The following is a 57,363-nucleotide window of genomic DNA, read 5'->3' on the forward strand; positions in this document are numbered from 1 at the left end:
CCCTCATCAGCATCTTCATGAGCTCAATCGAAAATGGTACGCGCAGGTCGGTGAGCGATGGTTCGAAGTGATGCTGAACGATAACGAAGATGTACAGATCGTCGACTCACGCAAAATGCCGCTGGCAAAAGGTCCGCTGCTCATTCATTCCGCGAAAGGCGAATGGTTCATAGACACTCGACTTCGGTTGCGAGGCGGTGGCCGTCGCGCAGCCCTTCAGCGTGCCAACGAGCAACGCAGGGAGGCGTTGAAACAACAACTCAAGACCTTTGATGCCCGCAAGCTGGCCATGCAGACAGAACTGGAAGCGGCGGAAATATCGGCCACCGACACCGATCAACAAACCCTGACCGACCTCCTGGATTCACAAGTGAACGCTTATGGAACCTACATCGAGCAACTCAAGACCTACAATGCCCTCGAAGCCATTTCCAACTATCGCCCAGTCATCGTCAGCTGCCTGGATCGCCAGCTGTCACTGACTCAGAAGTGGTTCGTTCGCAGCAATCGCGAATACGGTGAACGTATGCGCCAGTCCCTTGCATTGCTGGACAAGGAACACCTGGAAGACGGACTGACACCCCGCCAGATCCACCAGCGCACCAGCGATCTGACACAGGGTTTCATCGACAGGATCGAATTTGCCAGGGCCCGAATCGACGAATTGACACGACTCGGCAAGGAAGCCAGCGAAGTGGCTCGCGAATACAACAATCAGTTACCGAGATACAAACTGCAAGACCTGAAAATGTTCCAGGTCAGCATGGCTCAGGAGCTGTGCCTGAGCGACGATAGCGCCATCGACACGTCATCGGCGCGCAGGGTAATGCAATGGGTTGTCGAAGATGCGGCACTCACCATCCAGTCTTTTCTGGATCTGGCCGAAGAGAGCGAATCGCGCGCGTTGCCTGAACGGATCGATGCCTTGAGCGATCTGGTCGAGCAATTTGCAAACCTTGACCAACGCATCGCAGATCTTCCGGATGAATATCCTGTTGAATTGCTCAAGCCACCACTGGAGCTCATGCGCGCGCGAGTCGAGGCTTTCAACGAACCTGCCGTGAAGCAACTCGCGGCCCTGTTGCATGAGCGCAGGGCATTCGAGCCGACACCTGGTCCATACAGAGTCATTCCAACGCCCAGACGCATCATCAAGACACGCTTCAAAGGCACAGTCGTCGGCACTCGACGCCCTTCCACTGGCGGCAAACAGAATGATCTGTACGACGTGACCTCTCCTCTGACCGGCAAAGTGATCGCGACTTTTCACGAAAAGACACCCGGAAACTGGGTTGAGCACCTTACCCGACCGGTCCAGGTGCCGGGCCCCGAACGCCCCGGTCTCGACATCAGTGTCCAGAAGGGTCGATCGTTGATCGATCAACTCGAGCAGTTTCTTCGACGAACCGAAACACACGCCCTGCGGGATGGACGCATTCCGGTGGAAATCGAGGAGATGTTCAATCAGCAGGCTACCCGGATGCGCGAGGCAGCCGAGGCACTCGAAAACGCACTGACCGATCTGAACGCCACCGAGGGGGGACCTGATTCAGCCGTCACCCTGACAAGGCAACTCAGCGAAGGAGCAGCGCAACTGATCAAAAAGGGACGCCTGACCCGCATCAGCATGATCAAGCGCCAACCACCGACGGCTGCCAGGATTGAATGGCTGCAGGGTGAGGGGCTGGTGAAAATCGTCAAGATACCGGGCCGCAAACCACTCAAGGGGAACAGGAAAGATTTTTTGGAAGAGTATGAAATTCGCGAGCGGGTCGAAAAGGCGGACAAGAAAGCCGAAAGTTCAGGCGCGGTGCTTTGGTACGCGCATTTTCATTACCCCAGATCCGACGCACCGGCCGGCAGCTTCACCGCCGCCCACCTGAAAACGGCCTCACAGCGCAGACTGGGGGGTGGATTCGATCTACGGAGCGCGACATCCAACAGTGAGCTGATTGCAATCTATCGCAGCGAAATCAGCCCACGTCTGGCCATGGCGTTGTTCTTGTCAGGGCCAGGCCCCTCTGCTTCCGCAAACTGATCAGATCAAATGGAGAGAGCCCGTTATGTAGCGATTCTCTGCATTAGCGCCAGACCTTTTCCAGACGCTCCAAAGCGGCTGTGATGCCGGCCTCGGGCACCGCTGCAAATCCCAGAACCAGTCCGGCTCGCTGGTCCAGGGGTTTGTCTGAGTCCCGCAGCCAGTAACGGCTCAGCGCATTGATCTCGACATCAACCCGGGCAGCACTTTCGACCAGCGCCTGCTCCCGAGCCAAAGAGTCCACAGCGACAGTCAAGTGAAGTCCTGCAGCGACGTTCGGCAAGCTGGCGATACCGGGAACCTCTCGAGGCCACCCCGCCAACAGGGTGTCACGCCGGCTCAGCGCCGCCCGGCGCATCCGCCGGATGTGTCGCTGGAAGTGTCCGGCTGCCATGAACTCGGCCATCACTGCCTGAGTGCTCACTTCGGAATGTCGGACATCCACCGCTCGCCGCTGCGCAAAAGCTTCAACCAGCCCCGGCGGCAAGACCAGATAGCCCAGACGCAGCGCCGGAAACGCGACTTTGCCAAAAGTGCCGACGTACAGCACGCGCCCCTGGCGATCGAGTGCCGCCAACGGTGCCAGTGGCGCGCCGGTATAGCGATATTCGCCATCGTAGTCGTCCTCGACGATCCAGCCGCCGGTGCGCTCGGCCCAGGCCAGCAATTCCAGACGGCGCGCCAGGCTCATCACCACTCCGGTCGGGTATTGATGAGATGGCGTGACATACGCCACCCGGCAATCTTCGGCGGCCGCCAGTGCAGCGCAGTCGATGCCCTCTTCGTCCACTGCTATGCCATGCAATCGACCACCAGCCAGCGCGAAGGCATGACCCGCTGCGCGATAGCCGGGATTCTCGATGCCTACCCCTGCGCCAGGCTCCACCAGCAACTGTGCACAAAGGCTGATTCCCTGTTGCGCGCCACTGGTGATCACAATTTGCTCAGCGGAGCACTGCATGCCGCGCGAACTGCGCAAATAGGCAGCTATCAGTCCGCGAAGCCGTGCATCGCCCGCCGGGTCGCCGTAACACAGTTGCTGCAAATCGGGCTTACGCCAGAACGCCGCGTTCAGCTTGGCCCAGACGTCAAACGGGAACAGGTCGAACGCCGGAACCCCCACCCTGAAAGCCCGTGGCGGACCACTCGGCGGCGTCGGCAAATGGTTCTGTTCAAGCCGCTGTATCGCACCGCTGTGGATAACTTTGCTGGATAAATCACCAGTAAAATCGACCTTTTTTGTGGATAAGGCTGTGGGTAAGCCTGTTGACAACCCTGTGGATACTTTTGTGGATAGTTTTTTCGTCGGTCTCGTCGATTGTGGCAACTGCGCCACATAAGTCCCGTCCCCGACCCGCCCTTCGATGAAGCCTTCGGCATACAGCTGATCGTAGGCACGCACCACACTGTTGCGGGAGATCGCCAGCGCTGCCGCCAGATCACGACTGGCCGGCAAGCGCGTTCCGCTGGCCAGGCGCCCGTCGAGCACCCGCAGGCGCAAGGCCTGATAGAGCTGACGGCTCAGGCCTTTGCGGCGGTCGAGTTCAATGCCGGCAGGGTTGAACGGCAGCGACAGCGTGGTCGAATCAGGCATGACAATGGACCTATGAAATTGGTCATCAATGGCTCTTACAACAGACCAATAGCCTGCCTAGGATGCAGGCATTCGCCAAGGAAAATCTCTCCATGTACACGCCACGCGCCTTTGCCATCGACGACCTGTCCCAACTGCACGAACTGATCCTCGCCACCCGCCTCGCCATTCTGGTGACTCACGGCGAACAGGGCTTGCAGGCCAGCCATGTGCCGGTGCTGCTGCATCGTGAGCAAGGTCCGAACGGTACGCTGTACGGGCATCTGGCCAAGGCCAATCCGCAATGGAAGGACCTGCGTGACGGTGCCGAGGCCATGCTGATCTTCCCGGGGCCCGACGCCTACGTCAGCCCGGGCTTTTACCCGAGCAAAGCCGAGCACGGCAAAGTCGTGCCGACCTGGAACTACGTCGCCGTGCATGCCTATGGTCACGCCGAAACCTTCAGCGATGGCGGTCGGCTGCTGGACATCGTCAGCACCCTCACCGATCGCCATGAAGCAGGCCGCGTCCAGCCCTGGTCCGTCGACGATGCCCCGGCCGATTACATCGACGGCATGCTCAAGGCCATTGTCGGATTCGCCATTCCGATCGACCGCCTGGAGGGCAAGCGCAAGCTCAGCCAGAACCGCAGCGCCGAAGATATCGCCGGCGTACGCGAAGGCCTGGCCGCCAGCCCCGACATCAACGATCAAACCCTCGCTCACTTGATGCGTTAAGGAAATCACCATGAGTCAGATCGACATCCGTCCGGTCAGCGCCGCCGATCACGCGGCCTGGCTGCCGCTGTGGCAGGCCTACCTGCGTTTCTACAACACCGAGCTGCCGGAGGCCGTCAGCCAAAGCACCTGGCAGCGTTTTCTCGACCCGGACGAACCGACCCACGCCGCCCTCGCCTGGGCCGACGGCAAAGCGGTGGGCATGGTGCACTTCATCTACCATCGTTCGAACTGGAGCATCGAGAACTCCTGCTACCTGCAAGACCTGCTGGTGGAGCCGCAAACCCGTGGCACCGGCGTCGGCCGCCTGCTGATCGAACACGTCTACGCCACCGCCAAGGCCGACGGTTGCTGCAAGGTGCACTGGCTGACCCACGAAACCAACGCCACCGCGATCCAGCTTTACGAACGCATCGCCGAGCGTCCGGGTTTCATCCAGTTTCGCAAAGCCATTTAAGGAGCCACGTGCATGACGATTTCTCTCGCTGACTGGAAAGGCGTGCCGCCGCCCTCCACCACCCTGATCGAAGGCCGCTTCATCCGTCTGGAAAAACTCGACCCGGCGCGCCACGGCGACGACCTGTTCAACGCCCTGCAGGGCCCCGGCGCCGACCCGAAACTCTGGGATTACTTGCCCTACGGCCCGTTCCCGGAGCGTAGCGCCTTCAATGACTGGCTGAACAACCACGCCGCCCACAGCGATCCGTATTTCTTCAGCGTCATCGACCGCACCAGCGGCCAGGTGCAAGGCATCCTCAGCCTGATGTCGATCGTCCCGGCCCAGGGCCGCATCGAAATCGGCCACGTCACCTTCGGCGCGCCGATGCAGCGCTCGCCGAAAAGCACCGAGGCCGTCTACCTGCTGGCCAAGGAATCCTTCGCTCTCGGCTACCGCCGCCTCGAATGGAAATGCAACAACGGCAACGCCCGCTCCAAATACGCGGCCGAACGGTTGGGCTTCAGCTTCGAAGGCGTGTTCCGCCAGCACATGGTTGTGAAAGGCCAGAACCGCGATACCGCGTGGTACTCGATTCTGGACTCGGAATGGCCGGCGATTGCGGCGGGGTTCGAGCGCTGGCTGAGCGATGAGAATCAGACGGCCGAGGGGCAGGTGAAGGGGTTGGTTGAGTGCCGCGCTTAACGCTCAATCGCAATCAGGTATGTTGCGGGTTCAGCTGTTATCGCGTCGAATCCGCACCACACCCATCTTCAGCCCGAACGGGCGAAACACGGCGTTCAGCGATTTAAGCGTCTGATTGCCCTCGCCGTGTTCGATGTGCACCAGCGTACGTACCGAAATCCTGCACATCTTCGCGAACTGGGTCTGATGCAACCCGGTTACCTCCATGCGCAAACGGCGAACGGCTTCACCAATTTCCACTGTTCCTTGAGCCAGTGCTTCTTGAATGCTTTCAATGAGCACTGTGCGCTCGGCAACGGTCATACTCATTTCAAATCCCACTCTTTCAAACGTTGCTCCAGTTTTTTCAGGTGGACGCCCGGATGATTCATTGTCCGGTCAGGCAAACCGCTGGCGCTCAATATGTCCGGCAACTCGGCCAGGCATTGCGCATCTTCACGCAAGCGCTCGAATGATTCAGGCGCGTCAGACATCGCTGCCAACGGGTCATCCGGATCGGAAATATCCGCCAATGCACGGCAAACACCCCGCCAATCGACATCACCCGCCCTCTCCAGCTCTTTTGGCCATTTGGTCGTGCGAGTTACCCCTTCGTCATCCATGACCATGGGGGCCAGATCATAAATGGGGGCCAAACGGTACGAGTCGGCATCACGAATGATTGCGGTGTTGCGACCGTGGTTATCCGAGTTACCAAGAATCTTGTTGATCAGGTCCCGACGCACATAGTCTGCGACAAGTGCCGGAATCTCGTCCGCCTGCCCCGCTTCGCGCCAAAGCCTGGCGAGCATGCGAATGACATCCATGTGATTCATCGCGCTCCCTGGCGTCGTCACCTCGGCCAGCGAGTAGATCGACTCCACGGCAAAACGCTCGACACCACGGCCAGTCACCTGGCGATCAAAACGCTGCATCCACAAGCTGGGCTTGTTCGCTTCCTCTAACGCCAGACCTTCCGCTGCGACAGTTTCGATACCCAGTGCCTGAAGTGCCTGGTAGTAATGGAATTCGCTGCGCAGTATGTCTTGATCGGTTTGACTGCCTTTATTCCGGGCGAATTTCACAAACCAGTGCTGACGGACGTTTTCATCGTCAAGCACAGCATCGGGGTACAGAAGTCCGGCACGATCCTCAGCCAGAAGAATCTTGGGAGCTTCACCTCCGGCCCCGGTCGCACCACCGATCGCAGCCCCCATTTCATAGGCATATTCAAGAAACCGGTGGTCACGGCTGACGACATCCTGGCGTTGAAACCCGATGGGGTTGCGCTCGTCGACAGCCTCGGCTGATTCCTTTATCCGCATGTTGCCGATCGGAGCCGGAGTGCAGCGACCGAGCAGATAAAGATCGGCACTGATGTCTGCTGGTTTGTCTTGCCCCATACGTGCGAGGAGAAACCTCCTGGCGGCGCCTGCCGGTGCAATGTCGTGCACGAATGCAGGCGTAATGGATCGCCGACCTTCCCAATCCAGGGGATACAACGCACTCACGGCTTTGGAAAATGGAGAGCCAATGGACTCAATGTTTTCGACCAGATACGCCGACTCGTAGCCAAAGCTGCAACGGCTATCGAAGCCTTTCTCGGGCGAGTCGAAACTCAGCACCATCGCGTCGTGCCATTTGCCGGAGTCGAATATCTGCAATGTCAGGTTGTGCATGCGGCTCTCACCTGCAATTAAATGCATCTCTGCGATCATTTAGTGAACCATATGTGCAATATAGTGCATTTCAGAAGATCAAGATGATCCTTTATCTGCAATAAAGTGCAGATATGGCAATAAAACTTCGAGATGGATGCAAAACAATGCAGATGTAGCCGAGTTCATCACGGACATCATTCTGTAAACCCCCTCCGCTATACAGAACGCCCTCGCTAATAACTAAAAGGACGTTCCCCCCATGCCGCTCCCGCCTCAGCGCCTGTCGCTCGCCACCGCCCTGTTGATCGCCACCAGCGCCGCCCACGGCAAGAATGTCGTCATCGACACCGCCACCACCGCGTCGCAGACATTGGGCGGCAACGACACCCTGACGATTTCGGCGCCGGGCAGTATCACCAACAGCGGCAAGGCCGTAAGCCTCAAGGATGGCACCAGCGGTGTCGGCGTGATCATCGACAATGCCGGCAAGATCATTTCCACCGGCGGCCGGGCCATCGACAGCAGCGGCGACCTGACCCAGGCACGCAATTACGCGATCTACAACCGCAGCGGCGGGCAGATTCTCGGCTCCAACGATGCAATTCGCATCGACAGCAACTTCGTCAGTGGCAGCCTGTTGATCGACAACAGCGGCACCATTCGCTCGACCACAGGCCAAGGGCTGGATCTGGATGCGCTACGCAGCAACGGGGTCAAAACCACCGTCATCAACCGCGCTGGCGGACTGATTCGCGGCGACGCCAGCGACGGCATGAAGACCGGCGCCAATGCGACCATCAGCAACTACGGCGAAATTTCCACCGGTGATTCGCACAACGCCGACGAGAAGTTCGACGGCATCGATATCGACACCGCGACCGGCGTCAGCGTGACCAACTACGGCGTGATTTCCGGTGGACGCCACGGCATCACCACCGACCTCGGGGCGACGCTGGTCAACTACGGGCAGATCACCGGCCGCAACGGCTCCGGTTTCGGCTCCGATGGCGACGGCACGGTGATCAACCACGGCACCATCACTGGCGCGTATTCAGGTTTGCAACCCAACGGCGACGGTGACGGCGTGGACATCGACAAGATCGCCCACATCGAAAACTACGGCACCATTCAGGGCGTGGGCGCGGGCGGCGTGGACAAGGGCGGTTTCGCCAACGGCAGTGAAGGCATCGCCCTGGGCGGCGGTTACATCCTCAACGCCAAAGGTGCCCTGATCAGCGGCGCCAACAGCGCGATTCTGGTGGACGACGGCAGCGGCGGTTCGGGGCTCGCGGCCACCACGCTGGAGAACTACGGCACCATTCAAGGGCTCGACGGTTTTGGCGTTAAGTTCGTCGGTGAATTCGCCGACAACGTCATCAACGGCGGCACCATCAGCGGCAGCAACGGCCTGGCGCTGGATCTGGGCGGCGGCAACGATAGCCTGACCCTGCGCAGCGGCAGCCGGTTTATCGGTGTGGTCGATGGCGGCACTGGTTATGACCGCGTGGTGATGGATGACGCGGCGGGCGGCAGCTTCGGTAACAGCCGCAATTTCGAATGGCTGGAAGTCAGGCAAGGCGCCTGGACATTCACCGGCAGCGGCGACTTCAGCGACGGTGGTGCCGTGCGCAACGGCGCCACGCTGGTCAACCAGGGCGGCATCGCCGGCAACCTGACCGTGGACGCCGGCGGCGTGTATGCCGGCGGTGGTTCGGTGGGCAACCTCAACGTGAATGGTACGTTGCGCACTGACACCCGGCTCGGCACCGCGACCATCGTGCACGACTTGAACATGGGCAGCGCATCCACCCTCGCCTACGGCGTCAACGCCGATGGCAGCAGCGCACCCGTGCAGGTCGGCGGCACGGCCAACCTCAATGGCGCGACGCTGGCGGTCAATCCCGGCAGCGGCGTGTATCCGTGGCAGAGCCATTACACGGTACTGCAAGCAGCGCGGGTCAACGGCACGTTCGGCGCGGTCACCAGCGACTACGCCTTTCTCACCCCGACCCTGGCTTACACACCGACTCAGGTCGACCTGACCTACACCCGCAATGACGTGGCGTTCAATGAATTCGCCACCACCGGCAACGGCAGCAACGCTGCCAACAGCCTGGCCTCGATGGGCAAGAACAACGCGCTGTACAACGCCTTGCTCAACACCACTCAAAGCAGTGCAGGCGCAGCCATCGAGCAACTGGCCGGCGCCAGCAACGCCAACCTGACCAGCGCCACCCTCGGCGCCAGCAGCCAGGTCGGCAGCAGCATGCTCTCGGCGATGCAGCAGATGGGCGGCAGCCCCGGCCTGATGGTCGGCCTCGATCAGCGCGACACACCGATCCTCGCCGCCAACGGCGTATCGTCCGAAGCGCGAAACCTGAATGATCCGAATGCTGAGGTCCGGCTCTGGCTGCAGGCCATCGGCGGCTACGGCAAGCTCGATGGCGAACACGGCAACAGCAGTCTGGAACAGCGCACCAAGGGCAGCGTGCTCGGTGCCGACTGGGCGCTGAATCCACAATGGCGACTGGGCGTGCTTGGCGGTTATTCGAAGACCGATCTGGACGCCACCGGTGTCGATGGCAATGTCGAGAGCTGGCATGCCGGGGTCTACGCTCAGCATCAGAATGGCCCGATCGCCCTGCGCCTGGGTGCGGCTTACAGCGGTCATCAAGGCGAGAGCAAACGCACGGTCGCGTTCAACGGTTTCAGCGATCGGCCCAAAGGCGATTACGACGCCAACAGCCAGCAGGCCTTCGCCGAACTCGGTTACGCCATGGGCAGCGGCCGGTTAAGCGCCGAACCTTACGCCAGCCTCGGCTACCAGCGCTATCACCGCGACAGCTATCAGGAAAAGGGCGGCGCGGCGGCGTTGCAGGTCGACAGCCAGACCCAGGACAACTTCAGCAGCACCGTCGGTCTGCGCCTGGCGCACCTGAACGCGCTGGAAAACGGCATGAGCCTGACCCCGCGCATGGCAGCAGGCTGGAAACACACCTACGGCGATGTCAGCAGCTCCACCCGTCAGGCATTTGTCGTCGGCGGCACCGCGTTCAGCGTCGATGGCAGCTCGCTGGATCGTGACAGCCTGGTGCTGGAAGCCGGCCTGGATCTGGGTGTTTCGGCGCGGCATACGCTGGGACTCGGATACAGCGGAGAGATTGGCAACAACAGTCGCAATCACGGGCTGATCGGGCAGTGGCAGATGAGTTTCTGAGGCCTCGCCAATCGATATTTCAGCGGGTGTGGTAGGCAAAGGCGTCCGGTGGATCGGGTAAACGAGCGCGGACTCATCACTCGCTACCGACCGGGCTACAAAAGCAGACGTCATCGCCTGCATCCTGATCGGAATCACCCGGCATCGGCACACCCGCCTCGACTTTTACAGTTCGGTCTCATCCTTCGAGAGGTCGAACTGCATGCCCATTCAATGCAAATACAAGCTCAAGCATCTTGTTCTGGCGGTTGCACTGGCTATCGGTTGCGTAGAGTTTTCGCTGGCGGAGCAGTCGGAGCCTGACGCGCCCGTCGTAAAAGAAGTGAAACCCAGGAGCCCGCGCAAACCTCCTAAGGAGAAACCTGCTCCGCTGAATCTCGCTGAAGAAACAGCGCGTGAGGAAAGGATCTCTCCGCCACCAGGAACAATCCCCGTCAGTACTGAGATTCCGGCAGTACCCGCTCCCACATCCAACAAAGTCGCCACGACCGAGAGCGGCAGCGCGCTCGAAGAAAGCATCGAAAAACCAATGTCCTTACCGGAACCGGTTCTGGCCGAAACGCCCGCAGCCCAACTAGCCCAGGTGGTTGACCAGCCACCGTCAACGGATTCCCCTCCATCCGCCGGCAATGCAGCCATCGAAGCCCTGCTCGCTGCCGACCAAACCACTGCCGCCCTCGCCTACGATCAACTGGCAGGCGGCAGCAATGCCAATCTCGTCAAGGCAACCTTGAGCAGTGTCACACCGGTCAGCGCCAGCCTGCTGTCGGCCATGCATCAACTCGATGACATCCATGATGCTCAGGGAAACACTCCACGTCACGCGGCCGGAAACGCAGACAGCGGCAGGGTCTGGCTGCAAGCCCTCGGCCATGGCGGCAAACTGGATCGCGATGTGGAACCCATGCAGCACTCCACCAAAGGATTGCTGCTGGGTACGGACTGGCGCGTTACTGAGGAATGGCGTGTGGGCTTGATGGGCGGCACCTCCGACACGCGCATGGACAGCAAGGAACTGGACGGCGATCTCGACAGCTGGCACCTCGGCGCTTACGCCTTGCGCCAGACGGGCCCGCTGTCACTTCGGCTCGGCGCAACCTGGAGCAGTCATGACGGCAGCACCCGTCGCGAAGTCGCGTTCGGTCGCTTCCATGACCGGCTCAAGGGCAGCTACCACGCCAACACCCGGCAAGTGTTCATCGAGTCGGGGTACAACCTTGGTCGGGCCAACGTCAGCATCGAGCCGTTTGCCGGCCTCGGCTACCAACACTACCAGCGTGACGGCTACACCGAGAAAGGTGGGGCTGCGGCGCTCAAAGTTCATGCTCAATCCCAGGGCAACCTCAATACCACCCTGGGCCTGCGCATGGCGAAAGTCAGCACGCTGGATAACGGGATGCGCCTCACGCCACGATTCAGCGTGGGGTGGAAACACGTTTACGGCGAAACCTACACCAGCACCCGCCAACGGCTGGCCAAGGGCGGTCATGACTACACCGTTTACGGCGCCGAACTGGATCGCAACAGCCTGAAACTCGACACCGGGCTGGATCTTGCGGTCACGAACAGCCACACATTGGGTTTCGGTCTGTCCGGAGAGATCGGTACCGACAGCCGTAGCCATGGCGTATCGGGCCAGTGGCGAATGGCGTTCTGATGTCCTGAACGCCGCTCCTGCGGGGCGGCGTTCATCTGAAAACTGCGAGCAAAAAAAGGGGAGCACATGCCCCCCCGAGGTTTAAAGCGTTGTATCGAGGCCGTTATCTCAGCCTTCGATCTCGATCAGGATTTCACCCGGGTTCACCCGGTCGCCCTTGGCAACATGAATGGCAGTGACCTTGCCGGCAATCGCGGCCTGGACTTCGGTTTCCATCTTCATCGCTTCGGTGATCAGCACAGCCTGGCCCGCCTTGACGGTGTCGCCTTCCTTGACCAGCACATCGACGATGTTGCCCGGCATGGTGGTGCTGACGTGACCTGGTGCCGAAGCTTGCTTGCGCTTGCTGCTGCCGCCACCGACGAATTCGTTGAGCGGTTCGAACACCACTTCTTCCGGCATGCCGTCGATGGACAGGTAGAAGTGACGCTTGCCTTCAGCCTTGACGCCGACACCGGTGATGTCCACGCGGTAGGTTTCGCCGTGAACGTCGATGACAAATTCGGTCGGCACGCCTTCGCCACCGGCCGAAGCCACCTTGCCCGCTTCCGGGATCGGCAGCAGCACTTCCGGGGTGAGAGTGCCGGCAGCACGCTCTTCGAGGAACTTGCGGCCGATATCCGGGAACATGGCGAAGGTCAGCACGTCTTCTTCGGACTTGGCCAAGGCGCCGATGTCGGCACGCAGCTTGGTCATTTCCGGCTTGAGCAGATCGGCCGGGCGTACATCGATCACTTCCTCGCTACCGATGGCCTGGCGACGCAGCTTCTCGTTCACGGTGCCCGGCGCCTTGCCGTAGCCGCCTTGCAGGTAGAGCTTCACCTCGTTGGTGATGGTCTTGTAACGCTCGCCGGCCAGCACGTTGAAGAACGCCTGAGTACCGACGATCTGCGAAGTCGGGGTCACCAGCGGCGGGAAGCCGAGGTCTTCACGTACGCGTGGGATCTCCGCCAGCACTTCATTCATGCGGTTGAGCGCGCCCTGCTCTTTCAACTGGTTGGCCAGGTTGGAAATCATCCCGCCCGGTACCTGGTTGACTTGAACGCGGGTGTCGACAGCGGTGAATTCGCTTTCGAACTGGTGGTACTTCTTGCGTACGGCGTAGAAGTACAGACCGATTTCCTGCAGCAGCTCCAGGTTCAGACCGGTGTCGAACTCGCTGCCCTTGAGAGCGGCGACCATCGACTCGGTGCCCGGGTGGCTGGTGCCCCAGGCGAAGCTGGAGATGGCGGTATCGATGTGGTCGGCACCGTTTTCGATGGCCTTCAACTGGCACATCGCGGCCAGACCGGCGGTGTCGTGGGAGTGGATGAACACCGGCAGCGATTGCTCGGCCTTGAGGGCCTTGACCAGCTCACCGGTGGCGTACGGGGTCAGCAGGCCGGCCATGTCCTTGATCGCCACCGAGTCGCAACCCATGGCCTCCATCTGCTTGGCCTGGGCCACGAATGCGTCGATGGTATGCACCGGACTGGTGGTGTAGGCGATGGTGCCCTGAGCGTGCTTGCCGGCAGCTTTCACCGCTTCAATGGCCACGCGCAGGTTACGCACGTCATTCATCGCGTCGAAGATGCGGAACACGTCGATGCCGTTGACCGCAGCCTTGGCGACGAACGCCTTGACCACGTCATCGCTGTAATGACGGTAGCCCAGCAGGTTCTGCCCGCGCAGGAGCATTTGCAGACGGGTGTTGGGCAGCGCGGCGCGCAATTGGCGCAGGCGCTCCCACGGGTCTTCTTTCAGGAAGCGTACGCAGGCGTCGAACGTCGCACCGCCCCAGACTTCCAGCGACCAGTAGCCGACCTTGTCCAGCTTGTCGCAGATCGGCAGCATGTCTTCGGTGCGCATGCGGGTGGCGAGCAGCGATTGGTGGGCGTCGCGCAGGATGGTGTCGGTTACGAAAATCTTTTTAGTCATTGTTCTATTCCTCACAGGCCTGCGTGGGCGGCAATGGCGGCGGCGATGGCCAGGGCCAGCTCTTCGGGTTTGCGCTTGATCGAGTAGTTGGTCAGTTCAGGGTGGCTTTCAACGAAGCTGGTATTGAACTGGCCGCTACGGAATTCCGGGTTGCGCAGGATTTCCTGGTAATACGCGGCGGTGGTCTTCACACCTTGCAGACGCATGTCGTCGAGGGCGCGCAGGCCACGGTCCATCGCCTCTTCCCAGGTCAATGCCCACACAACCAGTTTCAGGCACATCGAGTCGTAGAACGGCGGAATGGTGTAGCCGGTGTAGATCGCCGTGTCGGTCCGCACGCCCGGGCCGCCGGGGGCGTAGTAACGGGTGATCTTGCCGAAGCTCGGCAGGAAGTTGTTTTTCGGGTCTTCGGCGTTGATCCGGAACTGCAACGCAAAACCGCGATGCTGGATGTCTTCCTGTTTCACCGACAACGGCAGGCCAGAGGCGATGCGGATCTGTTCACGGACGATGTCGATCCCGGTGATTTCTTCGGTGATGGTGTGTTCCACCTGCACCCGGGTGTTCATCTCCATGAAGTACACCTCGCCCTCGGCGAGCAGGAACTCCACGGTGCCGGCATTCTCGTAGCCCACAGCCTTGGCCGCGCGCACCGACAGATCGCCGATGTAGGCGCGCTGTTCCGGGGTCAGCTGCGGGCTCGGGGCGATTTCGATCAGCTTCTGGTTGCGGCGCTGGATCGAGCAGTCACGCTCGAACAGGTGCACCACATTGCCGAAGCTGTCGCCGAGGATCTGCGCTTCGATGTGCTTCGGATTGACGATGCATTTTTCCAGGAACACTTCCGCCGAACCGAAGGCCTTGGTGGCTTCGGAAATGACCCGAGGGAAATTCTGTTCGAGTTCTTCGCGGCTGTTGCAGCGACGGATACCGCGACCGCCACCACCGGAGGTGGCCTTGAGCATCACCGGGTAACCGATGCGGTCGCCCTCGCTCAACGCTTCTTCAATGCCCGAGACATTGCCTTCAGTGCCCGGCGTGACCGGCACACCGGCCTTGATCATGCTGCGGCGCGCTTCGGTCTTGTCGCCCATGCGGCGGATGACTTCCGCCGACGGGCCGATGAATTTGATCCCGCGTTCGGCGCAGATCTCTGCCAGTTCGGCGTTTTCCGAAAGGAAACCGTAGCCAGGGTGCAATGCATCGCAACCGGTTTCCACCGCCAGGTTCACCAGCTTGCGCGGGTTCAGGTAACCGGCCAGCGGCTCGGCACCAATGCTGTGGGCCTCGTCCGCACGCTTCACATGCAAGGCATGGCGGTCGGCGTCGGAAAAAATCGCAACCGAGCGAATGCCCATCTCGGCGCACGCACGCACGATTCGTACGGCAATCTCACCACGGTTGGCGATCAGGATCTTTGTTATCACTTGGAGGTTCCCTTGAGCCGGTGGTACCCACGACCTGCTAGACCCAGGTCGACGCGTGACCAAATGTTTCAATCTGGTCGCGGCTTCACACTAGCGCTCACAAGGGATTAACAAAAATGAATAAAAATTGGGTCAGGTATAAGTAAAGACTTATAGTCATTGCACCAGCCAGCGGCCAGAGTCGGTAGAAAATGCGTAAGTCCTTGATGCGTATGACATTGCGTCAATTGCAGATCTTCAACGAAGTGTGTGATTTACGCTCCTACAGCCGCGCAGCCGAGGAAATGTCTCTCACACAACCGGCCGTCAGCCTACAGATTCGTCAGCTTGAAGAGCTGATCGGGCAGCCGCTGTTCGATTACGTCGGCAAAAAACTCTACATGACCGAGGCGGCCGAAGCACTCCAGCGTGCCAGCCGCGACATCTTCGGCCGTCTGGAAAACCTCGACATGCAGCTGTCAGACATGCAGGGATCCTTGCAGGGCCAATTGAAACTGGCGGTGGAATCCAGCGCCAAATACTTCGTGCCGCACTTGTTTGCAGCCTTCAAGCGCCAGCATCCGGAGGTGAACCTGCAATTGACGGTGGTCAACCGCGGCCAGGTCATCCGCCGCCTCTCCGACAACCGCGACGATCTGGTGATCATGTCGATGGTGCCGCAGGACATGGGCCTGGAGTTCCTCCCCTTCCTCAACAATCCGATCGTGGCAACCGCCCGACCGGACCATCCGCTGGCACACATGGGACCGCTGCGCCTGCAGGATCTTGAGCCTTACACCTTGCTGATTCGCGAACCCGGTTCGGGAACGCGGCTGGCCTGCGAGGAATACTTCAAGGAAAAACGCGTGCACTTCACCCAGACCCAGGAAGTGGCGTCGGCTGAAGCTCAGCGCGAGTGCGTTTTGGCGGGTCTGGGCGTAGCAATGTTGACGCGCCACGCCCTGAACCTGGAGCTGGCGACCGGCGGCCTGGTGGAGCTACCGGTCGAAGAGTTGCCGCTGTTTCGCAGCTGGTGCCTGGTGCAGGCCAAGGCCAAGCGCCTGTCACCGGTGGCGCACGCCTTCCTGGCGTTTATCCGCAGCGAACGGGTGCAGATCAGCGCGCTGGTTGAGCGCTTCGACGGGAAGCTGCGGGAGCTGCCTGCCAGTAGTTGAGTTCGATGTCCTCGGGAAAATCGCTGATTTCGGTCTGAAGCTGACGAAGTTCGAAGCGATCTTCGATGGCGCGGCGGAATTCCATGCGGCGCTGGTCTTCCTGCTGACGACGGGTTTTCGCGGCGCTGTTGCGTTCTTCGTAAGGCTGAGCCATTTCGAGTCTCCCAAGGCGAGTACGGGAGTTTCACGATAGGCGCGGGCGATGACGGTTTGGCTTCGACGGGGTTACAGGCAGATGAAGATTGCCTTCACCCCATGACTTTCAGTCGTCCAGCGCTTTCACCGATTTTGGCGACAACCGCAAGCTGCGCAGGCTGCGCTTGACGCTCTTGAGGTGGTTGACCAGGCTCGGCCCGCGCGCCATGGCCACGCCCATGGCCAGCACGTCGATCACCACCAGGTGGGCGATACGCGAGGTCAGCGGCGTGTAGATTTCGGTGTCTTCGTGTACATCGATCGCCAGGTTGACGGTCGACAGTTCGGCCAGCGGCGTCTGGCTCGGGCACAAGGTGATCAGCGACGCACCGCTCTCGCGAACGAGGTTGGCGGTGATCAGCAAGTCCTTGGAACGGCCGGACTGGGAAATGCAGATCGCCACGTCGGTCGGCTTCAGGGTCACCGCCGACATCGCCTGCATGTGCGGATCGGAATAGGCCGCCGCCGTCAGCAGCAGACGGAAGAACTTGTGCTGCGCATCCGCCGCCACCGCGCCCGACGCACCAAAACCGTAGAACTCGACACGCTGGGCCTGGGACATCAACGTCACCGCACGCTGCAACTCCAGCGGATCGAGCTTCTCGCGAACCTCCATCAGCGTGTGCAACGTGGTGTCGAAAATCTTCAGGCTGTAGTCAGCGACGGAATCGTCTTCATGGATTGCGAACTGACCAAAACTGGCGCCGGCCGCGAGGCTTTGCGCGAGCTTGAGCTTGAGATCCTGAAAACCGGAACAGCCGATGGCACGGCAGAAGCGCACGATGGTCGGCTCGCTGATGCCGACGCTGTGGGCCAGATCGGCCATGGAACTGTGCATCACTGCCGCAGGGTCAAGCAGCACGTGGTCGGCGACCTTGAGCTCCGACTTGCGTAACAGGTGACGTGACTGGGCGATGTGTTGCAGCAGATTCAAGGGGCTGGACTCTTGTTATGGAAAGATGTGCTTTGGCCAGAAGCCGGGGATGTAGCAAGCTTGTAGTTATACTACATGAATTGGCTTTTTGCCTGCTCAATGCGTAACTGGATCGCCCCGGATCAGGCGACATGCACTGTATGTAGCCCTTTAACGGGGATTTGCCTGCCGGCCCAACAAGCCAGCCAGACCGGCTGCCTCCACCGGACGGCTGATCAGATACCCCTGCACCTCGTCGCAGCCTTCGGCCTTCAGGAACTCAAGCTGCTCCGGCCGCTCGACGCCCTCTGCCACTACTTTCAGCGACAACCCATGAGCCATCGCAATGATCGCCCGGGTGATCGCCGCGTCCTCGCTACCCTCCCCCAACCCGCGGATAAAGGCTTGATCGATCTTCACGTAATCCACCGGAATCCGCTTCAGATAGCTCAGCGACGAATAACCGGTGCCGAAATCGTCGATCGCCAGTTTCACGCCCAAGTCCCGCAGTTGCTGGAAGGTGGCGATGATGTGCTCGACGCTGTCGAGCAGCTGGCTTTCGGTCAGTTCCAGTTCGAGGTAGTGCGGAGCCAGCCCGGTTTCCTCCAGCACCTGGCGCACCAGACTGACCAGTTTGCCCTGACGCAATTGATGCACCGACAGGTTCACCGAAACCCGGATCGGCTCCAGCCCCTGCCGCTGCCATTCGCAGGCCTGCCAACAGGCCTGACGCAGCACGAATTCGCCGATCGGCCCGATCAGTCCCGTCTCTTCGGCCAGACCGATGAAGTCTCCTGGAGGCACTCGGCCCATGGTCGGATGATCCCAGCGCACCAGCGCTTCGGCAGCGTTGAGACGGCCGGTCGCCAGGCACAGTTTCGGTTGATAGAAGACGTTGAGCTGCTTGTCCTCGATGGCTTTGCGCAGCTGGTTTTCCAGTTGCAGACGTTCCAGCGTGCTGGCTTGCAGGCTGTCGGTGTAGAACTGAAAGTTGTTGCCGCCCAGGTGTTTGGCATGTTGCATCGCCATGTTCGACTGACTGACAAGCGCGGAAATCTCCCGGGCGTTGTCCGGCAACATGCTGATGCCCATCGAGGCGCTGACCACCAGCTCATGCCCTTCCACCGTCAGCGGCAGGCGCAGCTTGGCCGACAGCCGCGTGGCAACCCGCGCCAGACTCGACAGGTTGCCGTAGGCATCGAACAGCACCGCGAACTCGTCGCCGGATAACCGGGCGATGGTGTCGGCTTCCGGCAAGGCACTGACCAGACGCCGCGACATTTTCTGCAGCAACTGGTCGGCTATCTCATGACCGAGGCTGTCGTTGAGCAACTTGAAGCGATCCAGATTGATGTGCAGCAGCGCCAGACTCCGCCGCCCGCCCTGCCGTACACGCTGATGGGCTTCGTGCAGGCGCTCGCGGAACAGCGAACGGTTGGCCAGACCGGTGAGTTCGTCGTAGTGCGTCAAATAACGCATACGCTCTTCGGATTCGCGTCTTGCCGACAAATCGGCGAAGAAGCCGACGATATGACTTACATTTCCCCGACTGTCGCGTACCGCATTCAATTGCAGCCACTGTGGATAGAGCTCGCCGTTCTTGCGGGTCTCCACCAGTTCGCCCTGCCAGCTGCCGTGCTGCTCCAGCGCGTGGCGGATCGCGATGTAATGCCGCCGGGCGTCACGACTGCACGGCAGTTCGACGACATTGCGCCCGAGCATGTCGTCGATGTCGTAACCGGTAACCCGGCTGAAGGCCTGATTGATGGCGATCAGCGAATAGTTCGGATCGAGAATCACGATGCCTTCGCTGGCCGCTTCGAACACCGTAGCCGCCAACTGCTGCTGGGCCTCCAGACTTTTGCTGACACTGATGTCGCGGCGGGTGCCGACCATGCGGATCACCCGCCCGCTGTCGTCGCGTTCCACCGCACGGCCACGGTCCTCGATCCAGACCCAGTGACCGTCGCCATGGCGCACGCGGTACTCGATCTGATAATCCTCGGTGCGCCCCTTCAAGTGCTCGATCAACGCCCGTTTAAGCGGTGGCACATCTTCCGGGTGCAGCCGGGGCCGCAGATGCCGGAGCAACCCGGTGACGTATTCCGGATCAAGGCCGAACAGTTCCTGAATCTGCGTGTGGTGAACTTCATCGGTCTGCAGGTTCCAGTCCCACAGCCCCAGTTCACTGGCCTTCAACGCCAGGGCCAGGCGCGCTTCGCTTTTGCTCAGGGCCTGGTTGGCGGCATCCAGTTCGCGGCTGCGCTGGGCCACCCGGTCCTCCAGTTCGACCTGGGCTTCGCGCAACTTTGCTTCAGCACAGCGGCGCTGTTCGATTTCCTTCGCCAACGCCTGATTGAGCAGTTCGCTGCGAGATTGGGCTTGTTGCAGATGTTCGATCAGATGTTGATTCTGGAAGCGTCGCAGCAAACCACGGTCGATCAGCCTGTTGACCTGCCACGCCACCACACTCAGGGAGCCGAGCAGGATCAGCCCGAGCCAGCCCCAGCCCCGCGCCAGTTCGTCACCGCCCCAGAACAGATAGCCAATGGCCGGCAACAGACACGGCAAGGTAAAGGAGAGGAAGGCCGGAATGCTCACGGCGTAGGCCACGCTGGCCGACAGGGTCGCGGCACCGATCAGGCCGAACACCCAGGCCTGCTGCATGAAATTGTCGGCGGGGACCAGGGCGATGCCGGCGCCGGCCAGGGTCAGGCCGGTCATGGTCGAACCGAGCAGGAACATCCGGCCCCAGATCGGCTGGGCCTGGCGGTCGGGGATCGCTGAATCGAACGCAGCGACCTGAATCACCCGCAATGCCACCAGCGACAACAGCCACACCAGCCAGACGCTGACCACGAAATAACGCTGCGGGCTCCAGAGAAGACCGGCGCAGACCAGACCATTGATCAACATGAACAGGGTGGGCAACAGCGAACCCTGATAAAGAAGGCGCGTGCGCTCGACCGCCATCTGGGTGGCGTAATGCTTGCGGATCACCCGGGGTTCCACAGAGGGGCCCGACAGGTCGAAGCTGAGGGTCATAGGCAACGTTCTTGTTCTTATAAGTGTGAGCATGCGCCCGGAAACGTGGACGGAGCATACACAAGCCCAACCACTTGCCAAACTGCTCCAGATCATAATTTCGCCGAAACTTTTCGACCTCCCGTCACCCGCAAAAGCCCCGACGCCAGGCGGGCCAACGCCTGTAGCCGGTGACCGACCGGTCGTCATCGGCAGTGCTTTCATCGGCTAATGCAAAGCTCGGTTTGCCCGGGCCTGCGGCGCACCCTAGAATGCCCCGATGCGCGATGATCTCTCCCTTCTGCTGAACTCCCTCAACGATGCCCAACGCCAGGCCGTAGCGGCTCCCGTTGGTCGTCAATTGGTCCTGGCCGGTGCCGGCTCAGGCAAGACCCGAGTGCTGGTGCACCGTATCGCCTGGTTGATCCAGGTCGAAAACGCCTCGCCCCACTCGATCCTGTCGGTGACCTTCACCAACAAGGCTGCTGCCGAGATGCGTCACCGCATCGAGCAATTGCTGGGGATCAACCCGGCCGGCATGTGGGTCGGTACCTTCCACGGTCTGGCACACCGCCTGTTGCGGGCGCACTGGCAGGAAGCCGGGCTGAGCCAGACCTTCCAGATCCTCGACAGCGATGACCAGCAGCGTCTGGTCAAGCGGGTGATCCGCGAGCTGGGGCTGGACGAACAGCGCTGGCCGGCCCGCCAGGCCCAGTGGTTCATCAACGGGCAGAAAGACGAAGGCTTGCGTCCGCAGCACATTCAGGCCAGCGGCGATCTGTACCTGGCCACCATGCGCGGCATCTATGAAGCCTACGAGGCGGCCTGCCAGCGCGCCGGCGTCATCGATTTCTCCGAACTGCTGCTGCGCGCCCTTGACCTGTGGCGCGACCATCCGGGCCTGCTGGCCCACTACCAGAAGCGTTTCCGCCACATTCTGGTGGACGAATTCCAGGACACCAACGCCGTGCAGTACGCCTGGCTGCGTCTGCTGGGCAAGGGCGGCGACAGCCTGATGGTGGTCGGCGACGACGACCAGTCGATCTATGGCTGGCGCGGCGCGAAAATCGAGAACATCCACCAGTATTCCTCCGACTTCCCGGATTCCGTGACCATCCGTCTGGAGCAGAACTACCGCTCCACCGCCGGCATCCTGAAAGCCGCCAACGCCCTGATCGCCAACAACACCGGGCGCCTGGGCAAGGAACTGTGGACCGACGGCGGCGACGGCGAAGCGATCAACCTGTACGCCGCGTTCAACGAACACGATGAAGCACGCTACGTTGTCGAAACCATCGAAAGCGCGCTGAAAACCGGCCTGGCTCGCAGCGATATCGCGATTCTCTACCGCTCCAATGCCCAATCCCGCGTTCTCGAAGAAGCCTTGCTGCGCGAGCGCATTCCGTACCGCATCTATGGTGGCCAACGATTCTTCGAGCGGGCTGAAATCAAAAACGCCATGGCCTACCTGCGTTTGCTGGAAGGTCGCGGCAACGATGCGGCGCTGGAGCGGGTGATCAACGTTCCTGCTCGCGGCATCGGCGAGAAGACCGTCGAAGCCATCCGTGAACATGCGCGCCACAGTGATGTGTCGATGTGGGAAGCCATGCGCCAGCTGGTGGCCAACAAAGGCCTGACCGGTCGTGCGGCCGGCGCCCTCGGTGCGTTTATCGAACTGATCGAGAACCTCGCCGCCAAATGCGCCGAGATGCCGCTGCACCTGATGACCCAGACCGTCATCGAGCAATCCGGGCTGATCGCCTACCACGAAGCGGAAAAAGGCGAGAAAGGCCAGGCCCGGGTGGAAAACCTTGAGGAACTGGTCAGCGCCGCGCGCAACTTCGAGAACACCGAAGAAGACGAAGACCTGACGCCGCTGGCGGCGTTCCTCGGCCACGCGTCGCTGGAGGCCGGCGACACTCAGGCCGACGAGCACGAAGACAGCATTCAGTTGATGACCCTGCACAGCGCCAAGGGCCTGGAATTCCCTTATGTGTTCCTGGTGGGCATGGAAGAAGGCCTGTTCCCGCACAAGATGAGCCTGGAAGAACCGGGACGTCTTGAAGAGGAGCGTCGCCTGGCTTACGTCGGCATCACCCGGGCCATGCAGAACCTGGTGATGACCTACGCTGAAACCCGACGCCTGTACGGCAGCGAAACCTACAACAAGGTGTCGCGATTCGTACGGGAAGTGCCGAAAGGCCTGATTCAGGAAGTGCGCCTGTCGAACAGCGTCAGCCGACCGTTCGGCGGCAATCAGTCGATGAGCGGCAGCAACCTGTTCAGCGGCAGCGAGATCCCGGATACCGGGCTGAGCCTCGGCCAGGCTGTGCGGCACTCGATCTTTGGCGACGGCGTGATCCTCAACTTCGAGGGCGCCGGCGCCCAGGCCCGGGTGCAAGTGAACTTCAGCGAAGGCAGCAAGTGGCTGATGCTGGGTTACGCGAAGCTGGAAGCCATCTAAACGCCGGCTCTGCTGTTCTGTGTGAGCGAGCCTGCTCGCGAATTGGAGCGCCGCGTTTATCTGATAAACCACGGTGCAGCCATCGCGAGCAGGCTCGCTCCCACATGGATTCATGCAACCCTTACCGACAGGACAACATCCATGGGCTCTGGCTTCTTTTCCTCCTGGACATTCTGGGCCCTGCTCTCGGCCACCTTCGCCGCATTGACGGCAATCTTCGCCAAGGTCGGCATCGAAAACGTCAACTCCGACTTCGCCACCCTGCTGCGCACCATCGTGGTACTCGTCAGTCTGGCCTTGATTTTGTACGCCACGGGCCAATATCAGTCTCTGGGATCGATCTCTGCCAAAAGCTATCTGTTCCTGCTGTTGTCGGGGCTGGGTACCGGGGCTTCCTGGCTGTGCTATTTCCGCGCCTTGAAAGTCGGGCCGGCCTCGCTGGTCGCTCCGGTGGACAAGCTCAGTGTGGTGCTGGTGGCGGTGCTCGGCGTGATTCTGCTGGGCGAGAAGCTCGACCTGCGCCAATGGGGCGGCATTGGTCTGATCACCGCAGGCGTGGTGATGTTGGCGTTTCGACGCTGATCCATTTCCCACTGAACCTGCATCCTTTTCCTACAGACAAAAGTACATAGCCTTATTGCCTCGACCGAGCTGAACGTAACCTGTCAGGCAAAAGCCCGAAACACTCTCTCGCTAGCCAGTGACACTTCAGCTGTGCAACATGGCGCGCGTGTCTCCACAAACGGGAATTCCCTTTATGAAACGTTTTCTTAGCATCGCCATGGCGTTGTGCATCGGCCTGACGATGAGCCTCGACGCCAACGCCAAGCGCTTCGGTGGTGGCAAAAGCGCCGGCGCTGCGCCGACGCACCAGACCAGCCAGATGGCTCCTTCTTCCCCAGGCATGGGCGGCGCTGCTGCGACCGCTGGTGCTGCCGGTGCCGCAGGCGCTGCTGCCAAGGCTGGCGGCGCTTCGAAATGGCTCGGCCCTCTGGCCGGCATCGCTGCCGGCGGCCTGCTGGCGTCCATGCTCATGGGCGGCGGCTTCCAGGGCATGCAGATCTTCGACATCCTGATCATGGCCGTGATCGCGTTCGTGATCTTCCGCTTCATCGCCGCTCGTCGCCGCAAGCAGCAGGAGCAGTTCGCGCCGGCCGGTGCGCCGATGCAGCGTGAAGTGTTTGAGCAGAAACCTGCCGCCATGGGTTCGATCTTCGGTGGTTCGGCCGCTCCGGCTGCCGCCCGTCCGGTAATCAACGCACCGGCCTGGTTCAACGAGCAGCGCTTCCTCGAAGCCGCCCGCAGCCACTTCCAGGCGCTGCAGCAGCACTGGGATGCCAACGAAATGGACAAGATCGCCGAGTTCGTGACCCCGCAAATGCTCGACTTCCTCAAGCGTGAGCGTGCGGATCTGGGCGACGGTTTCCAGTCCACCTACATCGACAACCTCCAGGTACAACTGGATGGCGTGGATGATCGTGCGGACAAGACCATCGCGACCCTGACCTTCACCGGCGTGTCGAAAACCTCGCGTTTCGACCAGGGCGAAGTGTTCAGCGAAAGCTGGAACATGGAACGTCCACAGGGCGACAACCAGCCTTGGCTGGTCGCCGGTATCCGCCAGAACGGCTGATCACCTCCGACGATTTACCCGCTGCAATAAAAACCCCGGCCTCGGCCGGGGTTTTCTATTTCGCGGTTGCATCTATAGCGAGCTACTGTATAAACCGGCCCATATAAACCGCGCCATTCAAGCAAGAGGATCCCGGACGTGGAAGAAATCATCGAACAACTGCGCGAAGCCAACGAACCCGTGCCGGTTCCCCTGGAGTTGCCCGACGAAGACCAGTTAGTGGAAGTCGAAGAAGAACTCTTCATCAACATCCCGTTCGTCTTCAAAGAATTTTTGCTAACCGTCAGCGACGTTGTTTACGGCAGCCTGGAGCCGGTGACCGTCACCGACCCGCAGTCCCACACCTACCTGCCGGATGTAGCCGCCAATGCCTGGGACGCCGGTGTACCGCGCGACCTGATCCCGATCTGCCAGGACGGCGACAACTACTACTGCGTCGAAGAAGACGGCACCGTGGTGCTGTGGTCCGGCGAAGAAGAGCTGATCACCGAAGAGTCCTGGGAATCGGTCTGGCACTGGGCCCGGGACGTCTGGCTGGAGAGCTGATTCCCCAGCCGCCCCGCCGGGTCAGTGCCCCGACGATTCCTTGTGGTTGTCGAGGGTTTCCAGCAGGGCCACCTGCATCCGCGTGTGAACCCGGATGAACCAGCGCCAGAGCAGCGCCGCCACGGCGGCCGCGACCACGGCGACCAGCACCAGCAACTTGTTGGTCGGCAGGATACTGGCCGACAAGGCTGCCAGCAGCAGGAAAATCACCAGCAGCGAGAGGATCGGAATCACTTCGGCGATCACCCGGCGCACTCGCTGTGTGTGACGCCCCGCCATCTCCGGCTTCACGCCCATCTCCGCGAGCAGCATAGAAAGCGCCTTGAGCTTGCGATAGGCCGCAATCAGGAACGGCAGTGACAACAGCAACGCCCCACCCCAGATCAACGCCTTCTGCCAGCTCGGATCGCTGATCCAGTCCTGCAGCCAGGTCGAGAGGCGCCCGGCAAAGAACGCGCCGGCAAAGAAGATCGCAATCACCAGCGCCAGATTGACCCCGACCTGCAGCAGAATCCGCCGGATCATCGACGCCAGCATCGCACCCTCGCCCTGCGGCTGAATGCTGCGCAGCCATTCGCCATACATCCCGAACACCCGCCCGAGACGCTGCGGCATGGCGGCGGACAGCTTGATCGACAGTGGATCGGCGGCGCGGATCAGGTATGGCGTCAGCAACGTGGTGATGACCGAAACCGCCACGGCCACCGGATAGAGGAAGTTGCTGGTCACCTGCAGCGTCATGCCCAGCGCGGCGATGATGAAGGAGAACTCGCCAATCTGCGAAAGACCCATCCCGACTCGCAGTGAGGTGCGTCCGTCATTGCCGGCGATAAAGGCCCCAAGGCCGCAGGACAACATCTTGCCCAGCACCACGGCGACGGTAATCACCGCAATCGGCCACGCGTATTGCAGAAGGATCATCGGATCGAGCATCAGGCCGATGGCAACGAAGAAGATCGCACTGAACAGGTCGCGGACCGGCTCGATCAGGCGCTCGATCTTCAGCAATTGCCGTGACTCGGCCATGATCGCGCCGATCAGGAACGCGCCGAGCACCATGCTGTACTCAAGCTTGACTACCAACAGGCAGAAGCCGAAGCACAGCCCGAGCACGGTGATCAGCAGCATCTCGTTGCTTTCGAACTTCGCCACATAGGCCAGTAATCGCGGTACCAGCAGAATGCCGATGACCAGCGCGACGATCATGAACAACGACAGCTTGCCGACCGTGGAAAAGACTTCGCCGGAGCTCACCGTGCCGCTGACCGCGATGCTCGACAGCAAGGCGATGATGCCGATGCCGAGAATGTCCTCGACGATCAACACACCGAAGATCAGCTGGGCGAAGCGCTCGTTTTTCATCTTCAGGTCGTTGAGCGCCTTGACGATGATGGTGGTCGAGGAAATCGCCAGAATCGCGCCGAGGAACAGCGAATCCATGGTGTTCCAGTCGAACCAGCGGCCGATTTCGTAACCGATCCAGATCATCAGGATGATTTCCAGGAACGCCGCGATGAACGCCGTGGCCCCGACCTTGAACAGTTTGCGCAGGCTGAACTCCAGACCCAGGCAGAACATCAGGAAAATCACCCCCAGCTCGGCGAGGGTCTTGATGGTTTCTTCGTCGTGGATCAGACCGAACGGCGGCGTGTGCGGGCCGATGATGAAACCGGCGACGATATAACCGAGCACCACCGGTTGCTTGAAACGGTGGAACAACACGGTCACCACACCTGCAACCAACATGATCACTGCCAGATCCTGAATAAAGCTGATGGCATGCATGGCGTGGGCTCCTTGAATGACGATGCTCGCGGCAGTCGTCTGAAAACGTCTGGGCGAGCTGAGTAAAAATCCGCTTTAGGTGTAGGAATCGCCCTTGGGGTGGGCTTTTGCAGGGTAACACCGCGACTTCCGGCTGAAAGGCGGTGCAATATATGGAAACAGATCGATCAGGGCGTGACGGCGGCCAGTTGCCCGGCGTCCCGATAACGGTGGTTTTGAAAAGCGACCAGGCACCCGCAGAGGTGCATCTTCCAGCAACCCTGCCTTGACCCGTGAGAACGTTATGGAACCCGGAAACGCCCAGCTGTCGATGACGGTACTGATGACCCCCGACATGGCCAACTTCTCTGGCAATGTCCACGGCGGCACCCTGCTCAAATACCTCGACGAAGTGGCCTACGCCTGCGCGAGCCGCTACGCCGGCCGCTACGTGGTGACCCTGTCGGTGGATCAGGTGATTTTCCGCGAGCCGATCCATGTCGGCGAACTGGTGACCTTCCTGGCGTCGGTCAACTACACCGGTAACACCTCGATGGAAGTCGGCATCAAAGTGGTGACCGAGAACATCCGCGAGCGCTCGGTACGCCACACCAACAGCTGCTTCTTCACCATGGTTGCCGTGGACGATCAGCGTAAGCCGGCCGCAGTGCCGCCGTTGCAGCCGCAGAACAGCGAAGACAAACGCCGCTACATGCAGGCCCAGCAGCGCCGGCAGATTCGCCAGGAGCTGGAAAAGCGCTATCAGGAAATCAAGGGCGACGCCTGAGATTTGTAGCGATCTGACGACCGCTATCGCGAGCAGGCTCGCTCCCACAGTTGATGTTTTCTCTGTGGGAGCGAGCCTGCTCGCGATTGAAGCCGACGCGTATCAGAGGCTGATCGCCGTCGCCTCGAACTTCACCCGCGGATGCGCAATCCGGTCCTGCGCCCGCACCAGTTGCAGCTCGTAACTGGCACAGGCCTGGGTTTCCAGCAGCACCTCATGCACCGCCGCTGCGGTGAATTCAAACGCCGCCACCAGACTGTCGCCGAGCAGCACCCGCGCCAGGAACAGGCCGGACGTCAGGTCGCCCACACCGACCGGCTGCCGTGGGAACGCCAGCAACGGACGCCGCAGATGCCAACTGCCCTCAGCCGTTACCAGCAACATCTCGAAGCCATCCGCCGGTTTCCCCGGGTAATCCAGATGCTTGACCAGCACCGCTTTCGGCCCGCGTGCCAGCAGCGCCCGCGCCATCGCCAGGCAATCGAACAGCGACTGCGGTTTGCGCCCGGAGAAGCTGTCCAGTTCCAGCTGGTTCGGGCACATGAAGTCCGCTACTGCTGCGGCTTCGTCGAGCAGGAAGTCGCTGACTTCGGCCGGCACGCTGCAACCCTTCTCCGGATGGCCCATCACCGGGTCGCACAGGTACAGGGCTTTCGGATTGACCGCCTTGATCCGCTCGATGCCACTGAGAATCGCCCGGCCCTGGGCCGCACTGCCGAGATAGCCGGACAGCACCGCGTCGCAATTGCCCAATTCCCCAATGGCGGCGATACCTTCAACCAGCTCCGGGATCCGCTGCGGCGCCAGCACTTCTCCGGCCCACTGGCCGTACTGAGTGTGGTTGGAGAACTGCACGGTGTTGAGCGGCCAGACATTGACCCCGACCCGCTGCATCGGAAAAACCGCAGCGCTGTTGCCGGCATGGCCGAACACCACGTGGGACTGGATGGCGAGCAGATGAGGCGTACGTTTCATTCGGGTTTTTCCGTAAAACGATTGAAATTCAAGCCGCGCAGTATGCGACGAAACACAGTCTGTACGACAGACCGGCGGCGCAGTTAAGCTGACGCCAACTTTTGGAGTTTCTTGTTGATGCTGACCCTGGAAAACATTTTCGTGCTGATGCTGTTCGCCGTTGCCGGCGCCTGGCTGTGGCACAACCATGGCCTGCGTGAGCGGGCGCTGGAACGGGTCAAGCAGCATTGCGTGAATGTCGGCGTTGAATTGCTTGACGGCAACGTGGCGCTGAAGAAGATCGGTCTCATCAAGGATGCCAGCGGGCGTCGGCGTCTGGCCCGGGTCTACAACTTCGAATTCACCGTGACCGGCGAAACTCGCCACAACGGCACCATCACCCAGTTCGGCCCCCATAGCGCGCAGATCGAACTGGCGCCCTACCCGGCACCGTTCGACGACACCCCGCCTGTGGTGGAAGTGGCCAAACCGAGCGCGCAAGTCATCGAACTGAGCCAATGGCGCCAGGAACACACCAAGTGGAAGCCTTGAGTCAGGCCGCCTGAATCCGACAGCCGGCCAATCCTGCCTGCAATTCATCGATTACTTGCGATTGGGCGAATATCAGTTCGATCCGCGAATCCTTGCGCCATTCGCTGGGCTGCCAGGCCAGCTTGGCGCTATCCAGGGCATTGGCTGATTCCCAGCCAGCCTGACTGTGGATAATCAGCTTCGCCCGGCGCCAGTGCAGGGACCCAAGCCACTGAGTGATGCGAATCACGTCAAACGTCTGGCTTGGGTGCCAGCGCCAGCCGATGCTCCAGCCGCCCTCCTGCGCCTGACTCAGGCAAATCGGCGAAGCTTGATCGCTCCAGACGGCCGGCATCTGCGCCAGCCCTTTGGGCACGATCAACTTATCCACACCCGCTTGCGCTTGAGCTGTTACACCCGGCAGTTTGCTCAAGGGCAACGACGCCTGTTGCGTCCAGATCAGCCTGACGGACGGCAACTGATGGGCGATCCGCTCACGCTCGGATTCATCGAGGTTTTCCCCCTTGTTCAACACCAGCAGGCCGGCATTCGGGAGCGCCTCCTGTTGGGCCGGCGGCAGTGCCTTGCCCGCCGCCAGTGCCTGGGCGTCCAGCACCAGCACGCAGGGTTGAACCGCGAGAACCCCCTGCCACGGCGCCTCGCTCAGTTGTCGTAGTAGCTGCGCCGGATGCCCCAATCCGGAAGGCTCGATAAACAGGCGATCCGGCTGAGCCTTGCGCAGCAATCGTCCCAACCCGATCTGAAACGGCGCACCGTTCACGCAACACAAACAGCCTCCGGCCACTTCGCCCAGTGCGATACCATCGGCGTCCCGGGTCAACAGCGCAGCGTCGAGGCCGATCTGGCCGAACTCGTTGATCATCACCGCCCAGCGCTCACTGGCCGGTCGCTGCGCCATGAGCTGGCGGATCAGGCTGGTCTTGCCGGCGCCCAAGGGGCCTGCGATGACGTGGGTAGGAATGTTCTGCAACATGATCAAGGTTTTCTGGAGGTCGGGAATGCGGTGGATGGGATGGTCATTGCTGTTGGCGCTGGTGTCGGGCGAAGCGCTGGCCCAGGCTTGTGTGGTGCACAGCCAAGCGGAACGCCTCGACGTGAAGGTCTGCCAGCAGAACCGCAACATCCCGGAGAAACTGTTCAACGACGGCTTCTGCCAGCCCACGCTGGCAGGGCAAAAAGTCGACGTGCAGTACGTCGATCAGTGCCCTGCCGGGGCTTTTGGCGTGTGCAGCAACGCGCAAGTCGCCAATATGCCTTATCGCCAGGATATCCACTATTACGGCGTAGCCACCGACACGGCGTATTTGAAGCCGTACTGCGAGAGCCAGAGCCAGGGCAACTGGCTCAAGCCTTGAGGCGTCAGCCGAGCCAATCCAGGGTCAGCATCAGACGCCGCTCGCCCGGCGCCGGTTGTGGAGAGCGATGGACCAGCCCGAAATCTTCGTTACCGTGCCACTTCTCCCCTTTGAGCAACGCCACTTCACCGCTGACCAGTTGCTGAATCCGCGATTTTTCCTGCGGCTCGGCCAGCGCTTTTCCCAGTTGCTGGCGATCCATTTCCCCTTCCTTGAGCCACTCGCTGCCAATACCGGCGTAGGTGGTAATCAGTCGTACGGGCACATGATCGACGTGAAAACGCGGGCACATCGCCTTGTCCAGCACCCGCAAACGCAGGCCGATCCGTCGCGCGCCGAGCAGGCAGGCGAAGGCGCCGACCAGCCATTTCAAGTCGGCGATAAAACCTTCGTAGCCTTCCAGGTCACGGAATCCGCTGGCCAGCCCCGTCAGGTCTGGTTCTGCGTCTTCGTCGTGCAATTCGAGGCTCAGCGCTTCGGCATAAGGCTCGTTGAGTGACACCAACAACTTCGCAAAATCGGCGACATGCAGCGGTAGTTGCCGCTGCCAGACAGCGAGGTTTATTTCATCTTCCAGGATGCTCGCCAGCGCTTGCGGGGTCGGGCCGAGCACTTGATGACGTGTTTTGCTTTGCAGCGGTTTGAGGGCCAGCATCACGCGGCCTCGTCATGCCAGGGGCCGAACGGATCGGCCAGCAATCGCCAGCCTTCTACACCAAGCGCCATCTCCGCATCGGTCAGCAGGCAGTCGTCCAGGCCTGACTTGAGTTGTGCGAAATCGATGTTCTGACCAATAAACACCAGCTCCTGGCGGCAGTCTCCTACGCTAGCGGTCCAGTTTTCCATGATCGCAGCGGTGCTTTCCTGATCCTGTGGCCACTGATTTTTCGGCACGAAACGCCACCAGCGCCCAGCGAAACCATGGCGCATCAAACCGCCGGCCTGGGACCAGCTACCGGCATCCGTGGGTTTGCTCGCGAGCCAGAAGAAACCTTTGGAGCGCAGCAGTTTGCCGTTCAGCCAGGGCCGGTCGATGAAGTCGAAAAAACGCTGAGGGTGAAAGGGTCGACGCGCGCGGTAAGCCGTGGACACGATACCGTATTCCTCGGTTTCCGGCACATGTGCGCCACGCAACTCCTGAAGCCAGCCTGGGGCCGTTGCAGCCCGGTCGAAGTCGAAACGGTGGGTGTTGAGGATCTTCTCCAACGGCACTTCGCCCATCACCATCGGGATGATCTCGGCGTTCGCGTTGAGCCGCTTGAGGATCGCCATCAGCTCTTCCCGCTCGCTGCTGCTGATCAGATCGATTTTGCTGATCAGCAGAACGTCGGCGAACTCGATCTGTTCGATCAACAGATCGGTGATCGAGCGCTCATCTTCTTCACCGAGGATTTCGCCACGAGAGGCCAGACTTTCGGCGGCCTGGAAATCAGGCAGGAAATTCAAGCCGTCGACTACAGTGACCATGGTGTCGAGGCGAGCGATGTCCGCGAGGCTTTGACCCTGCTCGTCGCGGAAGGTGAAGGTCTCGGCAATCGGCAGTGGCTCGGAAATGCCAGTGGATTCGATGAGCAGATAATCGAATCGGCCTTCCCGAGCCAGTTTTGCGACCTCTTCCAGAAGGTCCTCGCGTAACGTACAGCAGATACAACCGTTGCTCATCTCCACGAGTTTTTCTTCTGCGCGATTCAGGTCGACATCACGCTGGACTTCGCTGCCATCAATATTGATTTCGCTCATATCGTTGACGATCACCGCCACACGCAGATCGTCTCTGTTACGTAGTACGTAATTCAAAAGTGTACTTTTTCCGGCGCCGAGAAAGCCGGATAAAACGGTCACGGGAAGCGGGGAAGACATGGGGTAAACCTCATCAAACGGTAGCTAAACGCAAGAAACGCTCTCGGCGGCAGGCGTCCTTGGGCTTCTACGAGACAGTCAGAGAAGCAGACGCTTGAAAACAGGAGCCACGGAAAGCCCGATTCAGTTTATGTTATAGTATAACAATATGAAAGATCCACTTTCTTCTTGCCGGAAATGACAAAGGGCTGGAAGCTGGAAACACCTAGCCGTCGGGTCATCTCATGAAAACTGCGCTGAAATGCTCACTCTTTGGCCTGGCCTTGCTGACCATCGATGCATGGGCACAAGTCCCGGGGCTCGCCAACTGCACACGCAGCGCCAACCTGCTGGCCTGCGTGGATACCAATGGCAACGCCTATAGCGTCAACACCGCCGGCAAGACGATTTATTTGCGGGGTTTCGAGAAGATCGGCCAACGTTATTGGGCGCAAACCAACAGCATTTACGGGCAACTGACGTTCTTCACCGGGATCGCCTCCGACGGCGAAGCCTGGGTCGGCTACAACCGCCGGGTGGGGTGGACGACGATCAACCGCTTCTCCAGCTCCGGCGGAAGCACCGGGAAATTCACCTGCAGTCGACTCACGGGCTGCTAGACACGCGCTTGTTGCTGCTCCTGCTGCCAGGCGATGTAACTGTCGGCCGGTGGGTTTTTCTGGAAATAACGCTGCAACCCTTCAAACAATCCGTCAGCAACCGCCTGCTGATGGCGAGCGGTGACCAGTCGCTGACTGTCCCGCGCGTTGGAAATAAACCCGGTTTCCACCAGAATCGACGGCACATCGGGTGACTTCAGCACCGCAAATCCCGCTTGTTCCACACGCTTTTGATGCAGCGTGGTGATGCCCACCAGACTCCCCAGCACCGTGCTGCCCAACTGCAAACTGGCGGCGATGGTGGCGTTCATCGACATATCGAGGATGACTCCGGCGAGCATCGGATCCTTGTCCTTCAGATTCAGCAGGCTGGTTGCACCGAGCAGATCCGCACCGTTTTCCCGCTGAGCCATGAAACGCGCAGTAGCTGAAGTCGCACCACCTTCAGACAGGCAGTACACCGAAGCGCCCGAAGCAGTCAGACGCGGCGCAGCATCTGCGTGCACCGAAATGAACATGTCGGCCTTGTGCTGGCGAGCAATGTCGACCCGCTTGCGGAGCGGCACGAAAAAATCGTCATTGCGCACAAGCTTCACATCGAAGCCTTTTTCCCGCTTCAACCGGCGGGCGAGCAGCTGTGAAATCGAGAGCACAACATCCTTCTCACGCTCGCCTTTTGCACCCACGGCCCCCGGATCTTTGCCGCCATGACCAGGATCAACCACGACAATAATGTCTCGTTTTGGATGATTGGTTTTCCCCGGTGTTTCACGTGGAACGCTTGGCGCTGCCACCTTTGAATCGCTCAAAAGATCAAGAACGAGGCGATGTCCTTGTCCATCCTGAGGCGCCAACAGGAAGGTATTGAGCTGAACCGGGCGATTCAAATCCAGAACGATTCGAGTATCACCCTTCCCAAAATGTCCGGAACGGATGCTGCGAATGACCGTTTCGCTAAGCGCCAATTGACTGAAATCGCCACTCAAACTGGCACCAATCAGGTCGATGATCAGACGATCCGGTGCACTCAGTGTGAACGTCTTGTAGCTCACTGGCCCGCTCAAATCGAAGACCAACCGAAGCTTGTCATCCGACCGCCAGAGGCGTGCATTGCGAATTTGTGTAGCGCTGACACTGAATGGAAAAGCCAGGGTAGCGCTGGCCAACATCAGGTTAAGTAAATGGCGTCTGTGCATTTGAAAGCCCGTTCATGAAAAAGGCATCGTGATTTGAATTGTTATAATGTAACATCAAATTCAATCAACACGATGGTACTGAACATGAATGCGCTGACGCTGCCGGATATCGCCGCGCAAGCCGCCCGTCAAGCCTTGCCGCTTGATTGGGTGGGGATGCGTGGCATCGCTCTACCTGTCTTTATCGAGGGCCAACGCCTGGCAGCAAAAGCCGATGCGGGTGTCAGCCTCGATGACGGCGAAGCCCGTGGCATTCACATGTCACGGTTGTATCTGGCGCTGGAAATGCTGGAACAGCAAAACCTCACCCCCGCACTTTTGCAGAAGGTTTTGCAGCGTTTTCTCGACAGCCACGAAGGCCTGGCTAACTCCGCCTATCTGAATATCCATGCCGATTTACTGCTCAGAAGGCCCGCATTAGTCAGCCCATTGGCAGGATGGAAAACCTATCCGGTGACCATAGCAGCCACTCTGAAAAACACAGTGTTCCACGTGGAACTGAAAATCGAGGTGGCTTACTCCTCGACTTGCCCATGCTCAGCCGCTCTGGCGAGGCAATTGATCCAGCAGCAATTCGTCGACGATTTCGCCAACAAACCGTTGCAACATGCCGAGGTTCTGGCCTGGCTGGGCTCGACTCAAGGGATTATCGCAACGCCCCACAGCCAGCGCAGCACCGCACAACTGCATCTGCACCTGGATGAATTCGTCGATGGTTTGCCGCTGACCTCGACCATCAACGACGCCGAAGCTGCCCTCGGCACCGCCGTACAAACCGCCGTGAAACGCGCCGATGAACAAGCCTTCGCCCTCGCCAATGGCCAGAACCTGATGTTCTGCGAAGACGCCGCTCGCCGTCTGAACCTGGCTCTGCGCCGCTCACCCGGCATCCGCGAGTTCCACCTGCGCGTGATCCATGCCGAAAGCCTCCACGCACACGATGCAGTCGCTGAAAGTCACTGGCGCCGGGAGACCGCATGATCCGCCTGCAGTCTTTGAGTTGGGGCGCACCCGGCCAACCGCTCACGCCACCGCTGAGTCTTCAACTGGAACGCGGCAGCTCGACCGCCATCATCGGCGTCAATGGAAGCGGCAAAAGCAGCCTGCTCAAAGTCATCGCCGGACTACAGAGGCCTTTGGCCGGTGCCGTCGCATTGGGTGTTCCGCGCCAAAGCGGTTTGTCATTCCTTCCCCAGCAACAGCATCTGGACCGCCAATTCCCGATCAGCCTTCAGGAACTGGTAGCTGCCGGGTTCTGGGGGCGCCGACTATCCACCCAACTGCGCGCACAACGCCTCACCCAGGCACTCGAAGATTGGCACTTGAGTGGCCTCGAACAGCGCCCATTAATGGCCCTCTCCGGCGGAGAACTGCAACGTGCCCTGCTCGCTCGACTGAGTCTGGCCGACACGCCTTTGCTGCTGCTCGATGAACCCCATGCTGCTCTCGATGAACTGGGTCAGGCATTGCTCTGGCAACACCTGCACACCTGGCATGCGCAAGGCCGAACACTGGTCATGGTGGGCCACGACCTCGCCGCCGTCCGCCAACACATTCCACAAACGCTGCTGATCAAAAACAGCGGCTGCGTGTTCGGCCCCAGTGCCGAACTGATCCAGCAGACACCCAACGTGCAGGTGGCCTGATGCTCAGCGCCGCGCATTTCTGGCAACCGTTCCTGGAGTTCGTGTTCATGCGCCGGGCACTGCTCGGCGGTCTGCTGCTGGCGTGCAGCACCGCACCGTTGGGTGTATTCCTGATCCTGCGCCGCATGAGCCTGATCGGTGACGCCGTCGCTCACGGCATCCTTCCCGGTGCGGCGCTGGGCTTCTGGTTTGCCGGCCTGAGTCTTCCTGCGCTGACCCTCGGCGGCCTCGGCGCCGGCCTGAGCATGGCCGGACTCGCCGCATGGATCACCCGCCGAACCGGCCTGCGCGAAGACGCCAGCCTCGCCGCGATCTACCCGATCTCTCTGGCCAGTGGCGTGCTGATTCTGGGCATCGCCGGCAAACGCCTCGACCTGCTGCACTTGCTGTTCGGTTCGGCATTGGCGGTCGACGGATCGACCCTCAACGGCATGTTGGGTGTTTCGCTGCTGAGCCTGATGGCCATGGTGCTGATCTACCGCCCGCTCCTGCTCGACACCCTCGACCCACTTTTTTTGCGCACCGTCAGCCGACTCGGCCCGATCGCCCACGGCGTGTTCCTGACTCTGGTGGTGCTCAACCTGGTCATCGGTTTTCAGGCCATCGGCGCGTTGATGGTGGTCGGACTGATGATGCTGCCCGCCGCCGCTTCTCGTTTCTGGAGCCGGCGCCTGCCGATCCTGATCGCGATCGCCGCCGTGATCGGTTGCCTGTCGGTATGGCTTGGTCTGTTGCTGTCTTTCTACTACTCGCTGCCCAGCGGGCCGGCCATCGTGCTGGTCGCGGGCATCGGTTACCTGTTGTCCGTCGTGCTCGGGCCGGTTCATGGCCTGCTGCGCCGCCCGCCCCTGCTCACATCCCAATGAGGTGTTTCCCGATGCGCGCTCTACTTGTGTTGTTCAGCCTGATGCTGTCGATGTCATTGTCGGCGGCGGAGAAACTGCCGGTGGTCACCAGTTTCAGCATCCTCGCCGACATGGTGCATCAGGTCGGTGGCGAGCATATCCAGATCACCAACATGGTCGGCCCGGACGCTGACGCCCACACCTACGAACCGACGCCCGACGATGCCAAGGCACTTCTGAAAGCGAAACTGATCGTGAAAAACGGGCTGGGTTTTGAACCCTGGCTGGATCGACTGGTGACCAGTACCGACACCAAAGCCACAGTCATCAGCGCCAGCCACGGCGTGATCCCCCGCTCTCTGGATGAGGACGGCAAGACCGTTCCCGACCCTCACGCCTGGCACAACCTGGCCAACACCGAGTTGTACGTCGCCAACATCACCAAGGCACTGATCGCAGCCGACCCGGCGAACCAAGCCGACTACGAACGTAACAGCAAGGCTTACCTGAAACAGATCTACGCCCTCCTCGCCGAAGCCAAGGCCAAGCTCGGTTCCCTGCCGCCGGGCAATCGCAAGATCGTCACCAGCCACGATGCCTTCGGTTATCTCGGCCAAGCCTACGGGATCGACTTCATGGCGCCGCAAGGTCTTTCCACCGAACGTGAACCTTCCGCTGCAGAAGTCGCCGCACTGATCACCCAGATCCGTCAGGCCAAGGTCAAAGCGGTGTTCATGGAAAACATCAAGGACGCACGCCTGCTCAAACAGATTGCCGACGAAAGCGGCGCGCACATCGGCGGCACACTGTACTCCGACGCCCTCGCCGCTTCGGGTCCGGCCAGCACATTCACCGGTCTGTTCGAATACAACCTCAACACTCTTTATGACGCCCTGAGCCAACCATGATCCGCAAAAATCCTTCTGGCGATCTGCCGCAAATTGCCGAGTCTGCCTACGTCGATAAAACCGCGATCATCTGCGGCAAAGTAGTGATCGGCGAAAACGTGTTCGTCGGCCCCTACGCCGTCATTCGCGCCGATGAAGTGGACGCCTCGGGCGAGATGGAGCCGATCACCATCGGCGCCAATTCGAACATCCAGGATGGCGTGGTTATTCACTCCAAATCCGGCGCGGCGGTGACCATCGGCGAGTTCAGCTCCATCGCCCACCGCTCGATCGTGCATGGCCCGTGCAAAGTCGGCGACCGAGTGTTCATCGGCTTCAACAGCGTGCTGTTCAACTGCGTGGTCGGCAACGGTTGCGTGGTGCGGCACAACTCGGTGGTCGATGGCCGGGATCTGCCGGATGCGTTCTATGTGCCCTCCACCACCCGCATCGGGCCGAACACCGACCTCTCGCAATTCCCGCCGGTGAGCGTCAGCGCCTCGGAGTTTTCCGAAGACGTGGCGCGCACCAACGTCGATCTGGTGCGCGGCTACAAAGCCCTGCAGAACGAGTTCTGAACCATGAACAGTGTGCTGATTCGCAATGCGCGGCTGGTGAATGAAGGGCGCGAGTTCGACGCCGATGTGCTGGTCAGCCACGGTCGCATCGTCAAGATCGCTAGCTCCATTGAAGGTGAAAACGCCACGCTGGAAATCGACGCCAACGGCCAATGGTTGCTGCCGGGGATGATCGACGATCAGGTGCATTTCCGTGAGCCGGGCTCGCCAACCAAGGGCAGCATCTACACTGAATCCCGCGCGGCCGTGGCCGGTGGCATCACCAGTTTCATGGACATGCCCAACACCAACCCGGCTACCCTCACCCTAGAAGCGCTGGCCGACAAAAAGCGTCGGGCGGCGATCAACTCGGTGGCCAACTATGGTTTTCACTTCGGCGTCAGTCACGACAACCTGGACACCGTCGCGGCACTCAACCCGAGTGAGGTGGCCGGGGTCAAAGTGTTCATGGGCGCGTCGACCGGCAACATGCTGGTGGATGATCCCAAGACGCTGGAGCGATTGTTCGCCGAGGTGCCGACGATCCTGCTGGCCCATTGCGAACACACACCGAGCATCGAGGCCAACACCGCCAGGTTGCGCGAGCAGTTCGGCGAACATCTTCCTCCCGACGCCCATGCGCTGATCCGCAATGCCGAGGCCTGCTATCGCTCCTCTTCGCTGGCGGTAGATCTCGCCAAACGCCATGCCACTCGCCTGCACGTGCTGCACCTGACCACCGCCCGGGAGCTGGAGCTGTTCGAGGACAAACCGCTGGCGCACAAACGCATCACGGCGGAAGTCTGCCTGCATCATCTGCTGTTCGACGACCGCGACTATCCGGACTTTGGCAACCAGATCAAATGCAACCCGGCGATCAAAAGCCAGGCCGATCGCGATGCCCTGCGTCTGGCCTTGTCGAGCAATCGACTGGACGTGATCGGCAGCGACCACGCCCCGCATACCTGGGCGGAGAAACAGCTTTCGTATGCACAGGCGCCGTCCGGTCTGCCACTGGTGCAACATGCGTTGCCGGCGTTGTTGGAACTGGTTGCGGATGGCGTGCTGCCGATCACCACGCTGGTGGCGAAGACCAGTCACCGGGTGGCGGATTTGTTTGCCATTCCGGATCGCGGTTATCTGAGGGAAGGTTATTGGGCGGATCTGGTATTGATTCAACCGGAGCCCGAGGGTGTCGCGGTATCACGACAACCGATCCTGTCGCAGTGCGGGTGGACGCCGTTTGCCCGTCGCAGCTTTCGGCATCGGGTGAGTACGACGCTGGTGTCGGGACAGGTTGCGTGGCACGACAATCGGCTGCATGATGGATGTCAGGGATTGCCGTTGCGCTTCATGCGCTAGAAAAAAACCGCCCCACAAAGTTGTGGGGCGGTTTCGATTTTCAGGCTCTTGGTTTGACGGTGCCGCAATCCTGACCCAGCCACACGGCGCGAGTTTCCAGACTGCCCTTCTGGTTGATCCCGATGGCATTGAACGTACCGTTGGCGATGGTGGTGAATTCACGATCGCTGACGAACGTGGCCACACCGGTACCCGAGGCTCGCGGGCAGCTGAAACGGAATTTCCACTGGTTGCCGTTGCGCTCGGTGATCTGCTGTTTGCAGCCCGACTGCGGGTCTGCCAGCGGAATGTCGTTGGTCGCCACTTGCTGCGGTGTCAGGCAGGCACGAATGCCCTTGCCGCCAATGTTGATCCCCTGCTTCTCCAGTTCAGCCCGTTGTTGCGGGGTGATCTGGCCCTGAATCTGGCCGAGGATCGATTGCACGTCCATGGCCTGATCATCGACTTTCACATTGCTCGATGTCATTTCCCACAACCCCGGCTGCAGCATTTGCGCCTGAGCCACCAACGGCAAGGCCAACCCCAGACCCAGCGCCAAACCCAGCAGACGAACGTTCATTGCAAAACTCCTGATCAGTAGTGGCCGTTAGACGCCGGCCGCTTGTTTCGGTTCATGGCCTGCTTTCATGGCTAAAAAGAAAATAGCGACAACCGCAAAGGAACATGGTCTGTTAAGCATTGAATCTTCAGGAGCAAGGTTGCCCCATGGATTATTTTGGACCGCACATCTTCGGTTATCTGATCGCGCTGATACATAGCCTGGGCACAATTGCCGCCATCCATGCGGTGCTGACCGTCCGCACGGCGCAAGGCGCGATCGCCTGGGCGCTGTCGCTGATCTTCATTCCCTATCTCACCCTCATCCCCTATCTGGTGTTCGGTCGCAGCACCTTCGACGGTTATATCAAGGCCCGACGTCAGGCCAACGAACAGATGCGCCAGGCCGTTTCCGAACTGAACTGGCGCCCCTGGGTAGAAGAAGCCCTGACCGCTCGCGCCTCGAATGCCTATGACTCGTTGCGGGCGATGCCGAAACTGGGCCGCATGCCGTGCCTGGCCAACAATGAAGTGCAATTGCTGATCAACGGCACCGCCACCTTCGAAGCGATTTTCCACGCAATCGAGCAGGCACGGGAAGCCGTACTGATCCAGTTTTTCATCATTCACGACGACCGCCTCGGCCAACGCCTGCGCGAACTGCTGCTGAAGAAAGCCGCCGAAGGTGTCGCGATACATCTCCTGTACGACCGCATCGGCAGCCACGCCCTGCCCCACAGCTACGTGCAGGCGCTTCGCGATGGCGGGGTCGAGGTCAAGGCGTTCGCAACCCGCAGCGGCTGGCTCAATCGCTTCCAGGTGAATTTCCGCAACCACCGCAAGATCGTCGTGGTCGACGGGTTGATCGGCTTTGTTGGCGGACATAACGTCGGCGACGAGTACATGGGCGAAAAACCACCATTGGCGCCATGGCGCGATACTCATGTGCAAGTGCGAGGGCCGGTGGTTGCCTGCATGCAGGAGTCATTTGCCGAAGACTGGTTCTGGGCTGCCCGTACGCTGCCGCCGCTGATCCTGCCGGAGGTGTACCCGGAAGATGGCGTGCTCTGCCAACTGCTGGCCAGCGGCCCGGCGGATGCCTACGAGACCTGCTCGCTGTTCTTCGTCGAAGCCATTCATGCCGCCACCGAACGTGTATGGATCACCAGCCCCTACTTCATTCCTGATGAGGCGGTGTTCGCCGCATTGCGTCTCGCGGTCCTGCGCGGTGTCGATGTGCGATTGCTGCTGCCGTCGCGCCCCGACCACCGCATCGTTTACGCCGCATCGAGCCTTTACGCGTTCGAAGCGGTACGCGCCGGGGTGCGGGTGTTCCGCTACGAACCGGGTTTCCTGCATCAGAAAGTGGTATTGGTCGACAGCGAAATCAGCGCCATCGGCAGCGCCAATCTGGACAACCGTTCGTTCCGGCTGAATTTCGAAGTGATGTTGCTGACGGTCGACAGCGAATTCGCCGGCCACGTGGAACAGATGCTCAACGACGACTTCGCCCAGGCCTACGAGATCGCCAAGGAAGAAGGCCGGGAGATCCACCGCCTGCAACAACTCGGCATGCGGATCGCCCGGCTGATTTCACCGATTCTCTAGCTCAAGGGTTGTAGATGTCGTCACGGGTCCACGGCAGTTCATGGCTGCCATCGGCGTGGGCCTTCACCGCAAGAATCTGGTGCAGATTGATCCAGCCCCGGGCAAACGCGTAGGCGCAACCGGCGAGGTACAGGCGCCAGATACGCAAGGCCTGATCCGGCACCAGTTTGCCGGCCGCTTCAAGGTTGTCCTCCAGTCGTTCGCTCCAGTGGTCCAGCGTGCGTGCGTAGTGCAGGCGCAGGCTTTCGACATCGACGATCTCCAGACCAGCCTCGCTGATCTCGGCCGAGATCATCGCCAGGTGCGGCAGCTCGCCGTTGGGGAACACGTATTTTTCGATGAAGTCCCCGGCACCGCGTCCTACCGGACGGCCATCGGTGTGCTTGGCGGTGATGCCGTGGTTCATCACCAGACCGCCCTCTTTCACCGCGCCGAACAGGGTCTTGCAGTACTCGGCCAGGTTGGCGTGGCCCACGTGCTCGAACATGCCGACGCTGACCACTTTGTCGAAACGGCCGTCCTGCGGCAGATCACGGTAATCGAGCAGTTGCAGTTCGACCTGATCTTCCAGGCCTTCCGCCTTGACCCTCTCACGAGCCAGCGCCAATTGCTCCTTGCTCAGGGTGATACCGAACACCTTGGCACCAAACTCACGGGCGGCGTAACGCGCCAGCCCGCCCCAGCCGCAGCCGACGTCCAGCAGGTAATCGCCCGGCTGCAGACGCAGCTTGCGACACAGATGCCGGAATTTGGCCTGCTGGGCCTGCTCAAGGGTTTCGCTGCCGGTTTCGAAATAGGCGCAGGAGTACGCCATATCGCTGTCCAGCCAGAGCTGATAGAACGCGTTGGACAGGTCGTAGTGGTAGGAAATGGCTTTGGCGTCGGTTTCCTTGTCGTGCACGGTTCGCACCGGCTGACTGTCTTCATCTTCATCGAGCAACGCCGTGCTCAATTCGTCGCAAACCCGGATGACCTCGCTGATCGAGCCCTCGAGTTCGAGTTTGCCCTCGACGAACGCCGCCCCCAGCGCGTCGAGACTTGGATGGGTCAACTGGGACACCATCAACGGGTCCTTGACCACGATGGTGACGCTGGGCGTCGGGCCCAGATTGAATTCATGGCCGTCCCAGAGTCGCAAGCGAAGCGGAAGTTGCAGATTCTGTAAGGCCGGTGGAAGTTGCGCGAGCATGGAATATCCCCCTGGTTTCAGACGTCTGATCTGAGGGTAGACCATCCTTGAAAATTAGCAGGCTATCGATTCGATAGTCGCCACCTATCAGCCAAATTGGCCGTAATGGCACCGATTTCCATGCTTCAGTGCGCCTTCTCTGAAGACTTCAAGACCGGCGCACAGTTCGAAAAATGATCAGTTCTGCTCGTTCAGCTTCAGCAGCGGCTCCTGGAATCGCAACAAACGACCGGCATTGCCCAGCACCAGTAAAGTGCTCAGGTTATGCAACAACGCAGCAATCATCGCCCCGGCCGCACCCAACCAGCCGAACGCAGCGAACACCACGATGGCCAGCGTCCAGCCCAGACCGATGATCACGTTTACCTGAAGCGTGCGTCGGCATTGGCGACTCAGACGCACACAGGTGCCGAGCCGTCGCAGATCGCTGCCGATCAGCACGATGTCGGCGGACGCCAGCGCAATGTCCGCACCGCCCGCCCCCATCGCAACTCCCACCACACCGGCCTTGAGTGCCAACGAATCGTTGATACCGTCGCCGACCACCATCGGCCGGAAACCGTTGTCGATTTCTTTCAACACGCGATTGAGTTTGTCTTCGGGCAACGCCTGGGCTTCGATTTCATGCAGGCCGACATCCCGGGCCAGAGTCTGCGCCACACTCTGACGGTCGCCGGTCAGCAGCAGCTGCCGACCGAGGCCCAACTCGCGCAGTTCGCTCAAGGCAAATTTCGCTTCCGGTTTGACGCTGTCGGCCAGCAACAGCCAGGCGAGGAATTCACCGTTCAACGCCAGGCCGGCAATCGGGCCGTCGTGCTCGGGAATCGTTGTGGTCGGGATCCCCAACTGCGCAAACAGCTCCGGACGCCCGAGTGCAGCTTCACCCTGCTCGGTTCTGGCCACCACACCCAGACCTTGGCGTTCGTGAATGTCGGTCAGCACAAGCACGTTGTCCGCGTGAACCAGTCCGGCCAGTGCACGACTGACCGGGTGACTGCTGGCAGCACCGAGACTGGCGGCCAGTGCCATCACCGAATCGTGATCCGCCTGCGCGCTGTTGATCGACTGCAAACGCAACGTGCCATAAGTCAGAGTGCCAGTCTTGTCCACCACCAGCGAAGTAAGGTCGGCCAGTTCTTCGAGGAACGCCGAACTGCGGATCAGAATCCCGTGCCGCGCCGCGACCGCCACGCCGGCAATCGCCGTGGCCGGTGCGGACAACACCAGCGCACAAGGACAAGCCGCAACCAGTACCGCCAGCATCGCCTGCGCATCGTTGGTCACAAACCAGGTCACCGCCGCGAGTAGCAACACCAGCACCATGTAGCTGCCGGCATAACGTTCCAGCAGCCGGGTGATCGGCGGCTTGGAGCGCTCGGCGTTCTGCATCAGAGCGATGACTTTGCCCAGGGTCGATTCATCGCCGGTGCGGGTCACCTCGATACGCAGCAGGCCATCGAGGTTGATCGCCCCGCCGAACACGGTCATTCCGACGCCCGCCTCCACCGGTACTGACTCACCGGTGATCGACGCTGTGTCGAGGCTCGCCTGCCCCGACAACACGCGACCGTCCGCGGGCACCCGATCGCCAGCCCGGACTTCAACGGTGTCGCCGGCCTTAAGCGTGCCGTTATCGACTTCGATGACTGTGCCATCCGCCTGGATTTTCCGAGCATGGCTGCGAGTGAGCTGGCCCAGTGCGTGAATCGCTTCCTGCGAGCCGATCACGCTACGCTCCTCCAGCACATGGCCGAAGATCATGATGATCGGCAGCAGCGCAGCGGTCAGCAGATCACCAGTGGCCCAGGCACCGAGCATCGCCAATGCGATCAACTGGTCGGTGATGCCATGCAGGCTCGGATAACGCAGGCTGAACCACGCCGAACGCATCACCGGCACCGCGACCAATAAAGAAGCAAAACCGAGCAGCAACTGACTGACGCCGGTTTGCTCCGGCATCAACCAGCGCCAGATCAACCCGAGCCCGAGCAGGCCGAGGGCGAGCATCGCCAGGGTCAACTGGCGCGCAGCGCGACGTTGCTCGGCCGAGGACAACAGGCTCGGTGCAGCGGTAGTGGCAGTCATTTACTGGCTCCCTGAATGATCAGGCGGGAATCGTCTTTCGGATCGACCGTAGTGACCGAACCGGCCTGGCCGAGAATCTTCGGTATCCGTTCACGGTACAGGCGCAGCAGCATTTGCGGGTCGGTGCCCTGCTGTCGGGCCTGAGCCAGACTCATAACGGTGGCGGTATCGGCGGAGGCTTTCGCCAGACGCTCACCGGCCTGGGCGTGGGCCACCTGCAAGGTGCGGTCGGCCAGTTCGTTGGCAGTCTGGGTGATTTTTTCAGCGTCGGTGCGGGCATTGGCCACGGCCTTATCAGCCTGTTGGCTGGCGGTCAGCACGGCATTGAACGCACCGACCGCAGGCTCGGGCAGACTCGATTGCACATCGACCCGTGCCACTTCGATACCGATGCCCTGCCCGCTCGACTTCAATTCAGCCAAGCGACGATTGATGCCTTGCACCAGGTCGCCGCGCAATCGCTCGCGTCGTTCGGCGGCTTGATTGTCGGCGCCGATCAGTTCCGGTCGCGCCACCAGAATGGTGTCCAGATCCCGCGCCGCCGTCAGGGCCACCGCACTGCGGGTCACCAGTCGATCCAGTGCCGGCAGCACATGGTCGCCTTGCAGTACGAAGTCATAGGGATCGGTGACCTTGTAGAACACCCGCACATCCAGCTGCACCACCCCGGCATCACCGGTGAGCAAATAGCCGGAGCCGGCCAGTGCATCGCTGATTGGCGTGGCGAAGGTCGCGACGCGATCCGCCTGTATTGCAGCGGGACTGCGCAGCAGGTTTTCCACTCGACGTTCAATGACCCGATCCGCTGCCGGCAGCAATACGACCTGTTCGAACGGCTGCGGCCAGGCCAATAACAACCCGGCATTCTGGATGCGATCCAGTGCACCGAAATGCATGACTACTGCTCGATTCTGCGGATCAATCTGCCGCACATTGGAAAACGCCCAGGCCAACGCCGCCAGCACCGTCACCGCGTACAGGGCGAAAAATGCCAGACGTCCCGCCTGAATCCACGGACTGTTCAACGAATTTGTTCCACGTGGAACTTCACTCATGGCTGCGTTCCGGTCTTGCTGTCCAGATTCGGCGGACCGTCCACCAGCACACGGAATGGCGCGGCGTCGGTGCGCAGGATCAACTTGGTGTCTGGCGTGACGATAGTGCCGAGGGTGTCCAGTGAGCGCAGCAGGTTATACAGCTGCGGCGATCCGGCATAAGCACGGCCATAAATCTGTGCGGCTTCGACTCGTGATTGCGCTTCAATTTCCGCCGCTTTCACCGTGGCGTCAGCTTGCACGATTCGCGCATCACGCTCGGCGCCGGAACGAATCTGCGCCGCTTCACGCTTGCCGATGGCAGTGCGTTCGGTGGCGATGGTTTCACGCTCGGCGCGCATCCGGTCAACCGTTGCGGTGAGCGTCACCGACGGCAAGGTCAATCGCTCGATGCCCACTTGCACCACGCGCACGCCGTAAGTGGCGAGCAATTGCTGATCGATCTGCTGACGCAACTGTGCTTCGAAATCGGCAATGTGCACCTGACTGGCATCGGTATTCACCAGATTGGCCAGGTCGAAACTGCTGGCGGTGGTCTCCAGCGCCGAGCCGACAAAAGTGCGAATCTGCCGCGCCGCTTCGTCCGGCTGGTTCTGCACCGCACGCATGAAACGCTGGACGTTATCCGCATCGCCCTGCACCTGCCACGCGACATACGCTTGCACAATGATCCGCAAACCATCGCGAGTGCCGACGTCTTGCAAACCGCTCGATGTAGTACGCAAACGCAGGTCCACCGGGATCGCCGCTTCGAACGGCGCCGGCCAGCGCCAGCTCAGACCCGGATCCAGCAGCACCCGGGACGGATTGCCGAAGCGGGTGATGACCGTGGCTTCGCCGGAACGCACCTGCACCAGGCTTGCGGCTGCGATGGCAAACGCCACCAGCAACACGGCCCAGCCCATACGTCGCCACGGAAAAGGCCCCGCCTCTTCCGGCGCGCCGTGATGATGGTGGTGATGCCCGTGATGGTGATGGCCGCCATGAGCATGGTCATGACCGCTGTGGTCATGGTGATCGTGAGTATGCGACTGGCTCAATGGGTGGCTCCTGGTTGAGCGGTGGTGCGCGCCGGCGACGGGTCAGCCGGCAGCGTGAACGTACGCAGGTCAATGGTCGGCGCGTTGTTGCTGCCGCCCAGACGATGGTCGAGGACCAACAGTTTGGCTTTGCCCAGTCCCTGACTGAGCTGGCTGAGGTATTGCTCCAGCACGAAAGCCTGACCGGCGCTGGCGTAGGCTTTTTGCTCGGCGCTGAATTTCAGGTCAGCCGCGCGGGCGGTCGAACTGGTTTCGTGGGCATTGGCGGTGGCTTGGTCGCGAGCGAGGCTGGCCTGCAACTGCGCTTGATTGCTCGCTTCAGCCGCCGCCCCACGCTCGCGAGAGATCAACGCCTGGGCACCGATCTGCGCTGCTTGCACGCTGTGATAAGCGTTGGCCGCACCGGCGGGTGGATGAATCGCTTCAACCACAGTGGCGAGTATTTCTACGCCGCTATCGAGTTTCTGCAGATCGCTTTGCACCGCGCGACCAATCTCGTCAGCCAGCCCTACCCTGTCCTGCCCGAGTAAACCGTCGAGGGTGCGCGACGCAAAATCGTGCACCAGAATCCGGCTCGCGGTGCTGCGGATCAGCGTCGGCACATCCGCGCTGTTATATGTCGCGGCCAACGCCGCTTGATCGCTGAGGCCGATGCGATAGACGAAACGCACGTCCATGTTGACGATCTGGAAGCTCTGCTGCTCGCCACGGCTGCTGGCGATGACCTGGGATTTGTCGTTGACGTGACTGGCGTCCCACAAGCGGTTGGCGGTAATCGGGGCCGGACCTTCCGCCGGTTCCGGCTGAACCGGAGCCGGGTTCTCGCCGACGCTGGTCGCCAATTCGTGCACCACGCCGTTCTCCACACTCAACACCCGGCCCAACGGCCACGGCAGACCGGCATGTAAACCGGGGCCGAACACCTGCACCGGTTTGCCGAACCGTTCGTAGATGCCACGACTTTGCAGCGGAATTTCATGAATGCCGGTGAGCAACCAGCCGACTGCCGCCACCAAGACCAGCACCGGCAGGAACGCGCGGCGCATGTAGCTGAAGGCCCAGATCTGCCGCAGGTCGATACCGAAGCGGTTGTGCAATTCATGCTGCAACGCGAGCAGCGGTTGCGGAGGCCAGCGCAGCAGATCGGCAATAAAACTGCGGGCCAGCAACACCGGTTCGAGTTGTTCACGGCGCGGGCTGAACAGCGACAGCACTGCACGCAGCAGCAACTCCGCCGCGACCAGCCCCGGCAGGATGCCGATCAGCACCGCCAGCCGCACGGGCCAGACCGAATTATCGCTGGCGAACAACAAGCACAATGCGCCCAGCACCAGGCTGATGATGGTCACGCGCGTCAGTTGCGCCAGCGCACCGGCCTCGGGCCATTGCGCCGGGTTTTCCTGAGCCAGTTGCCGCTCCAGCACCAGCAGACCGAACGCCAGCAGCAGTGCAATCGCCGCGCAGACAGAAGCGGACAACCCCACGGCAGTCGGTTGCAGCGTGAAATTCCACACCTGCTCGATGCCAAGCAACGCCAGCAGCGCCAGACCGCCCAGCCATAATGTCGCTGCACCGATCTGCCCCAGTACATGCAGGCTGCGGCGGCTCAGCCGATCCAGCAGTCGCTCGTACCAGCCGTCCGGCCCGGGCGCTTCCTCCGCGAGGATAGCCGGCACCACCGGGTTGATCACCCGCGCTCGCCAATCGGTCACCCACCAGGCCGATTGCAGTCCGGCGACCAACACCAGCAATGCCGCGCTCAGATTGACCAATAGCGCCGGCCACAGCGATTGCGAGGCGAACAGTCCAACAAAAAACGCCAGTAACACTGCGGCCACGGCCAACCCGCCGAGCCCCATGGCCAACCGACGCAATCGGCGACCCTGGGCTGCCGCCTGCTGAAAGCGCGGCAAACCGGTCACTTGCGTGCCATCAACGTCCAGATCGACTTGCATAACCCCCCAAAACCCTTGGCTCACTGCTTAACTCGTTACGATATAACGAAAACAGTGAAATATTTGTACTCAATTTCACATTCAAGGATGCCCAACCTGTCGCGTTCCTGAAGCCTTGACCGAAATGTCCGGAAACGCACATATTACGTACGTAATTTTTAGCGATCCGCATTCTTCAGCCAGGAGTAAGCGCATGAGCAACTATGACGTAGTGATTCTGGGCGGTGGGCCCGGCGGTTATAACGCAGCGATCCGCGCCGGCCAGTTGGGCCTCAAGGCCGCTTGCGTGGAAGGCCGCGCCGCGCTGGGCGGCACCTGCCTCAACGTCGGTTGCATGCCGTCCAAGGCGTTGTTGCATGCGTCCGAACTGTACGATGCGGCAATGGGCGCGGAATTCGCCAACCTCGGCATCGAGGTCAAACCGACGCTCAACCTCGCGCAAATGATGAAGCAGAAGGATGAAAGCGTCGCCGGCCTGACCAAAGGCATCGAATTTCTGTTCCGCAAGAACAAGGTCGACTGGATCAAGGGCTGGGGCCATATCGACGGTCCCGGAAAAGTCAGCGTGACCGGCGACCAGGGCAGCCGGATCGAACTGACCGCCACCGACATCATCATCGCCACCGGTTCCGAGCCCACTCCCCTGCCCGGCGTGGCGATCGACAACCAGCGCATTCTCGACTCCACCGGGGCGTTGTCCTTGAGCGAAGTGCCCAGACACCTGGTGGTGATCGGTGCCGGCGTGATCGGCCTCGAACTCGGCTCGGTCTGGCGCCGGCTCGGGGCGCAGGTGACGGTGGTGGAATACCTCGATCGCATCTGTCCGGGCGTGGACGGCGAAGCCGGCAAGACCCTGCAACGTTCGCTGAGCAAACAAGGCATCAGCTTTAAGCTGAGTTCGAAAGTCACCAGTGCTACGTCCTCCGCCAACGGCGTACAACTGAGCATCGAACCGGCCGCCGGCGGCACCGCCGAACTGCTGGAAGCCGATTACGTGCTGGTCGCCATCGGCCGCCGCCCTTACACCAAGGGTCTGGGACTGGAGAACGTCGGCCTCAGCACCGACAAACGCGGCATGATTGCCAACAAACACCATCGCACCGAAGCGCCGGGCGTCTGGGTGATCGGCGATGTCACGTCCGGGCCGATGCTGGCGCACAAGGCCGAAGACGAAGCCATGGCCTGCATCGAGCAGATCGTCGGCAAGGCGGGCGAGGTCAATTACGACCTGATCCCGAACGTGATCTACACCAAACCGGAGCTGGCCAGCGTCGGCAAGACCGAAGAGCAGCTCAAGGCTGAAGGCCGGGCCTACAAGGTCGGTAAATTCCCGTTCACCGCCAACAGCCGGGCGAAGATCAATCACGAAACCGAAGGCTTTGCCAAAGTCCTCGCCGACGCGCACACCGACGAAGTCCTCGGCGTGCATCTGGTCGGCCCGAGTGTCAGCGAGATGATCGGCGAGTATTGCGTGGCCATGGAATTCAGCGCGTCCGCCGAAGACATCGCCCTGACCTGCCACCCTCACCCGACCCGTTCCGAGGCGCTGCGTCAGGCGGCCATGAATGTCGAGGGCATGGCGACGCAGATGTAAGCACGTTGCGGATACTTCCCGCGCAATGCGGGAAGTATCAGGACGGCAAATGCCCCAGAGGCAATGCCCCGGGTGTCTTCACCGTATGAATCGCAAAATTGCTGCGAATGTCGCTGACGCCCGGTAACTTCAGCAAACAGCCGGTTAAAAAACGGTCGTAGGCGCGCAGATCCGGCACCACCACTTGCAGCAGAAAGTCCGATTCCCCGGACACCAGAAACGCCGAAATAACCTCCGGCAACGCCGTCACCGCTCGGTGAAAGGCCTCGGCCTGTTCATCGTTGTGGCGCTCCACCTTGACCCCGACGAATACCGTCAGCCCCAGCCCCACCTCGTCACGGTCCAGATTCGCCTGATACCCGCGAATCACCCCCGCCTCCTCCAGCATCCGCACCCGGCGCAGGCACGGCGACGCGGACAAACCGATTTCGTCCGCCAGTTGCACGTTGCTCAGGCGCCCGTCCCGTTGCAGCGCGGCGAGTATCTTGCGATCGAAGGCGTCGAGTTTCATGGTTGGCAGATCCTGATGGTGTAAGCGCGAAAAGAAAGCAGGTTATGCCAATCCTGACGGTTATAGAAGCCAACTACGCAAGCACCTGCCCTGCCCCTCGGTCATAGACTGGTTGCACCGAATCGACAACGAAAGGGGTGCGACATGGCGAGTCTCTGGCTGTTTTTCCTGGCTTTGGCCGTAGTCTATCTGCTGCCCGGCCCGGACATGATCCTGCTGTTGCAGACCGGTGCCCGCCAGGGTCGCGGTGCAGCGCTGGCCACGGCGGTTGGGTTGGCGGTTGCCCGAGGTTGTCATGTAGCACTCGCGGCGTTGGGGCTGGCGGCGCTGTTCAAGGCTGCGCCGTGGACGTTCGATGCGGTGCGGATGGCCGGGGCGGCGTACTTGCTGTGGATAGGTATTCAATGCCTGCGTACCACGCTGCTGCCGGATTTGAACGTCGACGCTGTAACGGACATACACGGGCAGTGGCGCGCAGCGATCCGTCGTGGCCTGCTGACCAATCTGCTCAACCCGAAAGCCTTGTTGTTCTGCTCGGTGCTGCTGCCGCAATTTATCGTGGCGGATGGCGCACCGGTGCTGACGCAGTTTGCGGCGCTCGGCGCGATGCTGGTGGCCGCAGGATTGCTGTTCGACAGCGCCTATGCCTTGCTCGGCACGGCGTTGGGCCGCTGGCTGAAACACAGCCCGACGGCCCAACGGGTGCAGCAGTGGTTGTTCGGCAGCCTGTTGATCGGCTTTGCCGTGCGCCTGACGTTCGTGCAGCAGGCTTAGGCTTTGCGGGCCTTGCGCTGGCGGCGGGTAATCAGCAACAACGCAACGGCCGTGAACGCGACAATCGCACCGATCACCGGCCACTTGTAGGGCCGCAGAGTCGAACGCACCGAGTCGGTCACCTGTGTGACATAGCGCTTGTCGGCGTTTTCGAAGTCCGGATACGGGCACTGATGACCGAAGTCCACAGCCCATGGAACGTAAGGCCCTTCATCGACATAGCGCTTGTACAACGCACTTTGCTCTTCCAGGCTGCTGTTCCATCCGGCGGCCGAACACAGCACGGCGGCGAACGCCTGGCTGGTGTGTGGCAGGTTATCCGCCGCACGACTGGCCAGCGCCGTGGCAACGAACCGGTAGTGATAACGCTCATCCGGCTGCGCTTCGCTGGCCTTCTGCCGTTGCACTTCGGCTTCACTCACCAGCGGCCCGACTTTCAGCTCGGTGGTTTCCAGGCTGTAGTTGCCGCCGAAGGTCGCGTAATCCGGGGCCATTTCATAACCCAGGATGTCCATGCCCCACTCGCGGGCCGTCCACGCGGCATTGAACAGCGCACTGGCACGCTTGGTCGGCCACCACGCCGAATCGGCCTTCATCCGTTGCTGGCCGTAGAGCCGGGCCTTGTGCTGCAAATCGGGATTGTCGAAATAGCCGACCGCCTCTTCGTAGTGACCCTCACGCAACAAGCGTCTCCCCAGCAGATTGCGCAGGCTGGCGGCCACCGGCAGCGGCACGTAATTGTCGCGATCCTGCTGGCTCAGCGCGGGCGGCGCCGGAACCTTGGCATCGACATACTGTTTGAGCTCATCAAGCGTCAGCACCCGCTCGGCCACGGTCGCAGCGTCGAACCAGTAAATGCTCTGGCTGCGATACAACTGATCGAACGCCTGCAGATACTCGCCACGTTGCAGCGCCAGAATCGCGCTTTCACCTTCGACCCGACATTTAGGCTGAAGGGATTCAAGATTCCAGTCGGCGGTACGCCGTTCGCCCCAGGATTCGTCCTGCGGGAAGGCTTGCGCGGCTTTGGCATAGGCCGCTGCAGCAGCGTTTTTATCGCCGTCGCGCACCGCCAGTTTCGCCCGCAGCCACCACGCCAGGCCGCTGTCGCCGGCGTGTTCGAGGAACGCTTTGGCACTGGCGTAATCGCCCTGTTGATAATTCATGGCCGCCAGACGATCCGCGTTATCGAGGCTGCCGCGGGTGCTCTCTTGCAGGGCCTTGATCAGTTTTTTCTCGTTCGGCGGCTCATCGCCGAACGACCAGCCGATCCGGCTGATCAGCGAGGCGGTGACCAATTGCTGTACGGCTTTGCCACGCAGCAACTTTTCCAGTCGATCCTCGGGCTCTTCGGCCAGATCGTTCATCAACAACTTCAACGAGGTGTAGCCGACGTTCGAGCCATGCAGGTTTTGCGTGGCATAGAGTTCGATGGCCTTGTCCCAACTGCCCGCCGTGCGCAGCGCTCGCGCCTCTTCGCCGAGGCTGGCCACGCCCAGCTCCAGCGGATCGCTGAAACCGTCGATGCTCAGTTGTCGCGTCTGGCGGAAGGCTTCGATGGCGTTTTCCAACGACTCGAGCGCATCGCCCGCTTCACTGCTCATGGCATAGAACGCCCGGCCCAGCGAGTAAGCGGCCCAGGTGCTGCGCAACGGACGCTGATCGGCCGGCAGCGCCAGCAACTGGCGGAAATACTCGACCGCCAGTTGATGATCGCCAGCGCCGAATGCCACGGCGCCCGCCACATACAGACGCAGCTCCGCCGGCAGGCTCGCGCCCTGCTCCTCGACCTGACGCGCATCGGTCAGGCTGCGCAGTTGTTTGACCAGCGCCTGCTGCTCCGCGCTCAGGCCCTGCTGCTCGGCCTTCTCGCGCAGTTCAGCGGGCTCCTTTGGTTCGCCATAGACGTCGTCCGGGTTGTAGGTGACCGCCGTGACGTTCTTCAGCCCCGCAATGGTTTTGCCGAGACGACTGATCTCGAACCTGAAGTTGCCCTCCGGCAGTTCCGCCAGCGATTGCCCGCGATCGTCGAGCAGACGCATCGGAAAATCCGGGCCGCAGGCCAGCGCCGATCCCAGCGGCAGGCTGAGGCTCAGGCAAAGCAGATGGCGGGGCCAGTTACGGGTCAACATGCGAACCTCCTTGATCAATATTTGCGCAACGTGCCCAACCGATCGCACGCTGCCCGCCCGCCGGCAATCGGCCGTCGCGCAAGCGGGTGAAGGTAAGCAGATCCGCAGTCTGTTGCAACGAATAACCGGCCAGCGCATCGGCACCTTCGCAGCCACTGGCTTTTATCCGCAAACGCGCAGGCCAGGGGCTATCAAGGTTGCCGGCGTTGCCGAGCGTGATGTCGTAGAGGCCGTCCTGCGTCTTGAAGTTCACGTCGAGTCTGCTGGACAGCGCATCGCCTCGGGCCACCGCGCGCAACGTGGTCAGGCTCCAGGCACGGCGGTCGTTGGCCAGCGGCAGGCGGAACCAGATCAGCCCGGCCAGGTGCGCCGGTGGATCTTCGCGCAGTGCTGTGGCGAGTCGGCTCAATTGCTGTGGATCGGCCAGCAATTCACGCCGTTCCCCGCTTCGCTCCAGCGTCACCTCGCTTTCCACCACTGGCGCGCCACCGTCATCCGGCAACAGCGCCACGCCGTAGGCCGGCAGCGCCAGGTAGAACGGTTTATCGCTGACCCGCCCCCAGCGCTTCACCCAGTTGCGCGCCTGTTCAGGGTCGAACAGACCGCGGCGCGGATCGCTGACCGCATGCACCTGCAACACACTGCTGTCGATCGTCGCCAGCAGCGCCGGCAGTTGCGGACTGTCGAGCCAGGCCGGCAGCGCAGTGATGCTCAAGGGAAGTGATGACGGCAAAGCAGCACGCAAATGAGTCAGGAAGTCAGCGTATGCCGGCAGCCGCGCGATGCCGGCATCGTGGTCGATCTCGATCCCGGCCAGCGTGAGTCCCCGGATTTGCCAGTCATCAATTACCTGAAGGATCTGTGTGGTGACCTGCTCCTGATCCAGCGCCTTGAGCTGGCCATCGAGGCGAATCACCGCGATCAGCGGCCGGCCATCGCGCTTGAGCAACTGCGGATCGATTCTCGCCCGGCTCCAGCCCGCCTGAGGAAAGGCCTGCAACGCCAGCACCCGCAGGGTCGAGAAGTCGGCGCGACTGTCGTTGAGCGCCGCTTCATGGGCCTGCGTCCACTGGCGTTGCCAGACATAGAGTTGCTGGTCGAGCGCCGGCGCGTCCGATTGATTGCACGCGCCCAGCAACAGCAAGGAAACCAGCAGTGCCGGCAGACCCACGATAACCCGCATACCTTTGCAAACCTTCGAATACACAAGGCTGCAAGGTTACACAAAAGCCCGTGGATCAGGGCTTGCGAGCGATGATCACCTGACTTTTCGCCACGACACCGTCCAGCGCGTCCTTGATCTGCGCGCCACGCGGCGAGTTGAGTACCGCCTGCCACGTCTCAGCCCAATGGTTGAGCAGCGGGTGATCCGGGTTGCTCAGATCGACCTTTGCGTCCCAGAACAGCAGCATCCACAGCGACCAGTAAAAACCGTACTGGCTGTGGCTGATGATCTCCAGACCCGACGCGCTGACCATCGCCTTGAACTGCTCTTCGCTGATGATGCGAATGTGGTTGGGGTGCTCGAAATACGCCGGCGCGGCGATGTCTTTCTGCAGGTTTTCCGAGCTCGGGTGCGGCACGCTCAACAGGTACAGCGCACCCGGCTGGCCAACACGCACCAGCTCGGCGAGAAACTGCGCCGGGTCATCGACGTGTTCAAGTACCTCGGTGGACACCACGCGGGTCGCCGTGTTGTCGGCAATCGGCAGCGGATTGCCGTCGGTGACATGGCACTCGACGCTTTGCGCCGTGGTTTCGCCCAGACGCTGACGCGCAGCGTCGATCTTGCCCGCATCGATGTCGGCCACGATCAACTTCGCCCCGCGCATGCCGCAGAACTGCATGTTGCCGCCGTCACCGCAGCCGACATCCAGCACCGTGTCGTCGGCGGACACCGGGAAGCCTTTGTACAGCTCGCCGGTTTCGTGGTTGAACCAGCCGCTGAGCATGGCGTCGCGCAAGCCGAGCTCGAACGAGTTGATCGTCTCGGCCGCAGGCAGCGATGGCTGCGCGGGCGTCGTCGCCGTGAGTTTCTTCAAAAGGCTCAGCATGGGGTGGCTCCAGAAAGAGGTTCGGCGGTGGACGAAGCGGTTTGCAGCGGTTTGCGGGCGATGATCACCTGACTCTTGGGCATCAGTTGATCGAGCAATTGCTTGATCGCCGGCCCGTCGGGCAGGGCCAGCAGGTCTTGCCAGGTGCGCGCCCAGCTTTCCATCAGCGGCGGATACGGCGCCTGGATCCGGTCACGCACCGCGCCTTCCAGATCGCGACCGGCCGCCCGTTCGCTGGCCCAGAAGAAGATCATGCCCATCACCCAGAAGAAGCCGTTGACCTGACGATGCTCGATCACAAGTCCGGCGTCCTGCACCAGCGCGGCAAACCGCTCGGGGGTGAAAATCTGCACATGGTTGGGCGACTGGTAGTAACTGGCGGGGGCGATGCCTTTTTGCAGATGCTCGCCCACCGGGGCCGGGACACTCAGCAGGTACTGGGCGCCGGGACGGCCCATGCGCACCAGTTCGGCCATGAACGGTTCGGGCTCGTCGATATGCTCGAGCACTTCCATGCACACCACTTTGCTGGCGCAGCCATCGGCCAGCGGCAATGGCAGACTGTTGCTGACCAGGCCCAGATTCGTCCGTGTCGATTGCGCCTCGACCTGTCGGGCGAGTTCACGGACCTTGTCGAGTTCGCTGTCGGTGAAGATCACCGACGCTCCCTGACGCACCGCAAACAGGGTCGCCACACCTTCACCGCAACCGACATCGAGCAAGGTGTCGTCCGCGCCGATGGCGAACCCCTTGAGCAACTCGCCGCTGTCAGCGCGAAACCAGCCGTCGAGGATCGCGTCGAGCAAGCCGATATCCCGCGGTGAACCACGCTCGCTGACAGGCTCAGGGGCAGGCACTGGCGCGGGTTGCGCCGCCGGGCGCAGGCGTCTGATCAATGCGCGGATCATGAGCCGGAAGCCTCGACCGCCGCCATTGCGCGATGCTCGAAAAGTTGCGCGAGAAAGTCCCGCAAACGCTGCTCGGCCACGGCCTGACTGCAAAATCCTTGCAGGCTCAGGACGGCTTGCGCCGACATCTGCGCATAACGCTGTGGCTGGTTTTTTGCCACCTCGTAGCTGTTGCGATAGGCGACGCAGACCGACGCCCAGTTGGTCATGTAACGCAGCGTGCGAAACGCTTTGCGCGGGTCGTGAGGCCAAGCGGTGAGTTCATCGGTGGACTCGACCAG

Annotated in this window: 50 protein-coding genes (2 of these 50 only partly in view); 24 read left to right on the forward strand and 26 right to left on the reverse strand. The window is 61.1% G+C overall.

Annotated elements, in window-relative coordinates:
- A protein-coding gene (locus DXT77_RS05215; protein ID WP_119426854.1) for a hypothetical protein crosses the window boundary here: on the forward strand, positions 1-2,038 show its final stretch. Its footprint begins 2,531 nt before the window's first position; the window shows 2,038 of its 4,569 coding nt (coding positions 2,532-4,569); its start codon lies off the left edge, out of view; the stop codon is at positions 2,036-2,038.
- A gap of 43 nt (positions 2,039-2,081) precedes the next feature.
- On the opposite strand, the gene DXT77_RS05220 is transcribed toward DXT77_RS05215, so the two are convergent.
- The gene (locus DXT77_RS05220; RefSeq protein ID WP_119426855.1) at positions 2,082-3,632 is read right to left on the reverse strand and encodes a PLP-dependent aminotransferase family protein; all 1,551 of its coding nucleotides are present in this window, start codon (positions 3,630-3,632) and stop codon (positions 2,082-2,084) included.
- A 92-nt stretch (positions 3,633-3,724) separates the two neighbouring features.
- Between DXT77_RS05220 and DXT77_RS05225 the strand changes: the two genes are divergently transcribed.
- From DXT77_RS05225 to DXT77_RS05235, 3 genes are read left to right on the forward strand one after another with little or no spacing between them, the layout of a single operon-like run.
- On the forward strand, positions 3,725-4,348 hold the full coding sequence (locus DXT77_RS05225) for an FMN-binding negative transcriptional regulator (RefSeq protein ID WP_119426856.1): 624 nt from the start codon (positions 3,725-3,727) through the stop codon (positions 4,346-4,348).
- Positions 4,349-4,358: 10 nt separating this feature from the next.
- Entirely contained in the window at positions 4,359-4,805 is a 447-nt protein-coding gene (locus DXT77_RS05230) for a GNAT family N-acetyltransferase (RefSeq protein ID WP_119426857.1), read from the forward strand.
- Positions 4,806-4,817: 12 nt separating this feature from the next.
- Entirely contained in the window at positions 4,818-5,489 is a 672-nt protein-coding gene (locus DXT77_RS05235; protein WP_119426858.1) for a GNAT family N-acetyltransferase, read from the forward strand.
- A 30-nt stretch (positions 5,490-5,519) separates the two neighbouring features.
- Here the strand turns inward: DXT77_RS05235 and DXT77_RS05240 are convergent, their stop codons facing one another.
- Both DXT77_RS05240 and DXT77_RS05245 read right to left on the reverse strand, forming a co-directional pair.
- Positions 5,520-5,798: a helix-turn-helix domain-containing protein gene (locus DXT77_RS05240; protein ID WP_119426859.1), complete on the reverse strand. Its 279-nt coding sequence runs from the start codon at positions 5,796-5,798 to the stop codon at positions 5,520-5,522.
- The gene (locus DXT77_RS05245; RefSeq protein WP_119426913.1) at positions 5,795-7,147 is read right to left on the reverse strand and encodes a HipA domain-containing protein; all 1,353 of its coding nucleotides are present in this window, start codon (positions 7,145-7,147) and stop codon (positions 5,795-5,797) included. The genes DXT77_RS05240 and DXT77_RS05245 overlap by 4 nt, the downstream gene beginning before the upstream one ends.
- A gap of 241 nt (positions 7,148-7,388) precedes the next feature.
- Between DXT77_RS05245 and DXT77_RS05250 the strand changes: the two genes are divergently transcribed.
- On the forward strand, positions 7,389-10,346 hold the full coding sequence (locus DXT77_RS05250; protein ID WP_119426860.1) for an autotransporter domain-containing protein: 2,958 nt from the start codon (positions 7,389-7,391) through the stop codon (positions 10,344-10,346).
- Positions 10,347-10,875: 529 nt separating this feature from the next.
- Positions 10,876-12,003, forward strand: coding sequence for an autotransporter domain-containing protein (locus DXT77_RS05255; RefSeq protein WP_372238667.1), 1,128 nt, complete (start codon positions 10,876-10,878; stop codon positions 12,001-12,003).
- A 108-nt stretch (positions 12,004-12,111) separates the two neighbouring features.
- Here DXT77_RS05255 and oadA read toward each other — a convergent pair whose 3' ends face one another.
- Both oadA and DXT77_RS05265 read right to left on the reverse strand, forming a co-directional pair.
- On the reverse strand, positions 12,112-13,920 hold the full coding sequence (gene oadA, locus DXT77_RS05260; RefSeq protein ID WP_096817122.1) for a sodium-extruding oxaloacetate decarboxylase subunit alpha: 1,809 nt from the start codon (positions 13,918-13,920) through the stop codon (positions 12,112-12,114).
- A gap of 11 nt (positions 13,921-13,931) precedes the next feature.
- Positions 13,932-15,347: an acetyl-CoA carboxylase biotin carboxylase subunit gene (locus DXT77_RS05265; RefSeq protein WP_085708794.1), complete on the reverse strand. Its 1,416-nt coding sequence runs from the start codon at positions 15,345-15,347 to the stop codon at positions 13,932-13,934.
- 191 nt (positions 15,348-15,538) lie between these two features.
- On the opposite strand from DXT77_RS05265, the gene DXT77_RS05270 reads away from it, so the two are divergent.
- A complete protein-coding gene (locus tag DXT77_RS05270) occupies positions 15,539-16,501 on the forward strand; it encodes a LysR family transcriptional regulator (protein WP_119426862.1) in 963 nt (320 codons plus the stop codon).
- Here the strand turns inward: DXT77_RS05270 and DXT77_RS05275 are convergent.
- The 3 genes from DXT77_RS05275 to DXT77_RS05285 all read right to left on the reverse strand — a co-directional run bounded on the left by DXT77_RS05275 (position 16,443) and on the right by DXT77_RS05285 (position 20,654).
- Positions 16,443-16,655: a PA3496 family putative envelope integrity protein gene (locus tag DXT77_RS05275; RefSeq protein WP_085708792.1), complete on the reverse strand. Its 213-nt coding sequence runs from the start codon at positions 16,653-16,655 to the stop codon at positions 16,443-16,445. The two genes, DXT77_RS05270 and DXT77_RS05275, sit on opposite strands and share 59 nt — an antisense overlap.
- A 108-nt stretch (positions 16,656-16,763) precedes the next feature.
- The gene (hexR, locus tag DXT77_RS05280; RefSeq protein WP_007954250.1) at positions 16,764-17,630 is read right to left on the reverse strand and encodes a transcriptional regulator HexR; all 867 of its coding nucleotides are present in this window, start codon (positions 17,628-17,630) and stop codon (positions 16,764-16,766) included.
- A 150-nt stretch (positions 17,631-17,780) separates the two neighbouring features.
- The gene (locus DXT77_RS05285; protein ID WP_119426863.1) at positions 17,781-20,654 is read right to left on the reverse strand and encodes a GGDEF domain-containing phosphodiesterase; all 2,874 of its coding nucleotides are present in this window, start codon (positions 20,652-20,654) and stop codon (positions 17,781-17,783) included.
- Positions 20,655-20,913: 259 nt separating this feature from the next.
- Here DXT77_RS05285 and uvrD point away from each other — a divergent pair, with 259 nt between their 5' ends.
- The 4 genes from uvrD (at position 20,914) to DXT77_RS05305 (ending at position 25,276) form a co-directional block, all read left to right on the forward strand.
- On the forward strand, positions 20,914-23,097 hold the full coding sequence (uvrD, locus tag DXT77_RS05290) for a DNA helicase II (protein WP_119426864.1): 2,184 nt from the start codon (positions 20,914-20,916) through the stop codon (positions 23,095-23,097).
- Positions 23,098-23,238: 141 nt separating this feature from the next.
- Positions 23,239-23,679, forward strand: a complete 441-nt coding sequence (locus tag DXT77_RS05295) for an EamA family transporter (protein WP_016984014.1) — start codon at positions 23,239-23,241, stop codon at positions 23,677-23,679.
- 175 nt (positions 23,680-23,854) lie between these two features.
- Positions 23,855-24,730, forward strand: coding sequence for a Tim44 domain-containing protein (locus tag DXT77_RS05300; RefSeq protein WP_119426865.1), 876 nt, complete (start codon positions 23,855-23,857; stop codon positions 24,728-24,730).
- A 138-nt stretch (positions 24,731-24,868) separates the two neighbouring features.
- Positions 24,869-25,276: an SMI1/KNR4 family protein gene (locus DXT77_RS05305; protein WP_007995855.1), complete on the forward strand. Its 408-nt coding sequence runs from the start codon at positions 24,869-24,871 to the stop codon at positions 25,274-25,276.
- A 21-nt stretch (positions 25,277-25,297) separates the two neighbouring features.
- On the opposite strand, the gene DXT77_RS05310 is transcribed toward DXT77_RS05305, so the two are convergent.
- Positions 25,298-27,061: a cation:proton antiporter gene (locus tag DXT77_RS05310; protein ID WP_085708788.1), complete on the reverse strand. Its 1,764-nt coding sequence runs from the start codon at positions 27,059-27,061 to the stop codon at positions 25,298-25,300.
- Positions 27,062-27,344: 283 nt separating this feature from the next.
- On the opposite strand from DXT77_RS05310, the gene DXT77_RS05315 reads away from it, so the two are divergent.
- On the forward strand, positions 27,345-27,827 hold the full coding sequence (locus tag DXT77_RS05315) for an acyl-CoA thioesterase (RefSeq protein WP_003229693.1): 483 nt from the start codon (positions 27,345-27,347) through the stop codon (positions 27,825-27,827).
- A gap of 102 nt (positions 27,828-27,929) precedes the next feature.
- Here the strand turns inward: DXT77_RS05315 and pdxY are convergent, their stop codons facing one another.
- Positions 27,930-28,802, reverse strand: a complete 873-nt coding sequence (gene pdxY, locus DXT77_RS05320; RefSeq protein ID WP_085708787.1) for a pyridoxal kinase PdxY — start codon at positions 28,800-28,802, stop codon at positions 27,930-27,932.
- Positions 28,803-28,919: 117 nt separating this feature from the next.
- Here pdxY and DXT77_RS05325 point away from each other — a divergent pair, with 117 nt between their 5' ends.
- Positions 28,920-29,333 (forward strand): DUF3301 domain-containing protein, encoded by a 414-nt coding sequence (locus tag DXT77_RS05325; protein WP_119426866.1) that lies wholly within the window; start codon positions 28,920-28,922, stop codon positions 29,331-29,333.
- 1 nt (position 29,334) lies between these two features.
- Here DXT77_RS05325 and DXT77_RS05330 read toward each other — a convergent pair whose 3' ends face one another.
- The gene (locus tag DXT77_RS05330) at positions 29,335-30,306 is read right to left on the reverse strand and encodes a GTP-binding protein (RefSeq protein WP_119426867.1); all 972 of its coding nucleotides are present in this window, start codon (positions 30,304-30,306) and stop codon (positions 29,335-29,337) included.
- A 25-nt stretch (positions 30,307-30,331) separates the two neighbouring features.
- Here DXT77_RS05330 and DXT77_RS05335 point away from each other — a divergent pair, with 25 nt between their 5' ends.
- Positions 30,332-30,688: an NADH:ubiquinone oxidoreductase gene (locus DXT77_RS05335; protein ID WP_119426868.1), complete on the forward strand. Its 357-nt coding sequence runs from the start codon at positions 30,332-30,334 to the stop codon at positions 30,686-30,688.
- A 4-nt stretch (positions 30,689-30,692) separates the two neighbouring features.
- Here DXT77_RS05335 and DXT77_RS05340 read toward each other — a convergent pair whose 3' ends face one another.
- Positions 30,693-31,343: a DUF1826 domain-containing protein gene (locus DXT77_RS05340; protein WP_119426869.1), complete on the reverse strand. Its 651-nt coding sequence runs from the start codon at positions 31,341-31,343 to the stop codon at positions 30,693-30,695.
- A complete protein-coding gene (gene zigA, locus DXT77_RS05345; protein ID WP_119426870.1) occupies positions 31,343-32,548 on the reverse strand; it encodes a zinc metallochaperone GTPase ZigA in 1,206 nt (401 codons plus the stop codon). Before zigA ends, DXT77_RS05340 begins: the two co-directional genes overlap by 1 nt.
- Before the next feature lie 224 nt (positions 32,549-32,772).
- On the opposite strand from zigA, the gene DXT77_RS05350 reads away from it, so the two are divergent.
- Entirely contained in the window at positions 32,773-33,147 is a 375-nt protein-coding gene (locus tag DXT77_RS05350) for a glutamine synthetase (protein ID WP_119426871.1), read from the forward strand.
- Here the strand turns inward: DXT77_RS05350 and DXT77_RS05355 are convergent.
- Positions 33,144-34,343 (reverse strand): N-acetylmuramoyl-L-alanine amidase, encoded by a 1,200-nt coding sequence (locus DXT77_RS05355; RefSeq protein WP_119426872.1) that lies wholly within the window; start codon positions 34,341-34,343, stop codon positions 33,144-33,146. The genes DXT77_RS05350 and DXT77_RS05355 overlap by 4 nt on opposite strands.
- A gap of 84 nt (positions 34,344-34,427) precedes the next feature.
- Here DXT77_RS05355 and folE2 point away from each other — a divergent pair, with 84 nt between their 5' ends.
- The 6 genes from folE2 to DXT77_RS05385 are packed head-to-tail and all read left to right on the forward strand — an operon-like array spanning position 34,428 to position 39,640.
- Complete coding sequence (gene folE2, locus DXT77_RS05360; protein WP_119426873.1) at positions 34,428-35,324, forward strand: GTP cyclohydrolase FolE2; 897 nt, start codon at positions 34,428-34,430, stop codon at positions 35,322-35,324.
- The gene (locus DXT77_RS05365) at positions 35,321-35,989 is read left to right on the forward strand and encodes a metal ABC transporter ATP-binding protein (RefSeq protein ID WP_119426874.1); all 669 of its coding nucleotides are present in this window, start codon (positions 35,321-35,323) and stop codon (positions 35,987-35,989) included. Before folE2 ends, DXT77_RS05365 begins: the two co-directional genes overlap by 4 nt.
- A complete protein-coding gene (locus DXT77_RS05370) occupies positions 35,989-36,855 on the forward strand; it encodes a metal ABC transporter permease (RefSeq protein ID WP_119426875.1) in 867 nt (288 codons plus the stop codon). The genes DXT77_RS05365 and DXT77_RS05370 overlap by 1 nt, the downstream gene beginning before the upstream one ends.
- Before the next feature lie 11 nt (positions 36,856-36,866).
- Positions 36,867-37,742, forward strand: coding sequence for a metal ABC transporter substrate-binding protein (locus DXT77_RS05375; protein ID WP_119426876.1), 876 nt, complete (start codon positions 36,867-36,869; stop codon positions 37,740-37,742).
- On the forward strand, positions 37,739-38,299 hold the full coding sequence (locus tag DXT77_RS05380; protein ID WP_096817088.1) for a carbonate dehydratase: 561 nt from the start codon (positions 37,739-37,741) through the stop codon (positions 38,297-38,299). The genes DXT77_RS05375 and DXT77_RS05380 overlap by 4 nt, the downstream gene beginning before the upstream one ends.
- A gap of 3 nt (positions 38,300-38,302) precedes the next feature.
- On the forward strand, positions 38,303-39,640 hold the full coding sequence (locus tag DXT77_RS05385) for a dihydroorotase (RefSeq protein WP_119426877.1): 1,338 nt from the start codon (positions 38,303-38,305) through the stop codon (positions 39,638-39,640).
- 40 nt (positions 39,641-39,680) lie between these two features.
- Here DXT77_RS05385 and DXT77_RS05390 read toward each other — a convergent pair whose 3' ends face one another.
- A complete protein-coding gene (locus DXT77_RS05390; RefSeq protein WP_085708773.1) occupies positions 39,681-40,199 on the reverse strand; it encodes a DUF3617 domain-containing protein in 519 nt (172 codons plus the stop codon).
- Positions 40,200-40,345: 146 nt separating this feature from the next.
- Between DXT77_RS05390 and cls the strand changes: the two genes are divergently transcribed.
- Positions 40,346-41,785, forward strand: a complete 1,440-nt coding sequence (gene cls / locus DXT77_RS05395; RefSeq protein WP_119426878.1) for a cardiolipin synthase — start codon at positions 40,346-40,348, stop codon at positions 41,783-41,785.
- Between the two features lies 1 nt (position 41,786).
- On the opposite strand, the gene cfaB is transcribed toward cls, so the two are convergent.
- The 5 genes from cfaB to hflK (DXT77_RS05420) form a co-directional block, all read right to left on the reverse strand.
- Positions 41,787-42,974, reverse strand: a complete 1,188-nt coding sequence (gene cfaB, locus DXT77_RS05400; RefSeq protein ID WP_085708771.1) for a C17 cyclopropane fatty acid synthase CfaB — start codon at positions 42,972-42,974, stop codon at positions 41,787-41,789.
- A gap of 177 nt (positions 42,975-43,151) precedes the next feature.
- Positions 43,152-45,059, reverse strand: coding sequence for a heavy metal translocating P-type ATPase (locus DXT77_RS05405; RefSeq protein WP_119426879.1), 1,908 nt, complete (start codon positions 45,057-45,059; stop codon positions 43,152-43,154).
- Positions 45,056-46,114 carry a protease modulator HflK gene (gene hflK, locus DXT77_RS05410; RefSeq protein ID WP_119426880.1) on the reverse strand — a complete coding sequence of 353 codons (1,059 nt, stop codon included), beginning with the start codon at positions 46,112-46,114 and terminating at the stop codon, positions 45,056-45,058. Before hflK (DXT77_RS05410) ends, DXT77_RS05405 begins: the two co-directional genes overlap by 4 nt.
- The gene (hflC, locus tag DXT77_RS05415; protein ID WP_119426881.1) at positions 46,111-47,154 is read right to left on the reverse strand and encodes a protease modulator HflC; all 1,044 of its coding nucleotides are present in this window, start codon (positions 47,152-47,154) and stop codon (positions 46,111-46,113) included. Before hflC ends, hflK (DXT77_RS05410) begins: the two co-directional genes overlap by 4 nt.
- On the reverse strand, positions 47,151-49,109 hold the full coding sequence (gene hflK / locus DXT77_RS05420) for a protease modulator HflK (protein ID WP_119426882.1): 1,959 nt from the start codon (positions 49,107-49,109) through the stop codon (positions 47,151-47,153). The genes hflC and hflK (DXT77_RS05420) overlap by 4 nt, the downstream gene beginning before the upstream one ends.
- Before the next feature lie 193 nt (positions 49,110-49,302).
- Here hflK (DXT77_RS05420) and lpdA point away from each other — a divergent pair, with 193 nt between their 5' ends.
- Complete coding sequence (lpdA, locus tag DXT77_RS05425) at positions 49,303-50,703, forward strand: dihydrolipoyl dehydrogenase (RefSeq protein WP_119426883.1); 1,401 nt, start codon at positions 49,303-49,305, stop codon at positions 50,701-50,703.
- Between the two features lie 37 nt (positions 50,704-50,740).
- Here lpdA and DXT77_RS05430 read toward each other — a convergent pair whose 3' ends face one another.
- Positions 50,741-51,214 carry an Lrp/AsnC family transcriptional regulator gene (locus tag DXT77_RS05430; RefSeq protein WP_007954205.1) on the reverse strand — a complete coding sequence of 158 codons (474 nt, stop codon included), beginning with the start codon at positions 51,212-51,214 and terminating at the stop codon, positions 50,741-50,743.
- A 144-nt stretch (positions 51,215-51,358) separates the two neighbouring features.
- On the opposite strand from DXT77_RS05430, the gene DXT77_RS05435 reads away from it, so the two are divergent.
- Positions 51,359-51,988: a LysE family translocator gene (locus DXT77_RS05435; RefSeq protein WP_119426884.1), complete on the forward strand. Its 630-nt coding sequence runs from the start codon at positions 51,359-51,361 to the stop codon at positions 51,986-51,988.
- On the opposite strand, the gene DXT77_RS05440 is transcribed toward DXT77_RS05435, so the two are convergent.
- The 5 genes in view from DXT77_RS05440 to DXT77_RS05460 are tightly spaced (at most 55 nt apart) and all read right to left on the reverse strand, a layout consistent with a single transcriptional unit that may run on beyond the window.
- Positions 51,985-54,120, reverse strand: a complete 2,136-nt coding sequence (locus DXT77_RS05440) for a hypothetical protein (protein ID WP_119426885.1) — start codon at positions 54,118-54,120, stop codon at positions 51,985-51,987. The two genes, DXT77_RS05435 and DXT77_RS05440, sit on opposite strands and share 4 nt — an antisense overlap.
- Complete coding sequence (locus DXT77_RS05445) at positions 54,107-55,303, reverse strand: DUF3142 domain-containing protein (RefSeq protein WP_119426886.1); 1,197 nt, start codon at positions 55,301-55,303, stop codon at positions 54,107-54,109. Before DXT77_RS05445 ends, DXT77_RS05440 begins: the two co-directional genes overlap by 14 nt.
- Positions 55,304-55,358: 55 nt before the next feature.
- Entirely contained in the window at positions 55,359-56,174 is an 816-nt protein-coding gene (locus DXT77_RS05450; protein WP_119426887.1) for a class I SAM-dependent methyltransferase, read from the reverse strand.
- Positions 56,168-57,082, reverse strand: coding sequence for a bifunctional 2-polyprenyl-6-hydroxyphenol methylase/3-demethylubiquinol 3-O-methyltransferase UbiG (locus DXT77_RS05455; protein WP_119426888.1), 915 nt, complete (start codon positions 57,080-57,082; stop codon positions 56,168-56,170). The genes DXT77_RS05450 and DXT77_RS05455 overlap by 7 nt, the downstream gene beginning before the upstream one ends.
- Positions 57,079-57,363: the end of a glycosyltransferase gene (locus DXT77_RS05460; RefSeq protein ID WP_119426889.1), read on the reverse strand. 1,020 nt of this gene lie beyond the right edge of the window; the window shows 285 of its 1,305 coding nt (coding positions 1,021-1,305); its start codon lies beyond the right edge, outside the window — the gene reads right to left on this strand; it ends in the stop codon at positions 57,079-57,081. The genes DXT77_RS05455 and DXT77_RS05460 overlap by 4 nt, the downstream gene beginning before the upstream one ends.

Source organism: Pseudomonas sp. 91RF (assembly GCF_003576265.1).
GTDB lineage: Bacteria > Pseudomonadota > Gammaproteobacteria > Pseudomonadales > Pseudomonadaceae > Aquipseudomonas > Aquipseudomonas kribbensis.

Excerpts from the sequence above, each read along its gene's own strand:
- DXT77_RS05370 (WP_119426875.1), top strand. The coding sequence starts at position 35,989 with ATGCTCAGCGCCGCGCATTTCTGGCAACCGTTCCTGGAGTTCGTGTTC.
- DXT77_RS05385 (WP_119426877.1), top strand. The coding sequence starts at position 38,303 with ATGAACAGTGTGCTGATTCGCAATGCGCGGCTGGTGAATGAAGGGCGC.
- DXT77_RS05335 (WP_119426868.1), top strand. The coding sequence starts at position 30,332 with ATGCGGTGGATGGGATGGTCATTGCTGTTGGCGCTGGTGTCGGGCGAA.
- DXT77_RS05340 (WP_119426869.1), bottom strand. The coding sequence starts at position 31,343 with ATGCTGGCCCTCAAACCGCTGCAAAGCAAAACACGTCATCAAGTGCTC.
- uvrD (WP_119426864.1), top strand. The coding sequence starts at position 20,914 with ATGCGCGATGATCTCTCCCTTCTGCTGAACTCCCTCAACGATGCCCAA.
- DXT77_RS05390 (WP_085708773.1), bottom strand. The coding sequence starts at position 40,199 with ATGAACGTTCGTCTGCTGGGTTTGGCGCTGGGTCTGGGGTTGGCCTTG.
- DXT77_RS05315 (WP_003229693.1), top strand. The coding sequence starts at position 27,345 with ATGGAACCCGGAAACGCCCAGCTGTCGATGACGGTACTGATGACCCCC.
- oadA (WP_096817122.1), bottom strand. The coding sequence starts at position 13,920 with ATGACTAAAAAGATTTTCGTAACCGACACCATCCTGCGCGACGCCCAC.
- hflK (WP_119426882.1), bottom strand. The coding sequence starts at position 49,109 with ATGCAAGTCGATCTGGACGTTGATGGCACGCAAGTGACCGGTTTGCCG.
- DXT77_RS05380 (WP_096817088.1), top strand. The coding sequence starts at position 37,739 with ATGATCCGCAAAAATCCTTCTGGCGATCTGCCGCAAATTGCCGAGTCT.
- lpdA (WP_119426883.1), top strand. The coding sequence starts at position 49,303 with ATGAGCAACTATGACGTAGTGATTCTGGGCGGTGGGCCCGGCGGTTAT.
- DXT77_RS05350 (WP_119426871.1), top strand. The coding sequence starts at position 32,773 with ATGAAAACTGCGCTGAAATGCTCACTCTTTGGCCTGGCCTTGCTGACC.
- DXT77_RS05300 (WP_119426865.1), top strand. The coding sequence starts at position 23,855 with ATGAAACGTTTTCTTAGCATCGCCATGGCGTTGTGCATCGGCCTGACG.
- DXT77_RS05330 (WP_119426867.1), bottom strand. The coding sequence starts at position 30,306 with ATGTTGCAGAACATTCCTACCCACGTCATCGCAGGCCCCTTGGGCGCC.
- DXT77_RS05325 (WP_119426866.1), top strand. The coding sequence starts at position 28,920 with ATGCTGACCCTGGAAAACATTTTCGTGCTGATGCTGTTCGCCGTTGCC.
- zigA (WP_119426870.1), bottom strand. The coding sequence starts at position 32,548 with ATGTCTTCCCCGCTTCCCGTGACCGTTTTATCCGGCTTTCTCGGCGCC.
- cls (WP_119426878.1), top strand. The coding sequence starts at position 40,346 with ATGGATTATTTTGGACCGCACATCTTCGGTTATCTGATCGCGCTGATA.
- DXT77_RS05355 (WP_119426872.1), bottom strand. The coding sequence starts at position 34,343 with ATGCACAGACGCCATTTACTTAACCTGATGTTGGCCAGCGCTACCCTG.
- DXT77_RS05405 (WP_119426879.1), bottom strand. The coding sequence starts at position 45,059 with ATGACTGCCACTACCGCTGCACCGAGCCTGTTGTCCTCGGCCGAGCAA.
- DXT77_RS05365 (WP_119426874.1), top strand. The coding sequence starts at position 35,321 with ATGATCCGCCTGCAGTCTTTGAGTTGGGGCGCACCCGGCCAACCGCTC.
- DXT77_RS05235 (WP_119426858.1), top strand. The coding sequence starts at position 4,818 with ATGACGATTTCTCTCGCTGACTGGAAAGGCGTGCCGCCGCCCTCCACC.
- DXT77_RS05225 (WP_119426856.1), top strand. The coding sequence starts at position 3,725 with ATGTACACGCCACGCGCCTTTGCCATCGACGACCTGTCCCAACTGCAC.
- DXT77_RS05440 (WP_119426885.1), bottom strand. The coding sequence starts at position 54,120 with ATGTTGACCCGTAACTGGCCCCGCCATCTGCTTTGCCTGAGCCTCAGC.
- folE2 (WP_119426873.1), top strand. The coding sequence starts at position 34,428 with ATGAATGCGCTGACGCTGCCGGATATCGCCGCGCAAGCCGCCCGTCAA.
- DXT77_RS05255 (WP_372238667.1), top strand. The coding sequence starts at position 10,876 with ATGTCCTTACCGGAACCGGTTCTGGCCGAAACGCCCGCAGCCCAACTA.
- DXT77_RS05445 (WP_119426886.1), bottom strand. The coding sequence starts at position 55,303 with ATGCGGGTTATCGTGGGTCTGCCGGCACTGCTGGTTTCCTTGCTGTTG.
- DXT77_RS05270 (WP_119426862.1), top strand. The coding sequence starts at position 15,539 with ATGCGTAAGTCCTTGATGCGTATGACATTGCGTCAATTGCAGATCTTC.
- cfaB (WP_085708771.1), bottom strand. The coding sequence starts at position 42,974 with ATGCTCGCGCAACTTCCACCGGCCTTACAGAATCTGCAACTTCCGCTT.
- pdxY (WP_085708787.1), bottom strand. The coding sequence starts at position 28,802 with ATGAAACGTACGCCTCATCTGCTCGCCATCCAGTCCCACGTGGTGTTC.
- DXT77_RS05435 (WP_119426884.1), top strand. The coding sequence starts at position 51,359 with ATGGCGAGTCTCTGGCTGTTTTTCCTGGCTTTGGCCGTAGTCTATCTG.
- DXT77_RS05310 (WP_085708788.1), bottom strand. The coding sequence starts at position 27,061 with ATGCATGCCATCAGCTTTATTCAGGATCTGGCAGTGATCATGTTGGTT.
- DXT77_RS05375 (WP_119426876.1), top strand. The coding sequence starts at position 36,867 with ATGCGCGCTCTACTTGTGTTGTTCAGCCTGATGCTGTCGATGTCATTG.
- DXT77_RS05245 (WP_119426913.1), bottom strand. The coding sequence starts at position 7,147 with ATGCACAACCTGACATTGCAGATATTCGACTCCGGCAAATGGCACGAC.
- DXT77_RS05275 (WP_085708792.1), bottom strand. The coding sequence starts at position 16,655 with ATGGCTCAGCCTTACGAAGAACGCAACAGCGCCGCGAAAACCCGTCGT.
- DXT77_RS05285 (WP_119426863.1), bottom strand. The coding sequence starts at position 20,654 with ATGACCCTCAGCTTCGACCTGTCGGGCCCCTCTGTGGAACCCCGGGTG.
- DXT77_RS05295 (WP_016984014.1), top strand. The coding sequence starts at position 23,239 with ATGGGCTCTGGCTTCTTTTCCTCCTGGACATTCTGGGCCCTGCTCTCG.
- DXT77_RS05250 (WP_119426860.1), top strand. The coding sequence starts at position 7,389 with ATGCCGCTCCCGCCTCAGCGCCTGTCGCTCGCCACCGCCCTGTTGATC.
- hflK (WP_119426880.1), bottom strand. The coding sequence starts at position 46,114 with ATGAGTGAAGTTCCACGTGGAACAAATTCGTTGAACAGTCCGTGGATT.
- DXT77_RS05430 (WP_007954205.1), bottom strand. The coding sequence starts at position 51,214 with ATGAAACTCGACGCCTTCGATCGCAAGATACTCGCCGCGCTGCAACGG.
- DXT77_RS05240 (WP_119426859.1), bottom strand. The coding sequence starts at position 5,798 with ATGAGTATGACCGTTGCCGAGCGCACAGTGCTCATTGAAAGCATTCAA.
- DXT77_RS05220 (WP_119426855.1), bottom strand. The coding sequence starts at position 3,632 with ATGCCTGATTCGACCACGCTGTCGCTGCCGTTCAACCCTGCCGGCATT.
- DXT77_RS05450 (WP_119426887.1), bottom strand. The coding sequence starts at position 56,174 with ATGCTGAGCCTTTTGAAGAAACTCACGGCGACGACGCCCGCGCAGCCA.
- DXT77_RS05230 (WP_119426857.1), top strand. The coding sequence starts at position 4,359 with ATGAGTCAGATCGACATCCGTCCGGTCAGCGCCGCCGATCACGCGGCC.
- DXT77_RS05455 (WP_119426888.1), bottom strand. The coding sequence starts at position 57,082 with ATGATCCGCGCATTGATCAGACGCCTGCGCCCGGCGGCGCAACCCGCG.